The sequence below is a fragment of the Marinomonas sp. genome, assembly GCF_965225885.1.
GTDB lineage: Bacteria > Pseudomonadota > Gammaproteobacteria > Pseudomonadales > Marinomonadaceae > Marinomonas.
Genome location: NZ_OZ245329.1, coordinates 2,530,933 through 2,587,688 on the forward strand (window position 1 = coordinate 2,530,933; position 56,756 = coordinate 2,587,688).

General features: G+C 43.0%; 52 protein-coding genes and 15 tRNA genes (2 of these 67 only partly in view). 38 read left to right on the forward strand and 29 right to left on the reverse strand.

Translation table 11 applies throughout. The annotated features are described in order from the left end of the window. The 23 genes from thrS to ACO05V_RS12085 all read left to right on the forward strand — a co-directional run. Positions 1–1,285 carry the 3' portion of a threonine--tRNA ligase gene (gene thrS, locus ACO05V_RS11975; protein WP_421851521.1) on the forward strand. 653 nt of this gene lie to the left of the window's left edge, so only the last 1,285 of its 1,938 coding nucleotides appear in the window; its start codon lies beyond the left edge, outside the window; it ends in the stop codon at positions 1,283–1,285. 8 nt (positions 1,286–1,293) lie between these two features. Then, complete coding sequence (gene infC, locus ACO05V_RS11980) at positions 1,294–1,827, forward strand: translation initiation factor IF-3 (RefSeq protein WP_113916037.1); 534 nt, start codon at positions 1,294–1,296, stop codon at positions 1,825–1,827. A gap of 93 nt (positions 1,828–1,920) precedes the next feature. Beyond that, positions 1,921–2,115 (forward strand): 50S ribosomal protein L35, encoded by a 195-nt coding sequence (gene rpmI / locus ACO05V_RS11985; RefSeq protein WP_012070284.1) that lies wholly within the window; start codon positions 1,921–1,923, stop codon positions 2,113–2,115. Positions 2,116–2,162: 47 nt separating this feature from the next. Next, complete coding sequence (rplT, locus tag ACO05V_RS11990) at positions 2,163–2,519, forward strand: 50S ribosomal protein L20 (RefSeq protein WP_421851525.1); 357 nt, start codon at positions 2,163–2,165, stop codon at positions 2,517–2,519. Positions 2,520–2,648: 129 nt separating this feature from the next. Further along, the gene (pheS, locus tag ACO05V_RS11995; RefSeq protein ID WP_421851528.1) at positions 2,649–3,644 is read left to right on the forward strand and encodes a phenylalanine--tRNA ligase subunit alpha; all 996 of its coding nucleotides are present in this window, start codon (positions 2,649–2,651) and stop codon (positions 3,642–3,644) included. Positions 3,645–3,666: 22 nt separating this feature from the next. Beyond that, a complete protein-coding gene (gene pheT, locus ACO05V_RS12000; RefSeq protein ID WP_421851530.1) occupies positions 3,667–6,051 on the forward strand; it encodes a phenylalanine--tRNA ligase subunit beta in 2,385 nt (794 codons plus the stop codon). Between the two features lie 4 nt (positions 6,052–6,055). Then, a complete protein-coding gene (locus ACO05V_RS12005) occupies positions 6,056–6,352 on the forward strand; it encodes an integration host factor subunit alpha (RefSeq protein ID WP_012070280.1) in 297 nt (98 codons plus the stop codon). A 287-nt stretch (positions 6,353–6,639) separates the two neighbouring features. Further along, positions 6,640–6,716: transfer RNA gene (locus ACO05V_RS12010), tRNA-Pro, on the forward strand. Positions 6,717–6,729: 13 nt separating this feature from the next. Beyond that, positions 6,730–6,805 (forward strand) — tRNA-Thr (locus ACO05V_RS12015). Between the two features lie 69 nt (positions 6,806–6,874). Further along, positions 6,875–6,950, forward strand: a tRNA-Thr gene (locus tag ACO05V_RS12020). A 41-nt stretch (positions 6,951–6,991) separates the two neighbouring features. Next, positions 6,992–7,067, forward strand: a tRNA-Thr gene (locus tag ACO05V_RS12025). Between the two features lie 45 nt (positions 7,068–7,112). Continuing rightward, positions 7,113–7,188: transfer RNA gene (locus ACO05V_RS12030), tRNA-Val, on the forward strand. A 55-nt stretch (positions 7,189–7,243) separates the two neighbouring features. Next, positions 7,244–7,320: transfer RNA gene (locus ACO05V_RS12035), tRNA-Asp, on the forward strand. Between the two features lie 29 nt (positions 7,321–7,349). Further along, a tRNA-Val gene (locus ACO05V_RS12040) sits at positions 7,350–7,425 on the forward strand. 51 nt (positions 7,426–7,476) lie between these two features. After that, a tRNA-Asp gene (locus ACO05V_RS12045) sits at positions 7,477–7,553 on the forward strand. Positions 7,554–7,582: 29 nt separating this feature from the next. Next, positions 7,583–7,658 (forward strand) — tRNA-Val (locus tag ACO05V_RS12050). Between the two features lie 51 nt (positions 7,659–7,709). Continuing rightward, a tRNA-Asp gene (locus ACO05V_RS12055) sits at positions 7,710–7,786 on the forward strand. Between the two features lie 29 nt (positions 7,787–7,815). Beyond that, positions 7,816–7,891: transfer RNA gene (locus ACO05V_RS12060), tRNA-Val, on the forward strand. Between the two features lie 51 nt (positions 7,892–7,942). Next, positions 7,943–8,019: transfer RNA gene (locus ACO05V_RS12065), tRNA-Asp, on the forward strand. 58 nt (positions 8,020–8,077) lie between these two features. Then, a tRNA-Val gene (locus ACO05V_RS12070) sits at positions 8,078–8,153 on the forward strand. 51 nt (positions 8,154–8,204) lie between these two features. Next, a tRNA-Asp gene (locus tag ACO05V_RS12075) sits at positions 8,205–8,281 on the forward strand. A 57-nt stretch (positions 8,282–8,338) separates the two neighbouring features. After that, positions 8,339–8,414 (forward strand) — tRNA-Val (locus tag ACO05V_RS12080). A gap of 302 nt (positions 8,415–8,716) precedes the next feature. Then, entirely contained in the window at positions 8,717–10,039 is a 1,323-nt protein-coding gene (locus ACO05V_RS12085) for an OmpP1/FadL family transporter (RefSeq protein WP_421851533.1), read from the forward strand. Between the two features lie 109 nt (positions 10,040–10,148). On the opposite strand, the gene ACO05V_RS12090 is transcribed toward ACO05V_RS12085, so the two are convergent. The 6 genes from ACO05V_RS12090 to ACO05V_RS12115 form a co-directional block, all read right to left on the reverse strand. Continuing rightward, entirely contained in the window at positions 10,149–12,401 is a 2,253-nt protein-coding gene (locus ACO05V_RS12090) for an EAL domain-containing protein (protein ID WP_421851536.1), read from the reverse strand. Positions 12,402–12,512: 111 nt separating this feature from the next. Continuing rightward, a complete protein-coding gene (locus tag ACO05V_RS12095; RefSeq protein ID WP_421851539.1) occupies positions 12,513–13,604 on the reverse strand; it encodes a DUF1513 domain-containing protein in 1,092 nt (363 codons plus the stop codon). A 33-nt stretch (positions 13,605–13,637) separates the two neighbouring features. Then, positions 13,638–14,696: an imelysin family protein gene (locus ACO05V_RS12100; protein ID WP_421851542.1), complete on the reverse strand. Its 1,059-nt coding sequence runs from the start codon at positions 14,694–14,696 to the stop codon at positions 13,638–13,640. After that, positions 14,696–16,075 (reverse strand): di-heme oxidoredictase family protein, encoded by a 1,380-nt coding sequence (locus ACO05V_RS12105; RefSeq protein ID WP_421851545.1) that lies wholly within the window; start codon positions 16,073–16,075, stop codon positions 14,696–14,698. Before ACO05V_RS12105 ends, ACO05V_RS12100 begins: the two co-directional genes overlap by 1 nt. 102 nt (positions 16,076–16,177) lie before the next feature. Further along, a complete protein-coding gene (locus tag ACO05V_RS12110) occupies positions 16,178–17,473 on the reverse strand; it encodes an imelysin family protein (protein ID WP_421851548.1) in 1,296 nt (431 codons plus the stop codon). A 118-nt stretch (positions 17,474–17,591) separates the two neighbouring features. Continuing rightward, positions 17,592–18,176 (reverse strand): hypothetical protein, encoded by a 585-nt coding sequence (locus ACO05V_RS12115; protein WP_421851551.1) that lies wholly within the window; start codon positions 18,174–18,176, stop codon positions 17,592–17,594. A gap of 346 nt (positions 18,177–18,522) precedes the next feature. Between ACO05V_RS12115 and ACO05V_RS12120 the strand changes: the two genes are divergently transcribed. Then, positions 18,523–19,701: an NAD(P)/FAD-dependent oxidoreductase gene (locus ACO05V_RS12120; protein WP_421851554.1), complete on the forward strand. Its 1,179-nt coding sequence runs from the start codon at positions 18,523–18,525 to the stop codon at positions 19,699–19,701. Between the two features lie 62 nt (positions 19,702–19,763). On the opposite strand, the gene ACO05V_RS12125 is transcribed toward ACO05V_RS12120, so the two are convergent. From ACO05V_RS12125 to ltnD, 6 genes are read right to left on the reverse strand one after another with little or no spacing between them, the layout of a single operon-like run. Beyond that, positions 19,764–21,248, reverse strand: a complete 1,485-nt coding sequence (locus tag ACO05V_RS12125; RefSeq protein ID WP_421851557.1) for a GntP family permease — start codon at positions 21,246–21,248, stop codon at positions 19,764–19,766. 36 nt (positions 21,249–21,284) lie between these two features. Next, on the reverse strand, positions 21,285–22,232 hold the full coding sequence (gene denD / locus ACO05V_RS12130; RefSeq protein ID WP_421851560.1) for a D-erythronate dehydrogenase: 948 nt from the start codon (positions 22,230–22,232) through the stop codon (positions 21,285–21,287). Between the two features lie 33 nt (positions 22,233–22,265). After that, complete coding sequence (otnI, locus tag ACO05V_RS12135) at positions 22,266–23,042, reverse strand: 2-oxo-tetronate isomerase (RefSeq protein WP_072839711.1); 777 nt, start codon at positions 23,040–23,042, stop codon at positions 22,266–22,268. After that, the gene (locus tag ACO05V_RS12140; protein ID WP_012070249.1) at positions 23,042–23,674 is read right to left on the reverse strand and encodes an aldolase; all 633 of its coding nucleotides are present in this window, start codon (positions 23,672–23,674) and stop codon (positions 23,042–23,044) included. The genes otnI and ACO05V_RS12140 overlap by 1 nt, the downstream gene beginning before the upstream one ends. Then, positions 23,674–24,927, reverse strand: coding sequence for a 3-oxo-tetronate kinase (gene otnK, locus ACO05V_RS12145; RefSeq protein WP_421851564.1), 1,254 nt, complete (start codon positions 24,925–24,927; stop codon positions 23,674–23,676). Before otnK ends, ACO05V_RS12140 begins: the two co-directional genes overlap by 1 nt. A gap of 1 nt (position 24,928) precedes the next feature. Beyond that, on the reverse strand, positions 24,929–25,831 hold the full coding sequence (gene ltnD / locus ACO05V_RS12150; protein ID WP_421851567.1) for an L-threonate dehydrogenase: 903 nt from the start codon (positions 25,829–25,831) through the stop codon (positions 24,929–24,931). A 281-nt stretch (positions 25,832–26,112) separates the two neighbouring features. Between ltnD and ACO05V_RS12155 the strand changes: the two genes are divergently transcribed. Next, a complete protein-coding gene (locus tag ACO05V_RS12155) occupies positions 26,113–26,871 on the forward strand; it encodes a DeoR family transcriptional regulator (RefSeq protein ID WP_421851570.1) in 759 nt (252 codons plus the stop codon). A gap of 101 nt (positions 26,872–26,972) precedes the next feature. On the opposite strand, the gene ACO05V_RS12160 is transcribed toward ACO05V_RS12155, so the two are convergent. From ACO05V_RS12160 to ACO05V_RS12200, 9 genes are all read right to left on the reverse strand, one after another. Then, positions 26,973–27,833: an NAD(P)-dependent oxidoreductase gene (locus tag ACO05V_RS12160; protein ID WP_421851573.1), complete on the reverse strand. Its 861-nt coding sequence runs from the start codon at positions 27,831–27,833 to the stop codon at positions 26,973–26,975. Positions 27,834–27,938: 105 nt separating this feature from the next. Continuing rightward, positions 27,939–28,709 carry a DUF3307 domain-containing protein gene (locus tag ACO05V_RS12165; protein ID WP_421856952.1) on the reverse strand — a complete coding sequence of 257 codons (771 nt, stop codon included), beginning with the start codon at positions 28,707–28,709 and terminating at the stop codon, positions 27,939–27,941. Then, a complete protein-coding gene (locus tag ACO05V_RS12170) occupies positions 28,709–29,407 on the reverse strand; it encodes a hypothetical protein (RefSeq protein ID WP_421851576.1) in 699 nt (232 codons plus the stop codon). Before ACO05V_RS12170 ends, ACO05V_RS12165 begins: the two co-directional genes overlap by 1 nt. 246 nt (positions 29,408–29,653) lie before the next feature. Beyond that, on the reverse strand, positions 29,654–30,574 hold the full coding sequence (locus ACO05V_RS12175) for a DMT family transporter (protein ID WP_421851579.1): 921 nt from the start codon (positions 30,572–30,574) through the stop codon (positions 29,654–29,656). A gap of 168 nt (positions 30,575–30,742) precedes the next feature. Next, a complete protein-coding gene (locus ACO05V_RS12180) occupies positions 30,743–33,970 on the reverse strand; it encodes a type I restriction endonuclease subunit R (protein WP_421851582.1) in 3,228 nt (1,075 codons plus the stop codon). A gap of 11 nt (positions 33,971–33,981) precedes the next feature. Further along, the gene (locus ACO05V_RS12185; protein WP_421851585.1) at positions 33,982–35,121 is read right to left on the reverse strand and encodes a hypothetical protein; all 1,140 of its coding nucleotides are present in this window, start codon (positions 35,119–35,121) and stop codon (positions 33,982–33,984) included. Between the two features lie 25 nt (positions 35,122–35,146). After that, a complete protein-coding gene (locus tag ACO05V_RS12190) occupies positions 35,147–36,076 on the reverse strand; it encodes a COG2958 family protein (RefSeq protein ID WP_421851587.1) in 930 nt (309 codons plus the stop codon). Further along, positions 36,073–37,437, reverse strand: a complete 1,365-nt coding sequence (locus ACO05V_RS12195; RefSeq protein WP_421851590.1) for a restriction endonuclease subunit S — start codon at positions 37,435–37,437, stop codon at positions 36,073–36,075. The genes ACO05V_RS12190 and ACO05V_RS12195 overlap by 4 nt, the downstream gene beginning before the upstream one ends. Further along, entirely contained in the window at positions 37,427–39,130 is a 1,704-nt protein-coding gene (locus ACO05V_RS12200; RefSeq protein WP_421851593.1) for an N-6 DNA methylase, read from the reverse strand. Before ACO05V_RS12200 ends, ACO05V_RS12195 begins: the two co-directional genes overlap by 11 nt. A gap of 481 nt (positions 39,131–39,611) precedes the next feature. Between ACO05V_RS12200 and ACO05V_RS12205 the strand changes: the two genes are divergently transcribed. The 3 genes from ACO05V_RS12205 to ACO05V_RS12215 are packed head-to-tail and all read left to right on the forward strand — an operon-like array spanning position 39,612 to position 41,037. After that, entirely contained in the window at positions 39,612–40,043 is a 432-nt protein-coding gene (locus ACO05V_RS12205; protein ID WP_421851596.1) for a hypothetical protein, read from the forward strand. Between the two features lie 9 nt (positions 40,044–40,052). After that, entirely contained in the window at positions 40,053–40,589 is a 537-nt protein-coding gene (locus ACO05V_RS12210; RefSeq protein WP_421851599.1) for a type II toxin-antitoxin system MqsA family antitoxin, read from the forward strand. Then, complete coding sequence (locus ACO05V_RS12215) at positions 40,579–41,037, forward strand: hypothetical protein (protein WP_421851603.1); 459 nt, start codon at positions 40,579–40,581, stop codon at positions 41,035–41,037. The genes ACO05V_RS12210 and ACO05V_RS12215 overlap by 11 nt, the downstream gene beginning before the upstream one ends. 132 nt (positions 41,038–41,169) lie before the next feature. Here ACO05V_RS12215 and ACO05V_RS12220 read toward each other — a convergent pair whose 3' ends face one another. The 4 genes from ACO05V_RS12220 to ACO05V_RS12235 form a co-directional block, all read right to left on the reverse strand. Next, positions 41,170–41,553 carry a zinc-binding dehydrogenase gene (locus tag ACO05V_RS12220; protein WP_421851606.1) on the reverse strand — a complete coding sequence of 128 codons (384 nt, stop codon included), beginning with the start codon at positions 41,551–41,553 and terminating at the stop codon, positions 41,170–41,172. Between the two features lie 90 nt (positions 41,554–41,643). Further along, on the reverse strand, positions 41,644–42,273 hold the full coding sequence (locus ACO05V_RS12225; RefSeq protein ID WP_421851609.1) for an OmpA family protein: 630 nt from the start codon (positions 42,271–42,273) through the stop codon (positions 41,644–41,646). Positions 42,274–42,391: 118 nt separating this feature from the next. Beyond that, entirely contained in the window at positions 42,392–42,814 is a 423-nt protein-coding gene (locus tag ACO05V_RS12230) for a VOC family protein (protein ID WP_421851613.1), read from the reverse strand. Positions 42,815–42,925: 111 nt separating this feature from the next. Further along, positions 42,926–43,243, reverse strand: a complete 318-nt coding sequence (locus ACO05V_RS12235) for a hypothetical protein (protein WP_421851616.1) — start codon at positions 43,241–43,243, stop codon at positions 42,926–42,928. A gap of 85 nt (positions 43,244–43,328) precedes the next feature. Between ACO05V_RS12235 and ACO05V_RS12240 the strand changes: the two genes are divergently transcribed. Further along, positions 43,329–44,357: a nucleoid-associated protein gene (locus ACO05V_RS12240; protein WP_421851620.1), complete on the forward strand. Its 1,029-nt coding sequence runs from the start codon at positions 43,329–43,331 to the stop codon at positions 44,355–44,357. A gap of 46 nt (positions 44,358–44,403) precedes the next feature. Here ACO05V_RS12240 and ACO05V_RS12245 read toward each other — a convergent pair whose 3' ends face one another. Together ACO05V_RS12245 and ACO05V_RS12250 are read right to left on the reverse strand one after the other, a co-directional pair. After that, positions 44,404–45,048 carry an HAD family hydrolase gene (locus ACO05V_RS12245; RefSeq protein ID WP_421851623.1) on the reverse strand — a complete coding sequence of 215 codons (645 nt, stop codon included), beginning with the start codon at positions 45,046–45,048 and terminating at the stop codon, positions 44,404–44,406. Between the two features lie 151 nt (positions 45,049–45,199). After that, positions 45,200–45,391: a hypothetical protein gene (locus ACO05V_RS12250; RefSeq protein ID WP_421851626.1), complete on the reverse strand. Its 192-nt coding sequence runs from the start codon at positions 45,389–45,391 to the stop codon at positions 45,200–45,202. 164 nt (positions 45,392–45,555) lie between these two features. Here ACO05V_RS12250 and ACO05V_RS12255 point away from each other — a divergent pair, with 164 nt between their 5' ends. After that, the gene (locus tag ACO05V_RS12255; RefSeq protein WP_421851629.1) at positions 45,556–46,038 is read left to right on the forward strand and encodes a DUF2947 family protein; all 483 of its coding nucleotides are present in this window, start codon (positions 45,556–45,558) and stop codon (positions 46,036–46,038) included. Between the two features lie 58 nt (positions 46,039–46,096). Here ACO05V_RS12255 and ACO05V_RS12260 read toward each other — a convergent pair whose 3' ends face one another. After that, positions 46,097–46,744, reverse strand: a complete 648-nt coding sequence (locus tag ACO05V_RS12260) for a tRNA-uridine aminocarboxypropyltransferase (RefSeq protein WP_421851632.1) — start codon at positions 46,742–46,744, stop codon at positions 46,097–46,099. Positions 46,745–47,105: 361 nt separating this feature from the next. On the opposite strand from ACO05V_RS12260, the gene ACO05V_RS12265 reads away from it, so the two are divergent. Continuing rightward, entirely contained in the window at positions 47,106–47,870 is a 765-nt protein-coding gene (locus ACO05V_RS12265; protein WP_421851635.1) for a DUF1499 domain-containing protein, read from the forward strand. An 82-nt stretch (positions 47,871–47,952) separates the two neighbouring features. Continuing rightward, positions 47,953–48,540 carry a TetR/AcrR family transcriptional regulator gene (locus ACO05V_RS12270; protein ID WP_421851638.1) on the forward strand — a complete coding sequence of 196 codons (588 nt, stop codon included), beginning with the start codon at positions 47,953–47,955 and terminating at the stop codon, positions 48,538–48,540. Between the two features lie 5 nt (positions 48,541–48,545). Here the strand turns inward: ACO05V_RS12270 and ACO05V_RS12275 are convergent, their stop codons facing one another. Further along, positions 48,546–50,306 (reverse strand): DEAD/DEAH box helicase, encoded by a 1,761-nt coding sequence (locus tag ACO05V_RS12275; RefSeq protein WP_421851641.1) that lies wholly within the window; start codon positions 50,304–50,306, stop codon positions 48,546–48,548. Between the two features lie 116 nt (positions 50,307–50,422). Between ACO05V_RS12275 and ACO05V_RS12280 the strand changes: the two genes are divergently transcribed. The 6 genes from ACO05V_RS12280 to rnd all read left to right on the forward strand — a co-directional run. Continuing rightward, positions 50,423–51,115, forward strand: a complete 693-nt coding sequence (locus ACO05V_RS12280; protein ID WP_421851644.1) for a 2OG-Fe(II) oxygenase — start codon at positions 50,423–50,425, stop codon at positions 51,113–51,115. 66 nt (positions 51,116–51,181) lie between these two features. Further along, a complete protein-coding gene (locus ACO05V_RS12285; RefSeq protein WP_421851647.1) occupies positions 51,182–52,177 on the forward strand; it encodes a rhodanese-related sulfurtransferase in 996 nt (331 codons plus the stop codon). A gap of 205 nt (positions 52,178–52,382) precedes the next feature. Continuing rightward, complete coding sequence (dnaX, locus tag ACO05V_RS12290) at positions 52,383–54,671, forward strand: DNA polymerase III subunit gamma/tau (RefSeq protein WP_421851650.1); 2,289 nt, start codon at positions 52,383–52,385, stop codon at positions 54,669–54,671. Positions 54,672–54,688: 17 nt separating this feature from the next. Next, the gene (locus ACO05V_RS12295; RefSeq protein WP_219702736.1) at positions 54,689–55,015 is read left to right on the forward strand and encodes a YbaB/EbfC family nucleoid-associated protein; all 327 of its coding nucleotides are present in this window, start codon (positions 54,689–54,691) and stop codon (positions 55,013–55,015) included. A gap of 9 nt (positions 55,016–55,024) precedes the next feature. Beyond that, a complete protein-coding gene (gene recR, locus ACO05V_RS12300; RefSeq protein WP_421851653.1) occupies positions 55,025–55,618 on the forward strand; it encodes a recombination mediator RecR in 594 nt (197 codons plus the stop codon). Between the two features lies 1 nt (position 55,619). Next, positions 55,620–56,756 carry the 5' portion of a ribonuclease D gene (gene rnd / locus ACO05V_RS12305; protein ID WP_421851656.1) on the forward strand. Its footprint extends 6 nt past the window's final position, so only the first 1,137 of its 1,143 coding nucleotides appear in the window; the start codon lies at positions 55,620–55,622; the stop codon falls past the right edge of the window.

Genomic DNA, 56,756 nt, shown 5'->3' on the forward strand with positions numbered 1-56,756 from the left:
TTATGGTACGGCTTGGAATGACAAAAAAGAATTAAAAGCTTATCTGACACGAATCGAAGAAGCTGAAAAGCGTGATCATCGTAAGTTGGGTAAGAAATTAGACCTTTTCCATGTGCAGGAAGAGGCACCTGGTATGGTGTTCTGGCACCCTAAAGGCTGGAGATTGTATCAGGCTGTTGAGCAATATATGCGTCAGAAACAGCTTGATAACAATTATCAAGAAGTGAAAACGCCTCAGATCGTTGATCGCGTGCTTTGGGAGAAATCAGGGCATTGGGGTAAATATCATGAGAATATGTTCACTACACATTCTGAAAATCGTGATTACGCCGTTAAGCCGATGAATTGCCCATGCCACATACAGGTTTATAATCAGGGTCTTAAAAGCTACCGTGATTTGCCATTCCGTATGGCTGAGTTTGGTTCTTGTCACCGTAATGAGCCATCAGGTGCATTACATGGCATTATGCGTGTACGTAACTTCGTTCAGGATGATGGTCATATCTTTGTGACCGAAGGGCAAATTCAGTCGGAAGTGTCTGAGTTTATCGATCTACTTCATGAGGTGTATGCGGATTTTGGCTTCGATAACATTGTTTATCGTTTGTCGACACGCCCAGAGCAGCGCGTAGGATCTGATGAAGTTTGGGATAAAGCTGAGAAAGCCTTATCTGATGCGTTAGATTCTGCTGGTCTTGATTGGGAAGAATTGCCAGGTGAAGGGGCTTTTTATGGTCCTAAAATTGAGTTTTCACTGAAAGATGCCATTGGTCGAGTGTGGCAGTGTGGTACTATTCAGGTTGATTTCTCAATGCCAACTCGCTTGGGAGCGCAATATGTATCGGAAGATGGCTCTCGTCAAACACCGGTTATGTTGCATCGTGCGATTGTTGGATCACTTGAGCGTTTCATTGGTATTTTGATCGAAGATACAGAAGGTGCCTTTCCGGTCTGGCTTGCACCTGAACAAGTTGTTATCATGAACATTACTGATCGCCAAGCAGACTATTGTTCTGATTTGGAAAAAAGATTGAATTCAAATGGCTTTAGAGCAAAACTTGACTTGAGAAACGAGAAGATCGGGTTTAAAATCCGCGAGCATACTCTACAACGAGTGCCATACATGATCGTCGTCGGTGATAAAGAAGTTGAGCAACAGCAGGTTGCTGTTCGAACTCGTACCGGTGATGACCTTGGAGTGATGAGTATTTCCGATTTTGAAGACTTGCTTCAAAAAGAAGTTGCTCGCCGTAGCCGTAAACAAGAAATGGAGATAGTACTATAAAAGGTAATATGAATCGTGGGCGTGCCGCTAGTAAGCAGCGTCCTCTAATCAACGAAAACATTCGAGCTACCGAAGTGCGTTTGATCGCTGCTGATGGTGAACAAGTTGGCGTTGTCTCTCTAGAAGAGGCACTAAAAGCAGCTCAAGAGGCTACTTTAGACTTAGTGCAAATAGCTGATTCAGATCCGATTGTTTGCAAAATCATGGACTACGGTAAGCATATTTTTGAAGCAAAAAAAGCGAAAGCTGCTCAAAAGAAAAATGCTAAGCAGATCCAGGTAAAAGAAATGAAATTCCGTCCAGGGACGGAGGAAGGGGATTATCAGGTAAAACTCCGCAACCTGATACGTTTCCTTGAAGGCGGGGATAAGGCCAAAGTATCACTACGATACCGCGGTCGTGAAATGGCCCATCAGGAGCTTGGCATGCAGCTTATGAATCGAGTCGCAGCAGACTTAGAGGAATATGGTGCAGTTGAACAAGCCGCGAAAATGGAAGGTCGTCAATTGACGATGGTGCTAGGCCCCAAAAAGAAGAAGTAATTTTAAATAACTTGGCTTTAAGGGTTTTGGCTCTTAAAGACTGATTTATTAAGAAATTACACTAACATTAACGAATGCGAGAGTGGTTTTATCATGTCCAAAATTAAGTCACACAGTGGCGCAGCTAAGCGCTTCAAACGTACCGCGAATGGTTTTAAGCATAAGCAGTCTCATACTAGTCATATTTTGACTAAGAAATCGACTAAGCGTAAGCGTCATCTTCGTTCTATGAACCAGATTGCGCAAAGCGACAAAGCGTTAATTGTACGCATGTTGCCATACATCTAAGTCTAGATTTTTTTAGTTCATTAATTTATTAGTATAAGGTTTATATTATGCCTCGCGTAAAACGTGGTGTTCAGGCTCGTCGCCGTCACAAGAAGATTTTAAAGCAAGCTAAAGGTTACTACGGTGCACGTAGCCGTGTATTTCGTTTAGCAAAACAAGCTGTTATCAAAGCTGGTCAATACCAATACCGTGACCGTCGTCAGCGTAAACGTCAATTCCGCGCATTGTGGATTGCTCGTATTAACGCTGCTGCACGTATCAATGGTTTATCTTACAGCCGTTTCATTGCTGGTTTGAAAAAAGCTGCAATTGAAATTGACCGTAAGGTTTTGGCTGACCTAGCTGTGTACGAGAAAGAAGTTTTTGCTGCTATCGTTGAAAAAGCGAAAGTAAGCTTGGCTTAATTTCTGACGTAGCCTTAGGGTGATTCAATCTTGAAGGATTTCATCTCAATAGAAAGAATCACTCAATGCAGTCTTTGATAGGGGAAGAGCCAATGGTTCTTCCCCTATTTTATTTTTTGGAGTGTGTAAATGGAGAACCTAAAGCAGATTCTTGCTGATGCGCTAAGCGCAGTAGCTGCGTCTGAGAGTGAGTCCGCACTGGATGATGTACGTGTGCATTATTTGGGTAAGAAGGGCGCTCTGACTGCTTTGTTGAAACAGCTTGGTAATGTTTCTGCAGAGGATCGACCAAAATTTGGTCAAATGGTTAATGAAGCAAAAGACCAAGTTCAGGAAAAAATTACTGAGCGCAAAGCATCACTTGCTAAAGCAGCATTAGATGCCAAGCTTGCAACAGAGACGATCGATATCTCCTTGTCTGGTAAGGGTCAAGAGGTGGGTGGTCTGCATCCTGTGACTCGTACTATGGAGCGTATTGAAACCTTTTTTCGTGGAATTGGCTTTGATGTGGCTGCAGGGCCAGAAATTGAAGACGATTATCACAACTTTGAAGCTCTGAACATTCCTGCGCATCACCCAGCGCGTGCAATGCAAGATACCTTCTACTTTAATCCAACAACCGTACTAAGAACGCATACATCTCCAGTTCAAGTGCGCACAATGGAAACGACTCAGCCGCCAATTCGAATTATTTGTCCTGGTCGTGTTTATCGTTGTGATTCTGATCAAACTCATACGCCTATGTTTCATCAGGTTGAAGGTTTGTTAATTGACGAAAATATTTCCTTTGCCGACCTAAAGGGTATTTTGCAGCAGTTTTTAAACGTCTTCTTTGAGGATGATTTAAAAGTGCGCTTCCGTCCTAGTTATTTCCCATTTACTGAGCCTTCCATTGAAGTGGATATCATGCGTACTAACAGTAAGGGTGAAGAGTCTTGGTTGGAAGTGTTGGGTTGTGGCATGGTTCACCCGAAAGTACTTGAAATGTCAGGAATTGATTCCGAAAAATACACAGGTTTCGCTTTTGGTATGGGCGTAGAGCGTTTTGCTATGCTGCGCTATAAAGTAGACGACCTTCGTATGTTCTTCGAGAACGATTTGCGCTTCCTTAAACAGTTCAAGTAACCAGTCTACCTAGGATGTTTTTATGAAAATTAGTGAGAATTGGCTAAGAGAATGGGTCAATCCAGACGTCAGTAGCGATGATTTGGTTGCTCAAATAACGTTAGCTGGCCTTGAAGTGGATGAAGTTTTACCTGTTGCCTCTGAGTTTTCAGGTGTAGTAGTAGGTGAAATTATCGGTGCAGAGCCTCATCCGAACGCTGATAAATTGCAAATTTGTCAGGTGTATGATGGCGTAGAGACCTTTCAGGTGGTTTGTGGTGCGCCAAATGCGCGTCCAGGCATCAAGATCCCGTTTGCTAAAATTGGCGCAGTGTTAGGTGCCGATTTTAAAATTAAAAAAGCCAAGCTTCGCCAAGTAGAGTCTTTTGGTATGTTGTGCTCTGCCTCTGAATTGGGGTTGAGTGATGATCATGACGGTATTATGGAATTGCCTGCTGTTGCTAAAGCGGGCGAAGATTTTCGTGCTTTTTTAGGGCTTGATGATCAGATTATTGATGTTGACCTAACGCCTAACCGTAGTGACTGTTTGAGTATTGCTGGTTTAGCGCGTGAAGTGGGTGTGTTGAATAAAGTTGATGTGACGCCTGTTAACGTCATTCCGGCTGAAATTGCTATTGATGATGCTTTCCCAGTGCGAGTGGAGGCGGCGGATGCTTGTCCTCGTTATTTAGGTCGTATTGTGCGCGGTGTTGATGTTAAGGCTAAGGCTCCTTTATGGATGGTTGAAAAGCTCCGTCGCAGTGGCATTCGCTCAATTGATCCAATCGTAGATATTACTAATTATGTGATGCTTGAATTGGGGCAGCCGATGCATGCCTTTGACTTGGCGAATTTGTCAGGTTCGATTGTTGTGCGAATGGCCAAGAAAGATGAAAAAATCGTCTTACTTGATGGTCAGGAAGTGATACTTCGTGATGATACCTTGGTTATCGCTGATGAAAAGTCACCACTGGCTATTGCTGGGGTAATGGGTGGCGAAGGGTCTGGAGTTAACGAAGCAACTAAAGATATTTTCCTTGAAAGTGCTTTTTTTGCTCCATTGGCTTTAGCTGGTAAGGCGCGCTCTTATGGGTTGCACACAGACTCTTCACACCGCTTTGAACGTGGTGTTGATGCAACTCTTCAGGAGCGAGCTTTAGAGCGAGCGACTGGGTTAGTTGTTGAAATTGCTGGCGGTCAAGTTGGTCCTATTACTCATGCTGTGAGTGAGACGTCTTTGCCTGAAGCGGCGGTTGTTACTTTGCGCCGTAAAAAGCTTGATCAATATTTGGCAATGTCTATCGATAAAGACCTTGTGACAGATATTTTGACTCGTCTTGGTCTCGTTATGATTGAAGTGACAGATGAGGCTTGGACGACACAAGCGCCATCGCATCGTTTTGATATCGCAATAGAAGCGGATTTGATCGAAGAGGTTGCTCGTATCTACGGTTATGACAACCTTCCGTCTTCAATGCCTCAAGCGGCAGTGAATTTTACACCTCTGTCTGAAACAAAAACGCAGATTCAAGTGATGCGCTCTATTTTAGTATCGCAGGGTTATCAAGAGGCAGTAACTTATAGCTTTATTGATCCTGTATTAAGTAAGCAATTTTTACCTAATATTGAGCCTGTGCCTTTGGCCAACCCAATATCAGCAGATATGGGGGTCATGCGTCCAAGTTTGGTGCCGGGTTTGGTTAAAGCGTATCTTTACAACCAGAATCGTCAGCAGTCGCGTGTTCGTTTGTTTGAAACGGGTCGTCGTTTTATTGGTTCTGTTGAGGCTTTGGCTGAATTGGATCAGCAGCAGCAAGTGGCAGGCTTAATTGCTGGTACTCGTCACTCTGAAGCTTGGTATCACGGTAGCGAAAAGGTTGATTTTTATGACCTGAAAGCGCACGTTGAGGCTTTGTTCGCTTTAAATGACGGCGGCAAGCCAACTTACGAGCGTTCTAGTTGTGAATTTTTACATCCAGGCCGTTCTGCTGATATCTTTTTAGGCGGTCAGTTTGTAGGTTTGATGGGGGAGTTGCATCCACAATTGTCTAAGACATTGGGTGCGAATCAGCCTATCTATGTATTTGATATTGCTCTAAACGCAGTATTGAATGCCACTTTACCTGAGTATGAGGCGGTCTCTCGTTTCCCTGAGGTTCGTCGTGATCTAGCTCTACTGGTTGATCGTTCTGTGCCTGTCAGTGAATTGGAGAGGGTGATCTCCTCAATGGCTGGTGATGCACTTAAAAATGTCTTGGTTTTTGATGTTTATCAGGGCCAAGGTATTGATGAAACGAAAAAAAGTGTCGCTTTGGGCTTGACGTGGCAGCATCCTTCACACACTCTTAGTGATGAAGAAGTGAACAACTCAGTCGAACAAACTGTTGCAGCCTTGTCTGAGCAGTTGGGAGCCGTTGTAAGGGGGTAGATTTATGGGATCGTTGACAAAAGCGGACCTTGCTGAAAATTTAGTGGATTCAATTGGTCTAAGTAAAAAAGACGCCAAAGATCTTGTGGAAGGTTTTTTTGACGTGGTGCGTAGTTCACTAATAGAAAGACAGCAAGTGAAGTTGTCGGGCTTTGGTAATTTTGAAGTGCGCGAAAAGAGTCAGCGCCCTGGTCGAAATCCTAAGACGGGAGAAGAAATACCAATTACTGCGCGTACCGTTGTTACATTTAGACCTGGGCAGAAGCTCAAGTCTAAAGTAGAAGACTATATGCAAGAGTAGCTTTACATGTTTCTAAAAAAGCCATCCACTAGGATGGCTTTTTTGTATCGGGTGTTCTTTATGTCTATTTATATGATGTTTAGCCATATAGCATGTCTTTCTGCTGCGTAAGGCTAATATGAAAAGTAGAATCATATTTAGATCAATGTTTAAGCGAACAACTCCTAAAATTCTAGCGGTATGATTAAATTGAAAAAAAACTTATAAAAGTCTTCCCTTTTCAATTCGTTATAGTAATATACGCACCCGCTGACAGGGACAGAGTTTAACTCTTTAGCTGTTGGTTTCGGGGCGTAGCGCAGCCTGGTAGCGCACTAGCATGGGGTGCTAGTGGTCGCAGGTTCAAATCCTGCCGTCCCGACCAAAATTTGAGAAATGCCGCTATAGCTCAGTTGGTAGAGCATCTGACTTGTAATCAGAGGGTCCCGAGTTCGACTCTTGGTGGCGGCACCATAATTTGGTCGAAGTTTCTTTCTTTAGAAATAAAGAATAGAAATAAAAAAAGATTTTGCTTTTATTAAAGCCGCTATAGCTCAGTTGGTAGAGCATCTGACTTGTAATCAGAGGGTCCCGAGTTCGACTCTTGGTGGCGGCACCACTTCTTAGGAAGTCTTTTAAAAGTGAACTGCGTCATGTAATGCCGCTATAGCTCAGTTGGTAGAGCATCTGACTTGTAATCAGAGGGTCCCGAGTTCGACTCTTGGTGGCGGCACCATTTACTTAATAAAGTAAGTTGAAATAAAAACGTTAAACAATGATTGGGTGTGTAGCTCAGTTGGGAGAGCGTCGCCCTTACAAGGCGAATGTCGGGAGTTCGAACCTCTCCACACCCACCACTAACTAGACAGTGGGCTTTTTACTTAAGTAAAAGCAAAAGTACTAGACCATGTTGGAGTGGTAGTTCAGTTGGTTAGAATACCTGCCTGTCACGCAGGGGGTCGCGGGTTCGAGTCCCGTCCATTCCGCCATCTTTCGAGAAGATGTAAAACTACGAGTCGGGTGTGTAGCTCAGTTGGGAGAGCGTCGCCCTTACAAGGCGAATGTCGGGAGTTCGAACCTCTCCACACCCACCACTTACTAAGCAGTGGTACTTATGATTAATAGGTAAAGAGCTAGATTGTGTTGGAGTGGTAGTTCAGTTGGTTAGAATACCTGCCTGTCACGCAGGGGGTCGCGGGTTCGAGTCCCGTCCATTCCGCCATCTTTCGAGAAGATGTAAAACTACGAGTCGGGTGTGTAGCTCAGTTGGGAGAGCGTCGCCCTTACAAGGCGAATGTCGGGAGTTCGAACCTCTCCACACCCACCACTTACTAAGCAGTGGTACTTATGATTAATAGGTAAAGAGCTAGATTGTGTTGGAGTGGTAGTTCAGTTGGTTAGAATACCTGCCTGTCACGCAGGGGGTCGCGGGTTCGAGTCCCGTCCATTCCGCCATCTTTCGAGAAGATGTAAAACTACGAGTCGGGTGTGTAGCTCAGTTGGGAGAGCGTCGCCCTTACAAGGCGAATGTCGGGAGTTCGAACCTCTCCACACCCACCACTTACTAAGCAGTGGTACTTATGATTAATAGGTAAAGAGCTAGATTGTGTTGGAGTGGTAGTTCAGTTGGTTAGAATACCTGCCTGTCACGCAGGGGGTCGCGGGTTCGAGTCCCGTCCATTCCGCCATTACTTACACGTTAAGTTTGGCAAAGAATTATCGATAGTTTAATCGCTATCTGAAAGCGGGTGTGTAGCTCAGTTGGGAGAGCGTCGCCCTTACAAGGCGAATGTCGGGAGTTCGAACCTCTCCACACCCACCACTTACTAAGCAGTGGTACTTATGATTAATAGGTAAAGAGCTAGATTGTGTTGGAGTGGTAGTTCAGTTGGTTAGAATACCTGCCTGTCACGCAGGGGGTCGCGGGTTCGAGTCCCGTCCATTCCGCCATTTTCTAAGTTTCAATATTTAAATATATTAACTCAGGAAAAAGCAAGCCCACATAGTGGGTGTGTAGCTCAGTTGGGAGAGCGTCGCCCTTACAAGGCGAATGTCGGGAGTTCGAACCTCTCCACACCCACCATCTATCTGCGTAACATATACTCATTTTAAACATCTCTTCTTTAAGATCCTCTTTTCTTTCCTACACAAAGATTTATCTATTGGTCTGTCTTTTCACTATTAAATCTCTCTTCGTCTATTTTTCCATGTAAATTTTTCCATTTCTTATCACTATTTTCCTTTTTAGCCTTCTATTGTGTAAATATTGTATTGCGTAAGAAATACTTACTGGTAATATCAGGCCATGTGCTTCTATACTTGAAGTGTATAATTGATTTACCGATAAAATAAAATTTCCAATAAAAATAACAATGGAGCTTATTTATGACTACCTCCTCAAGATTCTTGTTTAGAGCAAGTCTTGTTGCAGCCTCTGTGGCGGCAGCAACATCAGCCTACTCAGCAGGTTTTGCTTTAAATGATCACAGCGCGACAGCCTCAGGTAAAGCCTTAGGTGGTGTGGCGGCTTCTAATGAAGATATTTCTGCCAGCTTCTGGAATCCTGCGCTGTTTGCTAATGCCAAAGAGACGACAGTTTATGTATCAGGTGCCTATGTCATGCCAAGTATGGACGTTACTGTTGAATCCGCTAACAGTGCAGATGTGAATGGTGCTGCAGCGGGAGGTACTGCACCGCTGGGTACTAAGTCAACAAATGATTCAGTTAATAAGACACTTGTGCCGTCAGTTTACTTTGCTAAACCTCTGAATGAAAAAACTGTTGCAGGGATTTCATTAAATGTTCCTTTTGGATTGTCTGGTGATTATGGTCAAGATTGGGCAGGACGGTTTCATGCAACAGAAACTGGTATTCAAGATATTGCCTTGAGCTTTGCTTTAGCTCACAAATTAAATAATTGGGTCACTCTTGGGGCTAGCGTACAAATACATAAAGCCGAAGTTATTCTTGAGTCAGCTGTTGGTACTCCTATTTCTCAAGCTGGAGGAGAAGGGATTGGTCGCATTGAAGCAGATGATACAAGCTATGGTTATAGCTTAGGTGTTGCATTAGAGCCGAAAAAAGGAACTCGTATAGGGGTTGGTTACCGAAGTAAAGTCGACTTCGATTTCAAAGGTGATGTTAAATATACCGGAGTATCTGCTGGACTGGCCAAAAATGGAAAGTTATCGAATGCAGATGTAACCGATTCAATTACTTTCCCATCTCTTTTAAGTTTTGGTTATGAACAAGATTTATCCCCTAAGTTGATGTTAGGTGTTAGTGCTATAAAAACTGGATGGGGGGTAATGGATGGTATCAATATAAAATTTGAAAACCCTAGTACTCAAAAAAACTCTGTTTTAACATTCGGCTTTGAAGATCAGTGGATGTATTCAGCAGGTTTGACCTACGCTTATTCAGATAAGTTGACCTTGCGTACTGGTGTGGCGATGGACAATTCTCCTGTGACTGATAAATACCGTTCAGCTCGTACACCGGATGGGGATCGTAAGTGGATTTCCGTTGGTGGTACTTATGACTTTAACGACATGACGTCTGCAAACTTTGCATTTACTCATATCATGATTGATGATGTATCTGTAAATCGCTCAGGGCTAACGGAAGATGCTGCTCGTGGAACGCTAAAAGCAGATTATAGTTCGTCTGCTAATGTTGTGTCAGTTGGTGTGAATATGGCGTTCTAACTCTAAGCTAGAGTGTTTGATTTTTACGCTTAAAAAAACCAGAGTTCAAATTGAGCTCTGGTTTTTTTGTATCTAGATTTGGGTGATCTTTTTATTTTAATATGAATATTTAATAGACCATACGTAACTCTTTTGCTTTGGCGTTATTTTTTTCTGTCCAGTCTGACATAGGTGAGGGCTTAGCAAAATAATAACCTTGTAATGTCTTACAGCCTAGAGCTGTTAAAAGAGTTGCTTGTTCTTTGGTTTCGATGCCTTCGGCGATCACTTTCATGCCAAGGGATTCTGCTAGCTGTATAGTGGACTTCACTATATCTACATGGCGTTGGTCAGCCGGTAGAGGAGAAACAAATCGACGATCAATTTTTAGTATGTTGGCAGGGATATCTACAAGCTGCCCTAGAGAAGCCTGGCCTGTGCCAAAGTCATCAATAGCAATTGAGTAGCCATATTGCGATAGGCTTCTTAAACGCTTGTGTATAAGTGGATGAGTCATTACAGGGCTGGTCTCTGTAATCTCAAGTTCTAGCATATTCCCTAACCACGGATTGTCGGCGATCAATGTCATTAATAAGGCAAAGAATGAGTCGTTCATTAATTCTTGCCCCGCTAAATTGAAGGCTATTGGAGTCCGGATGTGTTCTTTATGCCATTCGCTTAGGGTGGAGACTAGTTTTAGAACTAGATTCTCGGCAAGAAGAGGAAGTAATCCTAGTTTCTCTGTGATTTTAATGAAGGTTGTAGGCGGGATAAACTTTCCATCACATTGCCATCTGGCAAGTGCTTCAAATGAACAAATTTGTCCGTTGGGTGATACTTGCGGTTGCAGCCATAGAGCTACTTTTTTATTTTTTATCGCCGTGCTGAGTTTTATGCCAAGTTTGTGTTCTTCAATGAGCTTTTGCTCAAGACTATTATTGTAGTATGAAAAGCGATCTGTACTGGTCGAGTATTCCAATGCCATTTCACAGTGTTCTAATAGTTCTTCTGCTGTTTTACCATCTGTGTGGTAATAAGCGATGCCAACGTGATAATCCATATTTAATCGATTGCCATCAATCATTATTTGGCTAGGTAGCACAGAATGAATGAGGGCGGATAGATTTTTTTGGATTAAATAAGCTTGTCCTAGTGGTACAAAACAGGAAAATTTTACGCCGCGTAAACGACCAATAATAGCTTGTTCAGACAGTTTTTTTTGCAGTGTTTTTGAAAAATTGAGAATAACTTTGTTAGCGCTGTCTTTACCATACTGTTTATTGAGCAGTTTGAACTGGCTAAGACGGATAATGAACATGGCGCCAGTTAAATGACTGTCTTGCTCATTAATGCGTTGATTTACTTGGCGACAGAAGTGTCTATGGTTTGGTAGTAATGTGAGTAAATCAAAATGTGCTAAGCGACTGTTGGTTTGTTGTGTATCTTCGAGTTCTTGCTGTATTGCTTTTAGCTGAGTGGTGTTTTGCAAGTGAAGAACATAATAGCCATGTTTGGTTAGCGATGCCCTGCGTATTTCAATGTGTATGTTTGTTCTTTGCTTTAGTGTGCATTCGGCTATGTTTGATTGCCAGAAAAAGCGGCCTGTCTCACCGAGAGGAGAAAGCCAATCGGTAATAGTAGAGTCAGATATGTGTTTTTGAGGCGAATCGGTTAGTAGTTCGCGAACCAACTGATTGGCTTTGAGAATTTTACCTCGTTGATCACAAAGCAGTGTGGGTGTTCCGGTATTCTCGAAAAACTCTTCATACATCGCGTAATTATCATTCAGTTTTTGATAAAGCAGTCTCATGTGAGAGGCATTATTCTCAAGAGTTTGGATGATTCTTGAGACGGCGAGAGGTAAACCGATGTTGAGTGATGCAAATGTTAACATTTGGAAATAGAAAGATGATGCGGCGTCTAATTGGTCGTTAACCAACCCGTCGCTAGTCATCAGGTAAAAAGGATAAACATTAACAATCATTGTAACTAAAGAGGCTTTGAAACTAAAAAGTAGTCTAACGATAAGTGGTAGCGAGTATAGAGATACTAACGCGTATTTTTCAGCATGATATTCCTCGCTAAGCGTCAGCAGTAGAAAGCTTGTAGTGATAAGGGTGATAAGAAATAAAATCGCTGCAAGCTTTGTATATTTCTTACTGAAGTAAAGTAGGCTTCCGAGAAGGCATAGATACGCGCTATTGATGCCTAAAAAAGGTAGATCTTTATAGGTGATGAGATAATGTATTTCTGAAACCGCAAAAATGCAGGTTGTTAGCACAAGTAAAATTCGTAAGGCGCTTTGTTGAAATGCTTTGTCGCCTCCCTCTATTAAGGGATCTGAACCGACTAAAAAATAATTTTTAAGAAAATCAATAAACATTAATAAACTTCATAATGCGAAAAAAATAAGCCGCAGTTATTTGCGGCTTTCAATAGACAGTACCTAAAAACTTAGAATTTGACTACGCTAGTTTATAATTTTAATTAAAAATCATGTGTTAATTTGTCGTAAATGATTATCCCAATGTAAGTTTGTGTGTTTTTTAAGCGCTTTGCTGACGTTTTGTACAGGATTGCTTTTTAGTTGAGAGCCTGTGCCGCTTGTGAGTAAGAATTCATAGGTGTTGTCTGTCGCAACAAGACCACACACATCTCGGCAGTTTTCTACCCCTAAAAAGGTTTTGGAGCCTACATGCCAATAAGCCACTAAGCCGCCTCTAGGCGTGCTGATAGCAAGTATTTCACCTGAGTTATCGAAACAAACACTGCCGCAGTACTGTTTAAAGCGAATTCTTACTTCTTCCGGAATAGGTAGATATTCTAATTCTGCTTGATCAATACGAGATAGCGCAACCAGTGGAACTTGATCCCAGATTTCACCTTGATATTGAAAGCCTAAAGCAACCGTTCCTTGTTGGTTTACATCAAGGTGACGGATGCTCAATTGGTGTAATTCATCGCTATTGGAAGATTGATTTAGGATGCTGCCATCTTCTAGGTTGAGATAAGTAACGTTTGGCTGCATGGTATCGAGATTTAAAATTGTCCGATCTTCATTGGGGTGAGTCATCAGTCCGCCGTTGGCAATCACTAATACATTCTCATTTAAAAGTACCGACTCATGAGGGCCAATGCCGTTACTGCTAAAAGATTGAAGCACCTGACCGCTTGGCCATTTTCGTACAAATATTTTGCCTTGTCCGGATGGATAATGGTTTTCTTGAGTGATTAAACGGTTGCCATCAGTGGTAAATAGGGCATGCCCATAAAAATGATGGTCTTTACTAGGCTCGATTCTGTTTATTCTTTGATGAGTCGATACATCAAAGAAGTCTATAAAAAAGCCAGGTCTTCTGGCGACAATACCAACAATGCTTTGACTAGGATGCACAACCGGAGCATGGGCTCTATCTAAAAGTAGAATATTCCATACGATGTCGCCTTTCTCATCGAATAGGCCAAAAAAATGCTCTTGTTTATTCAAAGAATACGCTGAGGCGTAAAGTTTCTTACCCGCTTCCTGTTGGGTTAATGTCGCCCATGATGGCGCGGTCATTGCCGCGCCACACAAAGTGCTACTCATCGTAAGGAAAGACCGTCTTGAAAGCATCGGTAATTAGTCTCCGTCCCTGCTATTAAAACCAATTTGGAAGCCTAATTGAGTCACCATGCTGGCAAGATAAGATTGACTATTAGATATGGATTTCACTAAAGGTTTTGCCAGAGCAACACGCTCTTCTTGTGTGTGGTTTGCATGGAAAAAATCACTTGGTAATTGAAGGGCTAATTTAATGTTCTGCGTAAGTTGCTCTTCAAATTGCTCAGCAAGTGCAGGGTTTGTCTGTTTAGCAATTTCATACAAAGAGGGTGATCCCGCGTGATAAATTTCACGATACGATTGCAAGTTCTTTTGTATGGCTCTTAGGGAAAGGTCGCTTCGATAAAACTCGGCAAGTTTTAGATTTTCACGGCTATTATAACCGATAGGGGTTTCGAGCTTAGCGTCTTTAACTGCCGACATATGCTCGATCCATTGTTGTAAAAATAATTCTAGCGCGACTTTTTCCGGATCAAAACTGGTGCCTTCTTCGTCAAATACCCAATCTTGTGCTTTTCCGTTTTGCCATTGCTTGGCAACAGCATCAGCACTTTCTAGATGATGTGCTGTAACTTTTTCAAGTAAACGGCAATGCTCGGCGGATTGTGTTGGCTCAAAATCAGGGTGATAAAGCAAACTTTCTATTGCTGTTAAACCACGTACCGCAATACTCGCAGACGTCCAGAACTTCGGCGCTTCCATAACCGCTGGGTCGCCTTGTGCGAGTGCTCTTAGTTGACGTTGGGTTACGCCTTTTTTGTCTGGCCAATACTCAAAAGCGTAATAACGCATAAAGTAAGTCACAGGGCCAAAGTTTAACCACTGAACTTGTTGCCAATCTAAAGCATTTGCTTGAAAAGCGTCTTGCGCGTCATGCAGCGTTTCTTTAGAAGGTGAGGCACAGAGAGCATCTGTGCGCTGTTGCAATGTCTTTGATGATTCTGAATAAGTGTCATAGCCTTGCTTAACCACGTTGGTAACAATGCCATTTAATGGACCTTCCCATTGACCAGCGAAAACTAGCAGAGGGGTGGATGCGCTAATGGCTAAAGCAATTAGCTTTGGAAAATGTTTCATTACAGCGACTCCAAAAAGTAGATGAGTTTTTTACGTTGTTCTTTATTTAAATTCTTATAATGTCCTTGGCTACGCTCGGCTTCTCCACCATGCCAAAGAATAGCTTCTTCAATGGTTTGAGCACGGCCATCATGTAAGAAACCAACGCGGCCTGAGACTTTTTTAGATAACCCCATTCCCCATAAAGGCGCCGTTCGCCATTCACTCGGTATCGCAGAGAAACTAGGAAATCCGCCTGCGAGTTCCGGTCCCATATCATGCAGCAACATGTCGGTAAAAGGATAAAAAGTACGATTGTTTAGTACTGCGAATTTTGATTTTTCACCTGTGTTCATTTTAGGAATATGACAGCTTGCACAACCTAATTGATCAAAAAGGTTTTTACCCTCTAAAAAAAGCGGATCAGAAATATTACGCATAGCTGGCGGCGATGATAAGGAAACGAACAAGTCTACTAATCTTGATTGTTGTTGATCAACTTCTAAGTCGCCTAAATGTGGACTATTACCATTGGGGCTTGCTAGACAATCTTGTTGAAGTTCAGTGCAGTCGCCGGAGGGGGCCGTTTTTAGCGGTGTGGATAAGCCTAAATCTGTATTAAAAGCCGTTTGATTTTGTATGCTGACGCTTGGTGCCGCGGCTTTATAGCCGAATCGACCAATGATAGATTTATTACTGTCTACCCAGCTCACTTTGCCGCTAATGCCATCGTTATTTTTATCATCTGGGTCTGCATTAGCAATAATGTTTTCATCTGGAATGTTATCCAATAATCCCATGCCGACTAATGCTGGAGATACCAGCATGGTAAAGCCTGTGCTGTCTTCTAAATCACCATAGTTAAGCTGGCTCCAATGCAGATTGGGTTTTCTTAACTCCACTGTGGTTCCATCGTTTAATGTTTCGGTATGAGTATGATAAGTAAGGTAATAATCACCTTCAGGCAAAATGCCTGGTGAGCTTTGTCCTTGAAATTGATGTCCATAAGTTCGGTCGCCAATATGTGGGTAAATGGTGTCCGCAGGCAAATTGTAATTTGGGTAGCTTTTTCCTAAACGAATTAATGTAGAAGGAACAGTTGTACCACTCTCATTGGCAATAGGTGCATGGCCGCGACCGTTTTGTAGATGACAACTGTTGCAGGAGCGAGTATTGAAAAGTGGTCCTAAGCCATCACTTGCCGTAGTAGAAGACGGCGCTGGCACCCAAAATTTTTGGAAGACACTTTCTCCAATGTGAAAGTCGAGTTTATCTTTGGGGCTAATGCCTATTAATGGTCTTGAATAGTCACTTGCAAATGCATAACTCGGAAAACAAAAAAAGCCGGTGCATAATGCACCAGCCATAAGCATAGAAAACGATCTTGAATTTTCTGTCATATATCGATAAATACCATTAACTGACTAAATGACACATCCTTCCTTGTATCCCATTTATGTAATTATTAGTTGGGTAATAATAATGCTAGAAAGTAGAGTGATTTACTCAAATACTGCACTCGGGTTATCTAAGCTATCAGAGCCCTCTAAGGCAATGCCTTCAAGGTTTAGTTCATGAATTACATCTTCTGTAGTGCGAGTCTCTGTTACCAAGGAATCAACAAAATCCTGAACCAGTTGGTTGCCTTTGGTATTGTTCATCGCGATCAGAACGTCAAAGGTTTGGCCTTTTTGAGCAGCATCAACCATGGCTTGTGCTGCTGCTTCTGTTGAGTTTAGGTTCTGCTTCATTTCATTGTCTAATTGAGGGTTTTGCTTAGCGACAAGATCAGACAAGGAAGCGCCTTTCACCCAGCTGCCATCAACACGTTTGTACTCACCCAAATAAGCATTTTTGATGCCTTTGGCATCATAATAATGTGACCAATGTGTATTATCAGAGAAGCAGTCATGCTCTTCTTCTGGATCGTGTAGCATCAAACCAAGTTTGGTTCTTTCACCACCCAATTCACCGTATGCCAAACTGCCCATACCGGTAAGAATAGTTGAAAGGCCTTGCTCTGGAGATTGCTCTAGCAAAGCAACGCGAGCAGCGCCGCCTTGTTTCCAATTATTCGCCATTTCCTCTAAATCAGAAATCAGCAAATCGGTAGCCGCTACTAAATAATCACGACGACGATCACAATTACCATTGGTGCAATTATTTAGATCAAAATCTGTAGCAGGGCGTTCGCCAGCACCTGGGTTTGTTCCATGTAAATCTTGACCCCAAAGCAAAAATTCAATGGCGTGGTAACCACTAGCCACGTTTGCTTCGACGCCATCGGCTTCTTGAAGGCTTCCAGCAATTAACTCTGGAGTAATGTCTGTTGTATCAACTTTCAAGCCGCCAATCATCAAGCTTTTGGAAGCGATAACATTGGCAGTATAAAGAGCGTTTAGATCAGACTCAGAGCCATAGCTATCTGTTGCAACATAGTCGATCAAGCCTTCGTCTAATGGCCAAGCGTTTACTTTGCCTTCCCATTCATCAACGATAGGGTTACCAAAACGGTAGACTTCACTTTGTTGGTAAGGTACGCGAGCTGAAATCCAAGCAGTGCGCGCGGCCTTCAAGTTTGCTTCAGTAGGGTTAGCCAAGAAAGTATCAATAGAGGAGCGCAGTACTTTTGCAGTGGTTAAAGAATCGCCATAAACGGCTTCTGCAATATCAGCATAATGAACGACAACAGAATTTGCAGTGATTGCAGAAGATTCTTGTTTTACGTTAGCTGGTCCGCAAGCTGTAAGCATCGCACCTGTAACGCAAATTGCGATGGGGGTTAATAATCGTTTCATGTCCTAAGCTCCAGTATTATTTTGTGCAAACATTATTTTGTACAAACATAGTATTAGAAATGAAAACGATTATCAATGAGTCTTTTTACACATTTTTTACATGAATAGTACGGAGGGGTTAATTCCCGCACTGATATTGAAAGGTATTACCCGCAGTATTGTGAAGATCGTACTCACAAGCCTTGTCTCTTAATAGGTTTTGGCCTTCCCAAGACACACTCATACTAATAGGTGATTTATTCTTATAGCTAGGAATGAATCGATACGCCGCAACCACATCAATACTGCTGTTTGCTCCTAACTGGACGGATTGGCCAATTAGTCGCTGACGAGTTTCAGTATTGTATAAGGTGTAATCCGTAGTGTATTCCTGATCACCGTTTTCGTGAGAGAAGTTTAACCAAATCTTGCGATAGGTTTGTGGCTCAGACGTCGGATTAGTGAAGCGTAATTTGGTATAGATAATTTGAGAACGGGATAGGCTTGTTTGTGCATTTTGGCTGACTTTGACATACGAAGAGTTTGCTTTCTGCCAAGGCATATTTGTACCAAATGATGCGTCAACAATCTGAATGCTTTCTTTTGCAAAATATGTTTCTGCAAATTGAACTAGATCCTTTGCTGGCGCGTACAAAGCTAAGGCAATGACGCCAAAAAGTGCAACTTTATGAATAGTATGAGTAGAGCTTAATAGCTTGATCATATCCGCATCCTTAAAATATCTTTACTGTTTGTTTATACAGTACTGTATATCTGAACAGTATATTTGTACAGAGTCTTTTTGAAAAATAGTTTGCATTTTTCAAAAAAATTTATTCATTTTGATCTATGTAAGGTTTTTTAAAAATTTAAAAAATAATGTTTGATTTTATTTAGTCAATTGAATTTTAAGGAAATTTTCATGATTCCCACAACCTTCTTAACGGTTTCTGTGGACAAGATTTGGCAATTCTTTTTTTTCTTTTATTTAATACAAAACACAGCCGATTCGATGGCAATAAATGTCCCAGACACTATAATGCAGCCACAAATAAGCGAAGAGGTCGGTTGTGGATAAAGTTGATGTGATCGTAATTGGTGCCGGGGCGTCTGGTTTAATGTGTGCGGCAACAGCGGGCTACCGAGGTAAAAAAGTGGTGGTATTAGATCACGCCAATAAAGCTGGCAAAAAGATTCTTATGTCTGGTGGAGGCCGTTGTAACTTTACTAACATGGACGCCGCTCCTAAACATTTTTTATCTGACAACCCACACTTTTGTATTTCTGCGCTACGCCGCTTTTCATCGCAAGACTTTGTTGACCTAGTGGATCGTCATGGTCTGGATTATGTCGAGAAAACCCCAGGACAATTATTCTGTGAGCACTCTGCAAAAGACCTGCTTGATATATTGCTGACAGAGCTTGAATGGTCGGGCGCAGAATTAAAGTTAAACACAAAAATTCATCATATTGATTTTCAAGACGGACAGACCGTTATTAAAACGAATCAAGGGAACTTTGCGTGCGAATCTCTTGTGGTAGCCACGGGTGGTTTGTCGATTCCCACCATGGGGGCGACAGGTTTCGGTTACGACATAGCCAAACAAGTTGGGCATGATATTTTACCCACTCGTGCCAGTTTGGTACCTATTACCGTACAACCCGATAGAAAAGCACAACTTGCTGAATTGTCAGGTATTGCTTGCGAAATAGCCGCAACGGCAAGTGGTATGACTTTCCAAGAGCCGATGCTGTTTACTCATCGTGGTGTTAGCGGACCCTCTATTTTGCAAATCACCAACTTCTGGCAATCAGGCGAAACACTTAACATTAATCTCGCCCCGACTTTATCGCTAGACGACTTACTCGCTGTGCGTCAAAGCACCCCGAAAAAAAGCTATGAAAGCTTCTTATCAAACTTATTACCAAAACGCTTGGTTGAACTAATCAAAATAGAATTCCCTTGGTTAACCGAACGCAGCGCGCAAACTTCCAACGAACAGATCGACAACTTGTTTCATTATCTTGCGAACTTTGACATTGCCCCTAATGGCACCGAAGGCTATCGCACTGCAGAAGTTACTCTAGGCGGTGTGAACACCAACGAAGTGTCTTCGAAAACATTCGAATCACAAAAACAAAAAGGGCTCTACTTTATAGGTGAAGTGCTCGACGTGACAGGTTGGCTCGGTGGCTATAACTTCCAATGGGCATGGGCGAGCGGGTTTTGTGCAGGACAGTATGTTTAAAAAAAGGGCCGACATTTCACTGTTGGCCCTTTTTTGCTTTTTTGCTTATTTACTTATATCCATTAAGCTGTCTTGATTTGTGGCTTGCTTTGGCTTTTAACAAACAAGATACAACCAGCTAATACGAGTAACGGTAGTACAGGGTCATAGATGCTGCCTAGGCTGCCGAACATTAGGTTCAAGATCATGATAAGTGATCCACCAATAGCCCACGCTATCGTTGTTGGAACTGTCCAGATTACCAATTGCTTTTTCACTTCGGTAACGCCCATCAAACGGTTAACAATGTGGAATAGGCTGTCATTAAAGTAACCAGCGAACAAACTACCCATAGTTGCGGCAGAGGCTGCAAACAGCATGTTAACACCTTGCATTTCTGCTAGTACTGGCGCTGAGATAGAGGCTGCAGTGATCATTGAAACCGTACCGCTCCCTTGGATGATTCTAACTAAGGTTGCAATAATGAATGGAATCATGATTGGTGAGATAGATAGAGCAACAATTTGGTTAGCAATTTCTGCACCTGCGCCAGATTCACGCAATACGCTGCCTAATGCTCCACCTGCACCTGTTACCAATAGAATAATGCCACAAGTTGATATGCCTTCTTCTAGTTTGCGGGTTGTTGTCTCTTTATCCAAATAAGGCGTTAGCGTATACACAGCAAGTAATGTACTGATTGAAAGCGCGATAATAGGATTACCAAGGAAGTTAAAAGCAACACCAAAAATGCTAGTAGATAAGCCTTCCATACCAAATTGTTTTTCAGCAAGGCTCATAAGCGACTTAATTAAAATTAAGACAATTGGAACCACAATCGGCATGATTGATTTAATAAGCGAAGGTAATTCTTTAGACTCTTTGGAAGCCATGTAGTCATCATGGATTTTCTTAAGATCATCATCAGCTGCTAACGTTGGGGAAACCGCAAATTCAGGGAAATGCTTTTCCAACCAGCGAGCATACAAAACAATACCGTATACACAAGGAATGGCGATTAAGAGGCCAAAACCAAGCATAGAGGCCAAGTCGACATTAAAGATACTTGCTACGCCCAATGGGCCAGGTGTCGGTGGAATACAGTGATGGGCAACAACCAACCCACCAGCAAGCGCTACTGTTAAGGTTAAGATAGAGCGATTGGATTTTTTTGCTAAGGATTTAGCAATCGGGTACAAAATTATCAGTGCGCTGTCCACAAAAACAGGAATACTGACGATGTAGCCTGTAATGGCTAAAGCCATTTCCTCTTTTTTCTTCCCTAGCCATTTGATGAAGTGATAGGCAATCGATTCGCCGGCACCAGAGGTTTCCAAAATTGCTCCCATCATGACGCCCAAACCGATAACAATACCGATACCGCCTAATGTTCCACCAAATCCTTTGCTTATGGCAGACATGGTTTCATCAACACTCAACCCACCGATTAAACCGGCAATGCATGCTGCAATTAGCATGGCAATTAACACATGAACTCTCGTTCTTAATACTAAAAATATTAAAACGAATACAGCTATTATTAAGCCGATTACAGATATAGGTAGCATGGTTTTATTTCCTTTATTTTTATTAGAGGTTGTTTTTTATTTTACTGATTCTACATATTCACTGAATATCGAATTGAAGTTTTTGTCTTTTATAAAACCTAGAGATAATTCTTTTTCGTTATTAATAGATTTTGGCCAGCTTGAAACGATTTTTTCGATCTTTGAGTCTTTTTCATAAGAAATAAAATCAAGATAAGATTCGTCATGTTCGCTGGAAAGGCACTCAATCATTTCTTTTGGAGATGTTTGTAAGCCCGGTAGATTAATGGTTCTAAATCCATCTAAACGATCTGTATTGATCTGGCTGGCATGAACAATATTTTTAATGACAGTGTTTGGGCTGGATACCCACAGCGGTAGATTTAGATCGACTGGACAGTTAGTTTTCTCATGCTTTAGTGGTTCGCGAATGATGCCACTAACAAAAGAAGATGCTGCTTTATTTGGTGCTCCTGGGCGTATGCAAATGGTAGGTAAGCGCACAGATACAGCATCAACAAAGCCTTTTCGCGCATAGTCATTCACTAATAATTCACAGATGGCTTTTTGAGTGCCATAAGATGAACTAGCTTGCATCGCTGTCATGTAATCGATTTTTTCTGGTAGTTGTCCGCCGAATACAGCAAGAGAACTTGAAAAAACAAATCGAATATTTGTGTTGGCTTCGCGGCAACGATCCAATAAAAGTTGAGTCGCTTTTAAATTAACCAACATACCAAGTTCAAAATCTTCTTCCGCATGGCTTGATACGATTGCCGCAAGATGAAAAACATGAGTTGTTTCTTTATTAATGATCTTTTTAACTTCTTCTGCAACGGTAATATCAGCAATAATAGATTGGATTCTGTTACTTGTTATCAAACCTGGATTTAATGAAACTCTATCAACAATTTTAATACTGTTTATTGTAGGGAAGTTTTCCAATAAATTTTTTAATAGTTCAGTGCCTAAAAAACCAGCTCCGCCAGTAATGACAATATTCATATTTTTATCCTTATACTTTTTATTTTGACTTTTTTATAAATAAGGTTTGACCCAAGCTAAGCCACTTTCTGTGGTGTTTTTTGGATTGTATTCACAGCCAATCCAGCCCTTATATCCAGACTCGTCCAATATGTTGAATAAATGCGGATAGTTGATTTCGCCTTCAGATGGTTCATGTCTTTTAGGGACAGAAGCAATTTGAATATGACCGGTGACATCAGCAAGATCTTGAATTAGGTGGGTTAGATCACCATCCATAATTTGAGCGTGATAGATGTCGAGCTGTAGTTTGACGTTTGGTCGATCTACTTGTCTTATTAGCTCAGCAGCTTCTCTTTGATGAGCAATAAAATAGTTAGGAACATCACGGTTATTCAGTGGCTCAATCATGAGCTCGATACCGTGCGTAGCAAATTCGTCTGCGGCAAAGCGAATGTTATTTATGAATGTGTTGATATGTTCTTCACGGGTGAAGTTTTGATCAACAATGCCAGACATAGCATGTACTTTTTTGCAGTTAAGCGCTTTTGCGTAGGTTAAAGCGGTTTCTACACTTTGTTGGAATTCTTTTTCACGGCCTGGAATCGCTGCAAAGCCTCGTTCACCTGCATCCCAGTTGCCAGGAGGCATGTTAAACAAAGCCTGTTCAAATCCATATTGCTCTAATTTAGACGCTAAGACATCAGCGTCAAAAGCATAAGGAAATAGATATTCAACGGCTTTAAAGCCCGCATTATGTGCTCGTTCAAAGCGTTCTAAGAACGGCACATCGGTAAATAACATGGTTAGATTTGCTGCAAATTTAGCCATTATTTGCCTCTCCCTTTTAGATCAGTTACTTCGTCATCGGTTAAATAACGAGTAGGTTTGTTTGCTAATAAAAAGAACAATTTAGCGGTTTCTTCTAGCTCTTCTGCATTATCAACAGCATCTAAAAAATCGCTACCAGTGATGATTGGCCCATGATTAGCTAACAAAAACGCTCGATATTTGCCCGCCAGTTTTGCAAGGTCTTCAGCAATATGTGGGGAGCCTGGGCGATAGTAAGGGACAACCGGAAGCTCACCGACTCGCATCACGTAGTAAGGCGTAAATGCTTTGATGGCGTTGCTAGGATCCAGATTTTCTAGACAAGAAAGCGCCGTCAAATAAGTAGAGTGCAAATGCACGATAGCGTTGCAGTTTGGATCTTTCTCATAAATGGCTAGATGAAAAGCCACTTCTTTTGAAGGTCGTTTACCAGATAGGTGGTTACCGTTTTTATCAACGACAGACAGGTCTTCTGCAACTAAGCGACCAAAAGACGAACCTGTCGGTGTTGCTAAGAAATGACCATTAGGTAGTTTCAACGATAAATTACCGGCACCACCTGTTGCGTAGCCACGGTCAAACATAGAGCGAGCTAAGTCGACCATCTGTTGTCTCAATTCAGCTTCATTCATTAAAAGTACCCCTGAGCCGTGGTGAAAAAGTTCTCGTCGCCAAAATTGCCAGATTTTAGCGCCAGCGATAAATCTTGATTGATCGCTTTTACCCAAGGCACGCCAGGGGCAATTTGAGGACCGATGTGAAAGCTATCGACTTTTAGGCTTTGAGTTACAACGCCTGACGTCTCGCCACCTGCAACGATAAAATTACGTATGCCGGAATCTTGCAGCTTGATAGCCAACATACTAAAGAGAGTTTCAACGGCTTGGCTGGACGCCTCAGCGCCATATTGCTGCTGAATCGTTTTGAGCTTTTCAGCATCCGCCGTGGCGTAAACGATAGGGGCCAATGATTGGTTAGCATGGCTGACAACCCAATCAAACACATCGTTGACGTAGTTTTCATTGCTCATGCACTGCTCAATATCAAGGACAAAGAAAGGCGCTTTGGCTTTATAAAGCTCAACTTGCTTGTTGGTCATGACAGAGCATGAGCCTGAAAATATAACAGTTGGTGCGTTAGCTGGGTGACCTGCTTGTTTTGCTTGGGTTTGGTCTTGTAAGTGTTCTCCCCAGTTTTTTGCAATACCTGCTGCTAACCCTGAACCGCCAGTTACTAATTTCAATGAGCTAACTGCTTTGCCAATCTCATTAAGGTGTTCCGCTGTAAAAGCATCGACAACGGCGTAACGTTTTCCTTGTGCTTTTAGCTCAGCAAATTCACCAATAATGGCGTCTGCGCCTTGCTCAATACTTTGATAATTAATCAGTCCCGTTTTGCCTTTAGATTGCGCGTCCATCAAATCCATAAGATTAGAATTAGTCATTGGAGTGACTGGGTGGTTACGCATACCTGATTCACTGAGCAACTGACCAAGCACAAAAAGATGGCCGTTAAAAACAGTGCGTCCGTTAACTGGCAGGGCAGGGCAGACAATAGTAAAGTCTTCGCCTAAGACATCCAGAAGCGCATCCGTTACTGGACCGATGTTGCCTTTAGCCGTGCTATCAAAGGTTGAACAGTACTTAAAATAAAATTGTTTGCAGCCCTGTGCTTGAAGCCATTTCAGAGCCGCAACAGATTGTTCAATCGCTTGTTCGGTCGGGCATGAGCGCGACTTTAAACTAACGACGACAGCGTCTGCATTTATCTCCGTATTTGCTGAAGGGATGCCGTTCACTTGAATAGTACGCATGCCATTTTCAACAAGAAAACCTGCAATATCGGTAGCACCAGTAAAGTCGTCGGCAATAACACCTAATAACATATTACTTCTCCACGCCTGGTAAATTGATTCCATCAAAGATCTTGATAACCGCACTGTCATCTTCTTGGCCGAAACCTGCGTTACTAGCAGAAAGGAACATATTTAAAGCAGTGCTAGATAAAGGAAGAGGGAACTTAAGTTCTTTGGCGGTATCTGCAACAAGGTTTAAGTCTTTAACAAAAATATCCACCATAGATTTAGGTGAATAGTCGCCATCGACAACATGTTTCATGCGGTTTTCAAACATCCAAGAGTTGCCAGCAGCATTTGTGACAACGTCATACATAAGATCAAGCGGGATGTTTGCACGAGCAGCAAGCGCCATCGCTTCTGCACCAGCAGCAATATGTACACCAGCGAGCAGTTGATGGATGATTTTAACCGTCGCACCAAGGCCAATCTCTTCGCCAATGTTGTAGACTTTAGCTGCTGTCGCATCTAGGACAGGTTGTAGTTTCTCGAAGGCTTCTACTGATCCGGATGCCATGACAGTCATGTCACCTGTTGCCGCTTTCGCTGCACCGCCAGACACGGGCGCATCGAGCATCAATAATTGGTATTGAGATAGTTTTTGGTGGATGGCTTTAGCATCTTCTGCGGAAATAGTTGCGGATACCATGACGGCAGTTTTTGGTTTTAGTGCGGCGGCTAAGCCGCTGTCAAAAAGTACAGCGTTTACTTGTTTTGCGTTTACAACAAGCACTAAGACAGCGTCTAGTTGCTCGGTAAAATCTAAAGCACTGCTAGAAACTGCTTTAGCTCCTGCTAGGCTTAGTTCTTCCAAGGCTTTAGGGTTTAAGTCAAAACCATAGACGTCCAATCCTGCGTTAATACAAGACTTGGCTGCGCCCATGCCCATTGAGCCTAGTCCGATCACACCGACGGATTTCGCTTTATTTGTCATACAATACCTACTGAATTATTGTTAGTTTATGTTCAGATTTGTGATTTTATAATTGATGAGAATGATTAAAACGCTTTATTTCACATATTTCAACAATATTTAACACTCAATCTGAAAGGTTTTTGTGTTTTTTGCCTATGCGCTGTGTTGTTACTGTGATTGAGGGCGAGAAAACTAGTGCTTTCATGCAATGTATAGATACTTTTTCACATAAATTCACATGGCGGTTTTTTTTTGTTAAGCTGCAGTGGAAGTAATTTTGCGAATTGAACGGCGGAAAGATGATTCCAGTAGAGCGGCAAAGAAAGATCCTGACATTATTAAAGAATCAAGAAGTAGTGAGTATTTCAGAGCTGGTTGATTTATTTAATGTGTCTCATATGACTATTCGCCGAGACATTGAAAAACTTGAGGCTATTGGCAAAGTTAGTTCAGTTTCTGGAGGCGTGCAGCTAGCAAGAAATATTCATATTGAGCTCTCGCATGATATTAAAATCACACAGTTTGCCACTGAGAAAGAGCAAATTGGCAAGTTGGCTTCGAGTATCATTTCTCCAAATATGACGATATATCTTGATGCAGGAACCACAACGTTAGAAATTGCTCACCAAATAACGCAAAGAAATGATCTGCTCATTATCACTAACGACTTTGCTATATCGGCTTTCCTAATGGCGAATTCTGCTAACGATATTTACCATACAGGCGGAAAAGTCGACCGACAGAATCAGTCTACCGTTGGATCAAAAGTGGCCGATTTTTTATTAAGCATGAACATTGATATCGCCTTTATCTCGACTTCGTCTTGGAATTTGAAAGGGCTATCTACACCAAATGAAGATAAAGTCATTGTTAAGCATGCTATTGCCAAATCATCGAAAGCTGTCTGTCTGGTTTCCGACACCTCTAAATATGGGAAAATTGCCGCCTTTCATGCATTGGATATGGAGCGAATTGATACCATTATCACCGACTCAGGATTACCAGAAAGCGCGTTTAATGAATTGAGAGATAAAGGTATGGATATTTTAACAGCGTGATTTGTTGGTTATCGATCTTTAATCACAAAGAGATAAGAAGAGGGAAGAAATACTTACATTTGCATGCGCACATTACCTTTCCTCTCATCTTTAAACAGCCACTATTTTATAACTTTATAGACCGCAGCAATGTCTTCCTCTGCAAAGCCTGCTTTGATAGCTTGTTTAAACGCTTCGTTGGCAATCGCTGCGGTTGGCAAAGGTTGTTCAAGTTGATCACCCAGTGCGACGGCCAAACGCATATCTTTTTGCATGTGTTTAAGCGGAAAGCTGGTGGTGTAGTTTTCATTTAATAGCATCGCGCCTTTGCCTTTAAACATCGGGTTCGACATGGCGCCAGCATCGACGATATCTAAAATCTGCTGACCGTCTAAACCGGCTTTTTGTCCCAAAGATATACCTTCACTGAAAATACTCAGCATACCGCCCATCATCATGTTAACGACTAGCTTCATGTTGGCACCTTGGCCGACTTCGCCAAGGTAGGGTGACATCTTACCCATTACATCAAATGCTGGTTTTGCATCTTCGTAAAGGGATGGATCGCCCGCAGCGAGAATGATTAAAGTGCCGTCTTCCGCAGGCTTTTTCGTACCAGAAACTGGTGCTTCTAAAAAGCGTCCGCCAGCTTGAGTAATTAAATCGGCAATGGCTTTTGAGGTTGTGTCGTCAACCGTCGACATATCAACATAACCGCGACCTGAACCAATTCCTGCTACAACACCATCCGGACCTTGGCAAAGCGCTAACGCCGCTTCAGGGTCCGACACCATGGCAAAGGTGATATCACAGTTAGCAGTCACGTCTTTTGGTGTTGAACCTTGGCGAGCGCCCAATGCCACCAACTCCGCACATTTTGCTGAATTGCGATTCCATACCGTCACATCAAATCCAGCCTTAACCAAATTTGCTGCCATCGCCTTACCCATGATGCCTAAACCTAAAAAACCAATACTAGCCATACAGCTCTCTCTTATTTGGTGTTATTTCCGACAGTGTAACAAATTGAAAAAGCCATAATGTATTAAAATTAGGGATTAAAGCCCATAGGCGTAAAGGTACTTACTTTAAGGCAATAATCTTGTGATAACAAAGCCAGTAAACAAGGCGATGCTCACTGAAAATAACGAGCCAAGCATGACGTATTCGGTGAACTTCCTATCGTGAGCTTCACGTAAATCCCCCATGCGAAAGATGGATTTCGCCGCTAGCACAAAACCAACTGCGGTGTATTGGCCGTTTAGTATAAAGGTCAGCACTAAAACACGTTCAAGGTAGCCCAAATACTGGCCTGCATTCGGTAAGGATTGCGCTTTCTTGTTTTGTGAGTCGGACACATCGGCTTCCAAATCCGCCGACCATTTAGATAAAATCTCACCGATGATAATAGACGCCGGTTTGAGCATCATCACATACGCCAGAGTGACGAGGAGAGCCGCGCTGTAATCTAGTTCATTACCGAGTGTAATGAGCTGTTGGAAGGCGTTGTTGAAAAGATAAAACCATAAGAGCACAAGGCTAGATACATGGAGCAACTGGTCGATGAGAAACCATTTAAACCCTCGGCCTACTTTGATTTTGGCGTAATCGATTACACCGTGAATGAAGCCGAACAGCAAGCCGATAAAGAGTGAAGCAGATACACTCATTGTGCTCGCCCAAGCAAGAATCGCCATCACAATCGCCCCATGAACAAGGGCGTGATAATACAAAAAGTGAGAGCGACCTTGACGTGTGTTTTTGTCTTTCACCCATGAGTTTGGCTGTAAAAAGAAATCGCCAATCACATGTCCGAGTAGCAACATAAGCAACACAGGCAAACCATCGAGCTGAAACATCACGACATACTCCTTATTAACGTGGTTTCTAATGCATCCAAGGTGTCTAGTATCAAACTGGCATTTGCCCGTTGCAAGCGTGAGGCTAACGAACGGCGATGAATCCCTGTTTGGGCCGACAGCGCATCTTGAGTTAATTCAGGGTAGAGCAGGCGAGGGAACAACACCTCAGCCTGTTTTTCACTGAGTCCTGTAATAATAGAATCTAAGTGGCGAACCAATAAATCATGAATCAATAAATCTTTGTTGAGATTCACATCGACTGTTTCAGGTAAAGACATCTTAAGGCGTTCTTCGTCCATGCCTTTTAAGGCTCTACCAGACAGTTGAAACGCTTCGCCTTTGGCGGTTTTTCGAAGCTGAGTTTCGATTTGCTGGTACTTGCCAATACCAACAGACACCCGAGCATCCGCGCCTTTTACACACTTCATCAGCGTGAGTCTTAGCAGCACTGCACAGCGTAGAGCGTCTTTCGGGTTGGGCACGAACACCTGAAACTCATCGCCACGGAACACATCGCCCTGAGCATGGAATTCATCTTGAAAAATGACAATGGTTTGTTCTATCTGCTGCAAGCAGGCTTGATGCTCTGCATCGGACAACGCACTGGAATTGACAATGTCTCCGGTGACAACACCGCCTGTATTCATATCATTAGCAACATTTTTGCCTGTTTCAGTACTATTGAGAGACGCCATCGAATTATCCTCCTTCACCACAAGCTCAACCTAACGGCTTTCATATAAGGTATCAAAGCATAATTTATTGACCAAAGCTAGTTTGGTCAATAAATACTGACCAATTATTGTTTGGTCAGTATTTATTTCAACCGACTAAGAGCGGTTCGTGTCGGTTTGCAAGTGTCTTAATCTGCTTTTGCTGCTTAAAGCCGTGCTAGCGGGTAACTGGGTGATGCTGACAATATCGATTTAGACAAGGTACGTTTATTTGGCCTCTCTTTTTTTGCGTTCCGACAGCCAGATCCCCGCCAATACCATGGCAAGGGCGATAGCATGGTAAACATGGAATGTTTCGTGCAGCAGTAGCACGGCTAAAATGGGCGCGAAAATCGGCACAAAATTAATAAACACCCCCGCTCTGGCGGGGCCTATTAACTCTACACCGCGCATAAAAAACACCTGAGAGATTAGCGAGGGAAAGAAGGAAATATACAGCACAATCAGCCAGCCTTTCGGGGTTGGCCAGTAAGCCGCTCCCGTGGCTATTTCATAGGCCAGAGCGGGCAGCGCTGTGATGGCACCAATACAGGACAAAACAGTAAAGAACACCATGGCGGAGACGTTTGGTTTACTTCGTAGGGCCAAGGTGTAGATGGCATAGCAAACACAGGCTATCAATATATAGCCGTCTCCCGGATTAATGGACAGTTCTAGCAACTTAGTCAAATGGCCTTGGGTGGCCACTAGAGTCACCCCCAGTAGAGTGAGAATAATGCCAATGGCCTGCAAAAGACGGACTTTTTCCCGATACAGCGACATGGCTCCAAGCAGGACCAGTACTGGCACACTGCCTTGGATGATGCCGATATTAATGGCGGTGGTCTGATAAGCGGCAATATAAAACAGGGAGTTAAAACAGGTGAAGCCCAGAGTCGCCATCAGCACCATTTTTAGCAAGTGGGGACGCAGCAGGTGCCATTCCTGACGTACCTGGCGGCCATAAAAGAACAGCATCACACTACTCACAATCAACCAGCGTAGAGACACCACGGATAAGGGTGAGACCTGAGCTATCGCTAAACGGCCGGCAATGGTATTCCCACCCCAAAACAGAGTACATAAAATCAGTAACGCATAAGCATTGGAGTGAATACGGGTAGTAAAGAAGCTTAACAAAGCGGCCATTATCTCATCCTTAGGAGCGGTGCGGATTGCAAATTATTTTTGCTGACCAGCATACCCATGCTGGCTTAGTGAAGAAAGCGGAAACTGATAAATTAAAGTGCTCAACGCGCCAATAGCACCCAGACAAAGTACAGTTGTTATCAACGTTGAGTCTTCCATGCTGCTTTATTAGGCCCAGCTATCAGACAGTGCTTCTGCTTGCTCTAGTACCAAGCGGATAGCTTCATCTGATTTATCTGGCGGATACTTAAAGCGACGTAATAATCGACGAACAAGGTTACGCATACGAGCACGTACACTCTCACGTTTTGACCAATCAACGGTTGCAGATTTACGTAGCTGGTGGGTTAGTTCAATCGCTAACTTGCGTAAGTTGTCGTCGCCTAATTCTCTTACAGAAGCTTCATTGGCAACCAAGGCACGATAGAAGGCAATTTCATCAGCGGTGAGATTCATTTCCTTCATCATCTCAGCATCAGCTTGCATTTCTTTCGCCCATTGAATCAGCTCTTCAATGACCTGCGCAGTTTCAATGCTGCGGTTATGGTATTTCTGTAGCGTTGCCATGATACGGTCGGAGTATTTTTTCTCTTGTACCTTATCTGTTTTCATTCGAGCTTTGACTTCATCGCGAAGAAGTTTCTCTAGTAATTCAACGGCGAGGTTCTTCTCTTTCATGTGCTTCATATCTTCTAAGAACTCGTCGGATAGCAAACCAATATTGGGTTTATCTAAACCAACCGTTGTGAAAATATCATCCACTCCATCTGCAATGATGGCGTTATTTAAAATTTGACGAAGGGCAGAATTACGCAGTTCATCACTACGTTTCTGATCAACATTTGAATGCTTTAAAAATGCTGTCTTGATGGCGCCATAAAAGGCTATTTCATTTTTATAAGGTTCGATTTCATCAAGGGTATTACATAAAGAGTAGGCTTTATTTAGTTGGACCATCGCGTCAAGGAATCGGCGTTTGCCGTCACGTACTTCTTTGCCTTCGCGATTGGTGTGGCTCAAGCCTGATATATGGTTTACCGCACCTGGCAGAAGCTGTAATGGCTTCGTTTCATAAGTATCAAGGTATGAAAATACAGAGCCGTTATCAGATGGCGTTGCAAACATGCCACGGATAATATCAATACGCTCTTCTAGGTAGGCAAAAGCCTCCGCCGTATCAAGGGTTGGCTGACCTTTGCCTTGGCTATTGGTATAGGTTTTAAGTGCATCTTTAAGATCGTTGGCGATGCCGAGGTAGTCCACCACCAAACCACCCGGTTTGTCTTTGAATACACGGTTTACCCGCGCAATGGCCTGCATCAGATTATGGCTTTTCATCGGTTTATCGATGTACATGGTATGACAGCAGGGTGCATCGAAACCGGTGAGCCACATATCGCGAACAATGACGAGCTTTAGCTCATCGTCTGTGTCTTTAAAACGTTTCTCAAATAGCTTCTTGGTTTTCTTATCGTAGATGTGCAATTGCATCTTTTGACGATCCGATGCCGAGCCTGTCATGACGATTTTAATGGCGCCCTTGTTTGGATCATCATCGTGCCACTCAGGCTTAATAGCAATAATTGCATCGTATAAATCGACACAGATCTCACGGCTCATGCCAACAATCATCGCTTTACCGGGGAAGGTTTCGCAGCGAGTGGTGAAGTGCTCAACGAGATCTTTTGCTACTGCGTCAATGCGTGGCTGAGCACCGACCAGTTTTTCTAAAGCAGACCATTGAGATTTAATTTTCTCACGGCTGGCGGTTTCTTCCTCCTCGCCGATTTCATCTTCTACTTCATCGTTGAGTGCTTCGATTTTGTCTTGATTGATATCTAACTTGGCAAGGCGGGATTCATAATAAATCGGAACCGTCGCGCCGTCGTCTACCGCATCTTGAATATCGTAGATGGAAACATAGTCGCCAAAGACACTACGAGTATCCTTGTCATCTTTATCAATAGGTGTGCCTGTGAAGCCGATAAATGAAGCGAAGGGCAGAGCATCGCGCATGTACTTGGAATAACCGTAAACATAGCGTTTACCAATTACTTCACCATGCTCATCTTTTACATCGACTAAGCGCGCTTTGTTGCCGTATTGGCTGCGGTGGGCTTCGTCTGAAATAACAATAATGTTTGAGCGTTGAGAGAGTTTTGGGTGCTCTGTTTCTTTTTCTAATAATGAAAACTTCTGCACGGTAGTAAAGATGATGCCACCGGATTGACGATTAAGTAGTAACTCTCGTAATTCGTCGCGACCATCGGCTTGCTGCGGAATTTGCTTTAATGTTTCGCTCGCCATGGAAAACGTGTTGAACAGCTGGCTATCTAAATCATTACGATCCGTCACGACCACAATCGTTGGGTTATTAAGCTCTGGCTGCTGAAGCAATTTGCTGGCGTAGCACACCATAGAGATGCTTTTACCACTTCCTTGGGTATGCCAAACAACACCCGCTTTACGGCTACCAGGCTTTACTTTTTCAAGGTAAGTAGCGCGACGCTCACTAAGACCTGTTTGGCTGTCTGCTGCAATGATGGTTGCTTGCACTGCGGCACGTACCGCGTGGAATTGATGGTAGCCGGCAATCTTTTTAATGACTTTGTCGCCATCGTTTTCAAACAAGATAAAGTAACGTAAATAATCCAACAAAAGCTCAGGTTTGAAGAAACCTCGTACCAAGGTTTCTAATTGAAACTCTAATAACGGCTTGTCGTCTTCGTTATTGATGGCTTTCCAAGGCAAGTAGCGCTCTTGATTAGCGGTAAGAGAACCGACACGGGCCACCCAACCATCGCTCACTACCAAGGCTTCGTTAAATACAAACAAGTCAGAGATTTCATCTTTATAGGTTTGTAGCTGGTTATAAGCATTCCAAATATCAGTTTGTTCATTGGCGGGGTTTTTAAGTTCGATTACCGCCATTGGCAGGCCGTTAATAAATACAACAATATCGGGGCGTCGGTTGCCCTTTTTACCTGTGATAGTGAACTGATTAATCACTAAGAATTCGTTTTTATCCGGATCATTGAAGTCGATCAAGCGCACATGGGTATGCTTTGTGATCTGCTTGCCGTCTTGCTCAATGGAATATTCAAGAGGTACACCTTCGATCAAATACTTATGGAAGATGCGGTTGTTTTTGATCAGAATGGGCGTTTCAGGTGTCGCGACTCTTTTAGCTACTTCAAGTAAGCTGTCATAAGGCACAAATGGATTCAGTTTTACCAGTCGATCAATTAAACGCTGGCGCAAAGTGACTTGCTGATAGTCTTCTCGTTCAGGAGGAGCACCATCGGGCGCGATATCATAGCCATTTACATATTGGTAGTTAAGCTCTTTAAACCAATCAAGGCACAGCTGTTCTAATTGATCTTCGGTAATTGCCACTAAACTGATTCCTATGTTTTTGGTTTCAATAACTCGCAAAGCTGAGTAAATGCTGTACAGCTAATGAGCACCTGCTGTAACTTTTTCATTTCTTCATTGTATCGCTGAATTTGAGTATCGATTGAATTGCATGACTCAAATAGTTCAACTAAATTGGCAGAAATAACTAAAGGATGCCAATGATTAAACTCTACTCGTTGACTCCTGTCGTGTACTGTCCAAAGGCTTCTTAACTCAGTGCTCGATTGAAGCTCATTGATAAGTTGTTTATAAATGGGAGAGGTTTTAGAGATCGAGTGATGAGCTTTACCAAATGAGAGAATCAGTGACGCTATTGGGCCATTATCTAGCAAGTCGTCAACCATGTGGTCCCAGCCATCAAGTAAGAAACCGGAAAAAACGCCGGGGCGCCAAGTAAATTTATCATTTTCTACAGGTTGGGAAATATAAAAGCCAACGCGACCTTCTTTTTTACGAACACTATTCTGCTTTTTAAAGTCTAAATAGCCTTCTAAAGGCCATGTTTCGTTTATTGATTGCAAACAAATATTGTGTAATTGCTCATCTATTTTTTTGGCTGCTTTGTAATAATTTAATGAAAGTGGATCAATAGGTGTGATGTTAAGTAAACCATTTCCATCGAGTAATGAAATAAACTCATTACGAAGCCATTGTAGTTTATCCGACTCTACGGGCAGTTTGCGAAGGCAGTCAGCGACATCATACCAGCATAATGCGACGTCGGGGTTTTGTCTGTGTTGCATTAAGCGCGCGGTTATTAGAACGAGTGCGTAATTTGGGTAATGCTGTTCGGCGTGCTGACGGTAATTGTGAAGCTGCTGATCATGTAATTCAGACCAAACTTTATGCTCAAAAACCAGAGCCCAATCATTAGTATGATCTTGCCACACCATATCAGGGAAGTTGCCGTTGAAATTCATCTGAGTCGAAATATCAAATTCGTCTGATGCTTTGTAGAATGCGAGATCTTGTTTTTTGCTCTTTGTTTTAACTAGCTCTAAAATAGCCGCTTGAGCATTCATGTCATTTCGTAAAAGCCAAGCAAACGCTTCTGTTATGAAGTTTTCAATAGGGGAAGTTTTGTCGCTAGCGGCGTATTTGCTAACGTTCAACAGTAAGCTTTCGTACATTTATAAGTCCCTTTAATAATTAGCTCTATCGGTTCCAAGCTCGGTCGGTGATTTTCCCAGTAAGGTTATAAATCCCGACTTGCTCAATGTAGTAATGAAAGTCGCGGTTTTCAGTCACGATTCGGTTGGCGGATTGCCAGTCTACATTGCTTCTTTCTCTCGCGGGGATCAATATCTGGCTATCATATAGCGATTCAGTATTCAGTATTAGTAAGCCGATACCATGCAGACTAGAAAGCATTTGTAGCTCGGCTTCCACATCACTATTCAGCCCCGTAGCCACAAGATAGCCGTAGTTAGCCCAACTAGAATTAGACACTGCTTGGAAGAAATACTTGCGCACATTGCTTTTGGTTAGGTGCTTTTTTACCTCAAAAGACCACAGGCGCACCGAGCTATGATGACCGCTTCGAACACAGCTACGCACGGCCTCATCCCAGCCTTGATCAAGGGGCTCTAGAGCAACGATATCTTGGTGTAACCAGTGGTTGCCGCCGCTGCCATGAGTGTTTTTTGATTTGCGTTCATCGATACGTTGGCAATACAGTCCAAGGTCCGTACTGAGGTACTCAATCAGCATGGGGTATAAATCGTGCTCACTTAAACTTTTTGAGGTGAGAGGCGTATCCACACTCTGTTCTTCAGGCTCTTCGGTTATTTCATCGGCCTCTGCAACAGAAGGGTCTGCATCCCAATAGTAGATCCGTGGACGAGGCTTATCTCGCGTTGCTACATTGGCGCAGGCTTTTTGGGCTGCAACCGTGCGTTCACCACCGATTTCTGCCGCTAACTGAGCAATCAGCTTTTCTTCCGTGTTGTATCTTGGGTTTGTCTGCTTTTCTGCAATTTCGACGGGGTAACGTTCAATAAAAGCTTTGGCTAACTCCCGAGCGGTAAACTTTTGCTCAGGGTTGGCTTGCAACGTTTCTATGATCATTTCTATTCGAGTGGTCATGGTAATAGCTCCGCCAAATCTTGGGCTTGATCTAATGAAAGTTCGCCAGAAAGTAGTTTGGGTAGTAGAGTGTCGCGAAGATTGGACAATGTCTGATTTTGCTTATGATAATCAAATATTTTTTCCATTAATGGAGCCACTACCTCATTAAACCTCCCCAGAAGCTCATCTGATGGAAGAATTACTGGAATTGTCCTTAAGCTCTTAAGAGTCAGATATTGTTGAGTTGTACCAGCCATTCTAACTTCTAAGTAATTCTTCATTTTAAAACTTTGCAAATGCCAGTAGAACAACCATACCAATTCTGATCTTTGAGATGTTTTAAATAAACCAACATTTTTAATAGCAAATTCAACAGGATTATCGTAGACAATTACCACTTCGCCAACGGTCCCTATCATCGTTAATAGAATGTCGAATGTTTCTACTTTACTCCTCTGATTTACTTTCTCGAAGTCGGTTTGACTAATTAGGTAAGCTGAAGATATATCAATTTTTCCTTTAGTAATGTGCTTTGATGTAACTAAGTAGTAGCCTTTATCTGATTTTTGGGGAGAATCGTGTGTCCCGTCTTTTACTTCAAATAGGCTTTCCGTGCTCTGTATGTTCCATCCCTCCGGTATCATCCCTAATTCACTCTCAACTAGCTTATCTGGAAAAAGTGCAGCTATGGTTTCGTCCATTCCAGCTGGCTGCTCGCCGCGCATTTTCGCTTTCACGGGATCAAAATCGACAAACCACGATTTGAATATAGCTTGCGCCATGGATTCTAGGGTTTGGTTGGTTTTGCTATTAACGATGAGTTTCTTAGACAAACAAGTCCAGATTTTAGTAATTTGTTCGACTTCTCTCTCAGAAGGAACAAGAACAGGTAGGCTGGATAGTATAGAAGTATTTAAGTTTGGCATCGTTGCGCCAACAGCATGCCTTACGATCCATTCTCTAACTTTGGGATGGCATAAATAGGCATGTAAAAACTCTGATGTAACTCTTTGATCATTTACTCTAACTCGAAGGCTGCCAGTACCACAAAGCCATCCATTTTCTTTTTCTGTAATCAAAGAGCATTTTTCAACATCTCCTCTTCGACTATATACGATATCCCCAACAGCTACAGTGTATTTCGATAAGCGTTGAATATCCGAAGGCTTAACTCTTGCTATATCTGAATCATCAACACCATCTATTGTTATATTTTTAGGCATAATAGATGGAATTCCATCGTCAACATAGTCAGCAGCATGTAGCTGACTACCAAATGGACCCGTTTGTATGCTGCCACCATCTTTCTGGGTAAGAATACCGAGAGTTGTTGATTCCCAACCTTTGGGAATTGAGCCGAATAGTTCATTAAAGCTCATAACCCAACCCCGCTAGGTTCTTTTTGATCTCTGCTTCTAACTTAGCAGACTCGGCAAATTGATCACTGAGTTTTGTGGTGAGTATTGCCATTTTGTCTTCGAAGGAAATGCCGTCATCTATTTCATCCACTGCGCCTACGTAGCGCCCTGGGGTGAGGACGTAGTCGTGTTTTTGAATATCGGCTAATGAAGCGGACTTACAAAAGCCTGCTTGGTCATTGTATTTGTTGTCATTAACGGCTGCGGTCGTTTTCCAAGCATGGAAAGTATCAGCGACTTTACGAATGTCGTCCCATGTGAAGTCGCGTAGTACGCGGTCTTTCATATAGCCAAGGTTACGAGCATCGATAAACAGCACTTCTTCGGAACGGTCGCGAAGTTGACGGCCTGCTTTGTCGGTGCGTATGCCTTTATTTTTCGTCAAGAACCAAATGCAGGCGGGGATTTGCGTGTTAGTAAACAACAGGCCTGGGAGCGCCACCATGCATTCTACAAGGTCGTTGTCGATCAGGGCTTTACGGATATCGCCTTCGTTATTGGTGCTGGAACTCATTGAACCATTGGCAAGTAATAACGCTTGGGAGCCATCTGGCGCAAGGTGATGCAGCATGTGTTGTAGCCAAGCGAAGTTGGCGTTACCTGCTGGTGGTGTGCCGTATTTCCAACGAGGGTCGTTGTCGTCTACCCCTGTGTTCCACTCTTTCATATTAAAAGGCGGATTGGCCATGATGAAATCGGCACGCAGATCTGGGTGTTGATCATTGGTGTAGGTGCTGGCGGGCTCTTTGCCGAAGTCGTAATCCAAGCCGCGAATTGCCATGTTCATCGCCGCCAGTTGCCATGTGGTGTAGTTGTATTCTTGCCCGTAGATGGAGATTTTTTGCTTTTGCGTCAGTGGGTCAATGTTTTGCGTGCCAGCATAACGCTCGATAAACTTCTCGGATTGAACAAAAAATCCGCCTGACCCCATGGCTGGATCGTAGACGCGGCCTTCGAAGGGTTCGATCATTTCTACTATCAAAGTAACAATGGACGCAGGCGTGTAGAACTGACCGCCTTTTTTCCCTTCCGCCAAAGCGAATTGCCCAAGGAAGTATTCGTAAATATGCCCTAGAATGTCTTTGCTATTGAGCGAGTTATGATTAAACGGAATGGTGGCGATTAAGTTGATCAGCTCGTTTAACTTGGCTTGGTCTATTTGCAACTGGGAATAGTGTTTGTTCAATACGCCTTTCAGCTTTTGGTTGTCTCGTTCAATGCCTTCTAAGGCGTTGTCGATTAAATGCCCAACGGAAGTGATTTTTTTCGTTTTCCCTTCGATGGTTAACGTGGTGCCACCAATGGCAAGTGGTGCGTTGCTTTGCAGGAATGTCCAACGAGATTCAGTTGGCAGCCAAAAGACATTTTTCTCTAGGTAGTAATCCCGTTGTTCGAGTTCGACGGCTATTTCTTCGGCGAGTTCTTCTTCACTCAAGCCTTCAGGGTCTAAGTAGTATTCGTGCTCTGGGTTGGCGAGGTCTTTTTTGATGTCGTCTTGGCGAAGAGTGAACGCATCAGATACATATTTAATAAAAATAAGCCCGAGAACAGCGTGTTTATATTGTGAGGCATCAAGGGACGCTCGCAGTTTATCGGCCGCGCTCCAAAGTTTGGTTTCTAGGTCTTTTAAGAATTGTTGTTCGGTTTGGTTCATCTTGGTCTCATTACTTCGTTAGGCCAATGCGTTTTTTGTATTTACGCGATGGGAGAGTGTGTTGAAAGCGTAATCTATGTAGGCTTTGAACTGGCTCATTTTTATGGTTCGTATTGTAACGTAACATGGAGAAAAGGGGTCACCCTTAAAAAATTTTGCTTAAAAATAATTGTACTCGTTACTTACTGCATCGAGTGTGTTTAAGGTTTTTGCTCTCTTTTGTAAATGGTGCTTTTTGAGATTCTTAGTAATTCCCCCACACGAAGAACTGTACTGCATAGTCGCCAAAGTCGATGAGTTAATGTCTATCTGCGACCAGCGGGAAGTCCGGCTCAGCAAACCACGCAACTGAACCTTGCTGATGCTCTAGTCGAGCAAGCTTTGCAGTGTTTTGATGGCAGTATGAGGACAAAAAAGAGTTCAGATCTCTTTTTTGTATTAACTAAGGAAAGAATGAATATTACTGGATATAGTTACCATTATGGTAAATAATGCGTTAAATATTAGCGCTTATGAGGGACTTCCGCCTGCAGAAGTTGGCAATGGAAGATCTCGAATAAGAAGTGGTCCTCTTTATGGGGTTGCCGATGTTATTGCGCTTCTAGCTCAGGGTGACAATAAAACTAATTTGTGGACTCGCAAGTGTATACAAGATGTTGAGCGATTGGCCTTTGATGTTGCCGATGTGCGTGAGCTGTTGAAGCAAGCATTAACCAAAGGCGAATACATCAATTCTGAATGGTGCGTACAAAAGCCAACAGGTCCTTGGGCAGCGTGTGATAGTTACCGCTTGTTACGTGACGAGTGGAACGACAACGCCTATAAGCATCTGCGCTACGAATATTATGTGAAATTTGCGATTGCTAAGACAGGGAAGTTATTGCTACTTGTCTCTTGTCATTTATCGCAGTAGGGGAGTGTTATGAAACAAAGAATGTGTCCGATTTGTGAAGCTGGGCAATTACATACTCATACTGAATGGATTGATGTTGAGCATTTAGGTCAACAAGGCCGTATTGAAAGTCATTATTCAGAATGTGACGCTTGTGGTAGCGAGCAAGCTGGTGCAACCGAAGCGCGTTTTAATAAGCGTGCCATGGTGGCTTTTAAAAAACAGGTGCAAGGTTTATTAACGGGTAAGCAGGTACGAAACCTTCGCAAGGCTTGGTGCTTGAGCCAAGACGAAGCGGCAAAAGTCTTTGGTGGTGGTCCCGTTGCTTTTTCTAAATATGAAGCCGACGATGTCATGCAATCCGACGCAATGGATAATTTGTTACGAATGGCCGATGAAGTGCCTACCGTATTGGATAAGTTAATGGCTAATGCAGGTGTTCATAGTAAGCAGGCTGTCCAGTGGGACAATGTCACCGTTGTTAACCTTGAGAATTATAGGGCTAAAGCAAAAGCCGTGGTGATTACCTCCCATTCCACTGGATATGAGGCGCGTTATGGCAACTAAAATCAGTAAGAAATTACAGCAAGCCATCGAGAGCCTCAAGATTCAGGACGTTTACTTAAAATCGACACAAGCACAATGCGAAGACGACTTTGATCCTAAATCAACCGATTTAGATGAGCTGCTTGTTCAGCAAATGCATACGGTACGAAAAAGTGAAGTGCTTAAAGTAAATGATGCTGAGTTGCTAGTGAGGATTTATATTCGTCTAGGAACTCGCTGGTTGTCTCCAAGCGAGAGTGAAGAGCCTAATATTAAAGCTTTTATTGAGGCGGACTATATCGCTGAATATCAAATGGCAGAGTTATTAGAGCAAGACGTTATCGATGAGTTTGCACTGCAAAATGCCAGTTTTCATATTTGGCCATATTGGCGTGAATATTTAAGTTCGCAGTGTGAGCGTTTGCGTTTACCTCGTGTCGTGTTACCAACCGTACAGTTTAGTAAATAAGCATATTGAGTAGCGAATAAACGTATTAAAGCCAGTCATTATTTGATTGGCTTTTGTTTATAAGAGAAGCCAATAAAAAAGAGAAGCCTTTCGACTTCTCTTTTTTTATTTCTGACACTGGTTAGCACAGTATTAGAATTTAATCAGTACTTTGACGATATGTTTGGCTTGTGCGAAGTATTGGTAGGCTTGGGGCGCTTGGTCAAAGTCAAAGGTTTTGGCGATCAGGGCTTTGCGGTCATTGGTGGCTAGGGCGTTGATGTAATCAACAAACATGGCGCGGCTGCCGTTGGCGATGCCTTTGATGGCAACGTTTTTCAGGATAAACATGGTGTAGTTGGGGATCGGGGAGTTGCTTCCAGGAGCCACGCCGATGACCACGATTTGTCCATTGACCGCTGCGGCATTAATGGAGTGACCAAGTGTGTCCTGTCCGCCTGTTTCTAGAATGATGTCTGCCCCGTGGTTGTTGGTTTGCTTCATCAGTTCCGCGACGTTGAGTCCGGCAGACGCCATGACGGCGGCGTCTTCATCGCTAATGTTTAAACCAAAAAAAACCAGCCATTTATCATGACTGGTTTTTAGTATGTTCTATTTACTAAGTGCTTAGTTTCTGTTGTTTAGTGCGGTGTTGGCATTTTTGTCCACGCTGTAGATTGTCCAGCGTTCGTTGGCAAACTGCTCTTTTGCAAAGACTTCAGCAACCACTCGGCGGTTTAGTTTTCTACCCGCTTCTGTTTCGTTATCGGCGATAGGGCGGGTTTCGCCATAGCCAATGCCTTTAACGCGATCGGCTTGGATTCTAAAGCTGTCTACCAGTACATCTGCAATCGCGGTTGCTCTGCGTTGGGACAGGTCGCGGTTTAATTCAGCTGATCCAACACTATCGGTATGGCCTTCGATAACGACGTTGCTTGTTGGATGCTCTTGTAAAAACTTAGCGAGATCCTTTAGTTCTGTATAAAAGCGCGGCTTAATTTCGGCTTTGCCACTATCAAACAGAACGTTCAGTTCTACGGTTAGCAGTTTGGTTGTTTTGTTTGGGCAGCCGTAGTTGTCTACCGCTGCTCCTTCCGACGTATCTGGACAAAGGTCACGTGCATCAATAACGCCATCTCTATCTGTATCAGCCAGACGAGACTGTACATTGGAAGCGTATAGGCTTTCGGCAGCAGCGAGCTGTCCGTAAACCAATAATGTTCCTGTGAGTGCGATGGTTTTAATGAGTGCTTTCATGACTCTATTACTACCTTTAGGTTTTACGATTCTGTTAGCTTAAGAAATACTTGCCTAGATGACTATCGGATTTTTGTAGCGTTGTTTAGTTTATTACGAGTTTTGTAAACTTATGTAACTACCAGCTTCCTGTATTTTCCATTGAGGCCCAAGGTTCAGCACTTTCAAGGGAGCCATCTTTCTGTAAAAGTTCGATTGAAATGCCATTTGGGTCTTTAACGAAAGCCATGTGGCCGTCGCGTGGTGGTCGTAAAATGGTAACGCCCATAGATTGCAGTTTTTCACACACTTGGTAAATGTTTTCGACTTCAAAGGCTAGATGGCCGAATTGGTCGCCGCCAGTGTAGGCGCGATCGCTCCAGTTATGTGTCAGTTCAACTTCTGGTGCGCCTTGTTCTGTGGCGTAGTAGATAAGTGAAAATTGACCTTTTTCACTGTCCATGCGTCTGGTTTGGATAAGACCTAGGCCTTCGGTGTAAAACTGATGACTTTCTTCTGGCTTATCTGTTCTGATCATAGCGTGCAGATATCGAATAGACATAATTGCTTCCTCCATTCAGTTTGATTTTGTTGGAGGCATTATTGCAGCATCAGCTTGGCATTTCAAAGCGATAGATAGAAGACTCTTTTTTAATTGGAGTGGAAAGCCTTGCTATTCTTCCCAGACCCAACGAAGAGGGTCGCCGAAGTCATCATAAATGATTTTCTTCTTAGGGCGTTTTTTGGCTGGTGCTATCGGTGCGGATTTACTGTGTTTTCGTTGTTGAATAGCGGCCACAACGTGATTTAATGGCGTGCGATCTTGTTTTGGCTCGTTAAAGCCTAGGTGGCTCGTGTTATACTTGCCATCAACTAAACCGGATTCACCCATGTCGACTTGCTGGATCGTTCCGTTTTTCTTGATAAATTGATCTACCAGAGACTCAAGCTCTTTTCGTGTGTCTCTTTTGGTGGTTTTGGGTTTTATCATAACGTTTTGGTTTGGGAAGATCCTTCATAAAGCGATGGGTTAAAAATTGATCGTAATCATCCATATTAAACGTAAGAGGTAGCTGGTGTCTATTAGCAACTTAATTGTGCACGAGATTCAAAAGCATGAAGGCGAGCGTAAAGCGATACTGATTGCACGTCCAAATGAGAACCCAGTTGATGGGCAAGCCGAGGCGTTGTCTGCTCAGGTGACGAATCTATTTAATCGTTCTGGTATGAATACTGGACGTTTTGTTAACCCTCAGGGAAGTGAGGAGGGTGCGCAATTACCCGCTTTGCTGTTTAAGCATTTTAAGAACGATACCTTTGTAGACTTTGCTGGATTTACCAAAGATTGTGCGGCGGAGTATCTGAAGTATTTGGAGCCTGTTGAAGAAGCCGAAGGCGGTTTGTTGTGGTTTAACCATTACGAACTTCACGATACGCATTTTTTGTACATTGTGATGTTGAAACGCAAAAAAGGCATTGGCCTTGGTGCGGATCTTAGTTTGTCGCAAATTGAGCAGATTGAGATGGAAAAGCTTCATATGTCGTTGCGTATCAATTTGACAGCATGGCAAGCGGGCGATGAAGGTCGTTATATTTCCTTCCGTTTTGGTCGAGCACCTAAATTTGAGAGTGAATATTTCACTCAGTTTATTGGTTGTGATGAACCTAAAGTGGCGGCAAAAGAAACACGCAAGCTGGTGGATTTGACATCGGCGTTTTGTCAGTCAGAAGGTTTTCCATCTAAGCAGGCGAATGAATTCAAAAAAGTGGTGTCTGAGCATTGTCAAGCGAAAGCGCAAGACCGCGAGCCTTTGGCAATTAAAGAGATTGCTTCTCAGGTTGAATCTCGATTCTCTGTTGAGCAGGCGAATAAGTTTTTAGAAATTGCTGACTCAGATAGCTTCAAGATGGAAAAAGAAATTTTTGTCGAAAAAGCCGCGCTGAAAAAACTGACGCGTTTGTCTGGCAGCTCTCGTGCTTTGACAATTAGTTTTGATAGCGAGTTGTTGGCCGAGTCGATTGTGTTTGATGCAGACTCTGGCACCCTTACTATCAAAGATTTGCCAAAGAGTCTGCTGAAACAATTGCAAGCTATGTCTAACTAATTTGTTATACAAACTTAGTTCGATTGAATGGATGTTAGAGGGTTTGTTAAAGACCTAGCAAGCCTTCTAGCTCTTTCATGGTTTTAAAGCATTCTGTCGCGCCTGCGGCAGTTTGCATTTTCTCATCAAGTGTTTCGCTAAAGGCAAGCACTCGCATGCCAGCTGCTCGTCCTGCGGTAATTCCTGCAATAGAATCTTCAATCACTAAACAATCTTTTGGATCGACATTCAGTGCTTTGGCAGCTTTTAAGTAAAGGTCTGGGGCTGGTTTGCCATTTTCTACATCTTCAACGCAAAAACGGGTAGAAAATCGTTCAGACAATTTAATCTTGTCTAGTTTGAAGTTCATTTCTTTGCGACGAGCATTGGTTGCCATGGCGATTGGAGTGGTGATCTTATTAAGTAATTCGCGTACGCCTTTAATAGGTTCTAGATCCGCTTCGATGATGGTGTGAAAGCGCTGTCTATAATCTTCATCAAAGTTTGTTGGCAATGCTTTGCCAAGTAACTTTTCGGCATTTATGAGGTTTTCTTTGTTGGTGAATCCGGTGAATTTTGCGTGCAATGTCTCTTCGTCGAGTTCAAGACCGCATTCACTTAGCATGGATTTTAAAATGGTATTGGATATGTTTTCTGTGTCGACAATAACACCATCGCAATCAAAGATTATTGCTTTGTAAGAGTAAGTCATAAAAGAAGATGTTTCGTTGTGAATGAATACTGATGATAACGAATTTTGAGGAGGTTAAGGAAGGGAGGGGGTTTTATTATTTTTCTTCCCTTAAAAAGATCTGTTTACGATACACTAACACCCAATTATTATGGGCTTGTTCTTGTGAAGCTTAGTTGCTTGCTTGACCAAGTTGCTGAGGACGAGCGCTTACTTTTTTGATTGCTTTAATAGCGTTCTTGAAAAAAGTAACAACCGCTTTAACACGACGAGCACGTCTTTGACGGCGAGCGTGGTCTTCAACTGTAGTGTCTGCGTAGCCCCATTTTGCTAAAAGTGCTTCGTATTGTTGTTGAGAGTCCATGGTATTCTCCTGATTTGTTAATTGAGAAAATGTTGTTTTATTACAACAATGATAATATTAGTTAAGCTTGACTGATTGGACAAACGATCCTTTTTCACTTGTTAGGTTAGTTTTTTTCATCTTTTTTTGATTTATTGAAGTGCACGTGCACCAAAGGAATTTTTTTGTACCAATCGTTAGAGTTGTTTTCAAAGAGTTGGATTTTTAAACGTGACGATCCAAAAGTTGAGCCTGAAGACTTGCAAGAAATTCGCTTGTTAAGCGAGCTGCGCGCCGGTCAGATTTGGCGAGATTACATTAGTGATGAGCAAATACATCCAGATCACTTTTCGGATCGAGATTGGTTGAAGAAAATCAGCTCGCAAGCTCCAGATGGTAAGCTTCAATGGGAAAAAGCATGGGATAGCGATCAGGCATCATTACCTGAGGGGATTTTGATGCATTTTTCAGCTTGGGGTGACGATACGACGGTGTTTTTTTGCTGTCACAATGAATTGGTGTTTGAACTTCCTTGGGGTGTTTTTAAACGCACTTGGAAAGCATTCTTGTTCTTGGATAATGGGCCTGTTTTGGTGGGTAAAAAGAAAAAACAAGCCGCACAGTTTCACTCTAATGGCTGGGGCAATTTGTTGTTTAGAGAGTCTTGATCAGCGAAGTGATTGTATTCCGTTGTTTTGATTGATTTTTGTTTTTGGTAACTCTCTTTCAAAAATGCTCATTATTGCCACGTTTTCGACTGATCAGGCAGTGCTCATTGAAGGCTTGGTAATAGTTAAGTAGTCGTTGGCTATGTTCACTATGTCCTAGAGTATCGAGCAGCATAGCGGTCACTTCAGCGGTGGCGAACTGCATTTGATGGCTTGAGTGTCTAACAAGAAAAGAGCGTTGGGCTTCGCTGTTAATTTCAAAGTGAGGGATATCTTTAAGCCACTCACTTTGATGGAACATTTTACTTGCCTGTTTCCATGTCCCATCCAAGATAATAAAGGTGTGTTTTTCATTGCCTTTATTGCTTGGTGGGGCTGTCATTCTTAGTTGTCTATTCTGTGCCTGCGCGGTTTCTGTGTTTGGGAACAATATCGTGCAGTTCTCCTGCCTGCTTTTTATATGATCCAACAAGGACTGGTGTGGCTCGGTTCTGCTCCACATATAGGCTTGAGTGTCATCTGGAAATAAATCTGCAATGAGCCTGCCGCTGTTGGTAGGTTTGTGAATCTCATCTCGATGAAAAAGCAGAATAAACTCTATAGGAGAGGTTTGGTTCTTTCTTAAATGACAAAAACAGGCAAATTCTGCCATCAGACAGTGAGGACAGCGAATGGCATTGGAGCCTCTTGCGATGAAAGGTCTCATTGATTCTGTTTTACATTGTTCGCGTAATATATCGACACAATGTTTGTTTGGCGAAACTTTCATGAGGTGAATGCTCTGTTTTTGACGGCGCCATTATCGACTTTTTGTTTGAAATGTCTAGGGAGGCTGAATGCTATGTTGATGTTGCGTAATGCTTTAGCCCTATTAAAGCGAGAGCGAAAATGCAGGTTAAATGTTTTAAATTGTTAACAATTAGCCCTCTTTTTTATAGGTTTTGTGGGAAACTTTACACAAAATATGCAAATACAAAGGAATGCGTTGAAACGGGCTTATTGCTTCTGTTCGTTGTCATCAAGTCACGATATGGTGTGAGATATTATTTTTTCGCTATGAGTTGTCTATGAGTCGTTATATCTCTCCGGTTTTATACATTCTTCTCATGTTAGTAGGCTGTGTTGCATTTATATCTATTGCCGGTGTTCGAGTTGGGATTCTTGAGCCAATAACTGGTTTTTCCATGCTTCGTAAAAGCGTATTTGCTTCTTTGTTTTTATCCTTGCTTGCTGCTGTGTCTATTGGTCTTTGCCGTAAAGAAAAAAATATAGCCTGTCAGAGATTTTTCTTTTTAGTGTTAATTGTGTCGCTGATGTATAGCATTATGTGGATTGGGTTTTATTTACAGCGCTCAGACTTGCCTGACATAAATGATATTACCACTGACACTGATGTCCCGCCTGCGTTTCTAAATGTTAACTTCATCCGAAAATCTAAAGAAAATGATCTGCGTTATAACAGTGAATGGGCGCCTATTCAGCGTGAATACTATCCAGATGTTCAGCCTTTATTTTCTTCAAAAAGCAAAGCTCGCGTTTTCTCTACGATATCTGAACTTGTTGAGGAGCGTGGTTGGGATGTAGTGGCTATGTATTCTGGAGCAGGTATTGTTGAAGCGACGGCTCGAACGCCTGTTTTTGGTTTCCGAGACGACGTTATTATTCGTATTACACAGGTTGATCCTAATAACATTCGTGTTGATATGCGTTCATGCTCAAGGGTTGGTTCTGGTGACTATGGCGTGAATGCAGAGCGAATTGTATCCTTTATGGTCGATCTTTCTGAGTCTTTAACTCGATCCTCAATGCCTAGTCTAAATTCTATGCGTTAATGTTTTATGTATTAAATTACACTCGTTTTCGAAAATTAGACACGCTAGACTCTCCAGATATCTTACTTAGGAGAATGTTCAGGTGAGTCTTCGTCAGCAACAAAAAGCCAATACTCGATCCAAAATCAAAACCATTGCTAAGCAAGCGTTTTTAGCGCAAGGCATTGAAGCAACCAGTACCCGTTATTTAAGCGATAAAGCCGGTATTGCTGTTGGGACTTTATTCGTTCATTTCCCTGATAAATTATCCCTTGTTAAAGATATTTTCTTTGATGAAATGGATGTGGCGCTTCGTGCTGCAGTTGCCTCTCAAAAAGCCAGCGCTTCTCCAATCGATTACCTTCTGCAGATGGCGCAAGTCCTATTTGATTTTTACGATGAATATGCCGAATTTACTCGACAAGTATTATTAGACAGCTTGGCCAAAGGTGGCTTTCATACCAATCAAATGGCAGTGATTTTAGAAGGTATTATTAAGCGTTTTAAACAAGTGGGTGTGGACGATAAAACGGCCAGTGTTTTTGCCGAAAATATGATTGCCAACTATTGGTTTGTTTTGCTGACAGGCGTGCCAAAAGGTGTTTTAGGGCAGGTTGCGATAGATAATTTGAAGCGTATGAATCTACCGTTTGAGATGTCTTATCGTAATGCACTCAAAAACAAGGGTTAATTGGTTTAGCCAAGTTCGTTGGCTTTACGATACGGCCCTTGATAGTCGAATAAGCGTTCCGTGACTTGCCAATGTTGTTTTTGCTTCTTGGCGATGACGAAATCGGGCGAGGGAAGATAAGGTAAAAAACGTTCCACTTCTTCAACCTTATCAAATTGTATAGATTGGCTGCCGTTGGCAATTCTGCGCGCAAATAAATCGTTAAACGCTTGTCGCGATTTCTTGAAGTTAAAGCGAAATGTCTCTGATAACGTCAGGCCGTCTTCATCGTGATAGGTGATCTTGATGCTTTTTTCTTTGATGTTTAATTCCGGTGTAATAGCCGAGCAGCGCAATACCTTGTTGTTTTTTAGGTTGAGCGCACTTCTGAGTAAATCATCTGGATCAATGAGTTTTTCGGCGCAATGCTGGCATTGTCGTGCTGCGATATCATTTTCTTCATTGCAATAAGGGCAGCGTTTAAAGCGGAAGCGATACGTGCATTGCTGTTCTTCACCCTGTTCATTTTCTACTAGGCCATGACAGCGGCGTCCAAAATGCTCAAGGATGTTGCCTTCAACGTCTTTTCTTCCCCAAAATGTATTGGCGAACTCACACACAGGGCAGTGGATTTGAACCGCGACAGAATCTTGGGTTGGGCGTTTCTCGCCAATTTCTGGCTGAAAAATATTGTAGCCATTGTTGGTGTAATCCAAGACTAGACAGTCTCTTTTGCCAGGGCTTAAGCGCAAACCACGACCAACGATTTGTTGGAATAAACTGATCGATTGCGTTGGGCGCAATATAGCGATCACGTCCACATGTGGCGCGTCAAACCCTGTGGTTAATACCGAGACGTTAACAAGGTATTTAATCTCTTTGGCTTTAAAGGCCGCGATCAATGAATCCCTTTGTTTGAGTCTGGTTTTGCCCGTTATTAATGCTGTTTTGTCTGCTGGCAAGTAACTGGTGATTTCTTTTGCATGGTCGATGGTGGCTGCAAAAATCATCACCCCTTGGCGGTCTTGGCTAAGTTGTAATATTTGCTCAGTGACGGCTTTGGTGACTCGTGGGTGTTTATGAATAAGCTCGTTTAATGCTATGTCGTCGGTGTTTTGCTCGCCGTCCAAGCTTTCGGTCAGTAGACTGAAATCGTAATGGGCAATGGCCGCATCGTAATGAATTGGCGGTGTCAAATAACCTTTTTTCACCATGTGCTGCAGAGGTAATTCAAAAATACATTTCTTGAATAACGAGTTTGTGCAGGCTCTTGTATAGCCATGATAATGGTTTTGGAAAATCCATCCGCTGCCTAAACGATAGGGCGTGGCGGTTAAGCCGAGAATTTTTACTTTTGGGTTAAGTGCTCGGAAGTGCTCGATGGTTTTGTTGTATTGGCCGCTTTCTTCCATGCCGACGCGATGACATTCGTCAATGATGATTAAGCTTGCGGGGTCGTTAAAATCATCAAGATTTGCCGCGATAGATTGAATGCTGGCAAAGGTGGTTTTCTCTGTGCTGGTTTTTTGGCTTAATCCTGCAGAGTAAATGCCTGACGATGAGCCAGTTGCTAGGAACTTGGCGTGGTTTTGTTCTACTAATTCTTTAACATGCGCCAGACAGATGACACGACCTTTGGCGAGCCGGCTTAATTCTGCAATCACTAAGCTTTTGCCAGCGCCAGTGGGCAGCACAATAACGGCTGGGTCATCGCTGTTACGAAAGTGTTCCAAAGACGCCTCAACGGCTTGAATTTGATAATCTCGTAATTGAAAGGTTTGGGTCATCTTATTAAATCTATGTGGCGAAATCTTGATGTGTTGTCTGTTGGGCTACAGTATCATAGCTGCTGTAGTTATTTTGCCTTTTTACAAGTGATCTTTTATAAGTGACGAACCTATCTATGTCTACTGAAGTCCTGCCTGCTAAACGTTTGTATGTCGAAAATTCCATCCCTGCTTTCAGCCGGAAAGAGCCATTTGCTAATTTATTAATGGATTTACAGACAAAAGGTTGGAGTGTTCAGGACGACTTTTTTTCAGCGGATTTCACTCAAGCCTTGATGGATGAAGCAGAAAGTATACAAAACGCCTTTATGTTGCAAGCTGGCGTTGGTCGTAAACAAGATCATCAAATCGTATTAGACGCTCGTCGTGATTACATTCAGTGGATTGATCCAGACAAGCCAATTCGCATCGATTTCTTGAAGATGATGACTGACTTGCGTGTTGCGTTGAACCGACGCTTGTTCCTCGGTTTATTTGATTATGAGGCGCATTTTGCTCGTTACGAAAAAGGTGCGTTTTACGAAAAACACATTGATGCTTTCAAGGGTGAAAGTAATCGCATTTTGTCTACTGTCTTGTATTTAAATGAAGATTGGCAAGATGGTGACGGTGGCGAGTTGGTTATTTATGATGAAAATAACCCTTCTATGGAGATAGGGCGTTTTTTTCCGAAAAAAGGGCGTTTGGCGGTATTTCTGAGTGAGTGCTTTTACCATGAAGTGGTTGTCGCGAAACGAACTCGACACAGTATCGCAGGCTGGTTCCGTGTTAATAACACCACGGGTTCTAAACTTGATCCGGACCAATAATTCTCTATAATACGCGCCTTGTTTAATTGCTCTGGTTTTACGTTCCAGATCGCATAGGAGAATGTTATGTCTAAAGTCGTAGTATGTGCCCTTTATAAATTTGTCGAACTGCCTCATTTTGAGTCCCTTCGTGAGCCCCTTCAAAAAACCTTAGAAGACAACGCTATTCGTGGCACCTTGTTGCTTGCAAGCGAAGGTATTAACGGTACGGTTGCCGGCACTCGTGAAGGTATCGATACCATGTTGGCTTGGTTAGACCTGCAACCCGGTTTGGATAAGATTGTCTCTAAAGAGTCTTATGACGAAGACATGCCTTTCTACCGCACGAAAGTGAAGCTTAAAAAAGAAATCGTCACCATGGGTGTGGAAGGTATTGATCCTAAACGCGTGGTGGGCACTTATGTTAAACCAAGCGAATGGAATGCGTTGATCTCTGATCCTGATGTGGTTTTGGTTGATACGCGTAACGATTACGAAGTACAAATCGGTACGTTCAAAAACGCCGTAAACCCAAAAACCGATACTTTTCGTGAGTTCCCAGCTTACGTAAAAGAAAACATGGACCCTGCGAAACACAAAAAAGTTGCCATGTTCTGCACTGGCGGCATTCGTTGTGAAAAATCTACTGCTTACATGCTAGAGCAAGGCTTCGAAGAGGTGTATCACCTTGAAGGCGGAATCTTGAAGTACTTGGAAGAAGTGCCAAAAGAAGAAACCCTTTGGGAAGGTGAGTGTTTTGTGTTTGATAATCGTGTTTCTGTAAATCACGATCTACAAAAAGGCGAATACGACCAATGCCATGCTTGTCGTATGCCGATTACTGAAGAAGAAAAGCAAAGCGAACATTACATTCAAGGCGTGAGCTGTGTGCATTGCGTTGATAAATTCACCGATGAACAGCGCCAGCGTTTTATCGAACGTGAGCGACAAGTTCAGCTTGCTCGTTCTCGTGGTGAAGAACACATCGGCGCAGAAGTACTGGATGCGGTTGAAAAACATCGTGTCGAAAAAGCACTAGAAAAAGAACGTCAGCGTAAGGTGCGTGAAGCCAAGGCGAACTAGCAAGAAGGATTTTGTTCGATCTATTACTTAGATTTTCAGGTGATAGATTGGACAAAATCTGTTCTAAATTTAAGCTGTTGATCTTTATAGCGAAGTTTTTTGTTATTTCTCCTAATTACCTGTCGTCCTGTACACTAAGAGTGGTTTCGAAATTGCTCATACTGCCGTACAATAAAAAATCGCTTTTTATCAGCCAGTATCCATCATGAGTTATCAAGTTTTAGCACGTAAATGGCGCCCGCAGACTTTCCTTGAAATGGCTGGGCAAGACCATGTACTTCAAGCGTTGGTGAATGCCTTACGCCAACAGCGTTTACATCACGCCTATCTGTTTACCGGAACACGCGGTGTTGGTAAAACCACGATCGCGCGTATTTTTGCTAAATGCTTGAACTGTGAAACCAATGGCATTTCGCCTGAGCCTTGCGGAACTTGTGATAGTTGCCGAGAAATCGCTGAAGGTCGTTTTGTTGACTTGATCGAAGTGGATGCGGCATCTCGTACCAAAGTAGAAGATACCCGCGAATTATTAGAAAACGTGCAATATGCGCCAACTCGCGGCCGTTTTAAAGTCTACCTGATAGACGAAGTGCACATGTTGTCGACTCATTCTTTCAATGCGTTATTAAAAACCCTTGAAGAGCCACCAGCCCACGTCAAATTTTTGCTCGCAACGACCGATCCCCAGAAACTTCCTGTGACCATTTTGTCTCGTTGTTTGCAGTTCAATCTCAAAAATATGTCGCCGCAGCGGGTGGTGGATTATTTGCAAACCGTGCTCACCACTGAAGAAGTCAATTTTGATCAGCCTGCGCTGTGGCAAATTGGCCAAGCAGCAAACGGCAGTATGCGTGATGCGCTAAGTCTCACGGATCAGGCGATTGCTTTTGGCAATGGTACGATTTCGGAATCTGGCGTAACGGCGATGTTGGGCTTGGTGAATCAAGCGCAAGTATTGGATTTGTTGGAAAGCGTGGCGTCTAAAAACGCTGCGCAAGTGTTGAATCGGATAGAGCAACTTGCTGATTATCAGCCCGATTTTACGGCGATTTGTGGCAGCTTGTTGGATGTGTTGCATCGTGTGGCGATAGAGCAACAAGTCTCGGGCGCATTAATGGATCAGCTTGGTGATTTGGCGCGTATTCAAGCAATTGCTGCCAGTGTGAGTTCTGAAGAAATACAAATCATGTATCAGAGCTTGTTAATTGGCCGTCGTGATTTGCATTTAGCGCATTCTGCTCGTGCGGGTTTTGAAATGCTGATGTTAAGGCTGATTGCTTTTCGTCCAGCACCGCCAATGGTGGTTAGTCATAATGCGCCGCCTGTGATGAATGCTCAAACAGACACTGCGCCAGTAGCATCGCCTGAAACAATGTACCAAACGGCAGAGCCTGATTATCCGTCTCAGCCGATGACAGAAAAAAAAACAGTAGCAGCTGAATCAGAAGAGCCCGTAGTCACTAACCCTGCAGAGAAAATGCTTGAGCAAGAGCCTGTAAGTGCGCCTGTTCAGTCAACAGCTCCTGCTGAACATCCGCCTTGGGAAGAGGCGCCGGAACCGGAACCTGTCGTAGCGGAAGATGCTTTGGTTCAAAATGATGTTGTGCAAAATGATGTAGGTGAAGGTGTCACTGTTGAAAGCGAAAGCGTTCAGGATGAGGCGCTTCGAGATCATGTTGAAGACGATGTTCAATCCATCACGTCAGAGAGTGTTGATGATTTTGAGGCTACTGAAGCGGAAAATCATGAGTTGGTAGAATCGGTTGATGCCGTGCAGCAAGAGCCAAAAATGCCAACTGAGACAGTTAAGCCGGAACATGAACCAAAACCTTTTGTGGTTACCGAAGATGCATTCGCAGAAGACTCGATAGATGAAAGTGACGATGATGAGGATGACGAAGAAGCGGAAGAGCGAGCAATCGCTGATGTCGCCGATCCATTTAATCCCGCTGCAGACTTAGTTGACGCGTTAGCGGCGGAACCTATTGAATCGTCAATCGTCGAAGAAGAGAATAAAGAACCAGACACGCGACTTTCAAAAGTACCGGATACGATAGCTCAACCTGCATTAGGTATGCCATTGCCGGAGATGAGTCATTTTAATGAGCTCACCATGAAGCTTTGGTGGCTGGTGGCGCCGCGTTTACCTTTGACAGGTTTAGTGCAAAATATTTTAATGAATTCTAGCTTGGTGGATGCAAGTGACCAAGGTGTTCGCCTTGAAGTACCATTAGAATACGGGCATATGTTGAACCAAGTACGTTACGAACAAATACAAGGTGCACTGAGTGATTTCTTCGGGATGACGGTGCCTTTGATTATAGATACAGTGGAAGACACCACAGGTGTGACCGCAGAAGAATTTGCCGCTAGTAAGCGAGCAGAAGCCTTACAAGTGGCAATTACACATTTGAATTCACATCCAGTTGTGCAAGCTTTGTCGGCAACGATGGGCGCACAATTGGTTTACGATACGGTTAAAGTTAAAGCTTAAATTGGAGAGCAAAAGTTATGTTTAAAGGTGGTATGGGTAACATGATGCGCCAGGCGCAGCAGATGCAAGAAAACATGCAGAAAGCGCAGGAAGAAATTGCCAATATGGAAGTAGAAGGCCAAGCTGGTGCGGGTCTGGTCAAAATCCTAATGACAGGCCGTCATGATGTGAAGCGCGTTTCTATCGATGATTCTTTGTTTGGTGACGACAAAGAAATGCTGGAAGACTTGATCGCAGCGGCGGTGAATGATGCGGTGCGTAATATCGAAGTGACTCAAAAAGAAAAAATGGCCTCAGCAACGGCGGGTATGTCTTTGCCACCTGGCTTCAAGATGCCTTTCTAGGAGCGAGCTTTGTTTAGTCCCTTAATTAAAGAACTGATTGAATCATTACGTTGTTTGCCGGGTGTTGGGCCAAGATCGGCGCAAAAGATGGCATTGTATTTATTAGAACGTGATCATCAAGGGGCAGATAGACTGGCAAATGCATTGCGCGAAGCGCTCGACAAAGTCGGGCGTTGTTCGAGTTGCCGTACTTTGACCGAAGAGGATGAGTGTGGAATTTGCACAGACCCAGAGCGCGATGCAAAGCATTTGTGTATTGTAGAAACGCCAGCAGACGTGATCGCCATTGAATCGGCGGGCAGTTTTTCTGGGCGTTATTTTGTTTTGCTAGGGCACTTGTCTCCTATTGATGGTATTGGTCCGGAAGAATTGGGCTTAGATCGTTTAGAAGCTTTGGTCCAGCATAATGAAGTGGAAGAAGCGATTATTGCTACTAACTCAACAGTAGAAGGCGAGGCGACTTGTCATTATATTGCTGAAAAATTAAAAACATTGAACATCAATGTCAGTCGTATTGCTCATGGCGTTCCTATGGGTGGTGAGCTGGAATACGTTGATGGAAACACTCTGGCTTTAGCGCTAGAGGGACGGAAGAAGCTCTAGTATGAATGATCAAGATGATGCTCTGAATATTGTGTGGGTTGCGGACAACGAATCGCTGGCAAGCTGGTGTGATTATTGGGCAGATTTGCCGGTCATTGCGGTCGACACAGAATTCATTCGCCGCACAACCTATTTTCCAATTACGGGGCTTATTCAAATTAGTGAAGGCGAGAAAGCCGTACTGATTGATCCGTTGAGCATCGATGAATGGGAACCGCTTCGTAACCTGATGGTAAACCCTTCTGTGATGAAAGTGTTCCATGCCTGCTCAGAGGACTTGGATGTCTTTGATCGTTTATTAGGTGTTTTGCCTGCGCCGTTTTACGATACTCAAATTGGTGAAGCCTATGCCAGCGCCCAATGGTCGCTAAGCTATGTGAAGCTGATTCATGAGTATTTGCAAATTGAAGTCGCGAAAGACGAAACCCGCTCAGACTGGGTTCAACGCCCTTTAACGGATGCTCAAAAGCGTTATGCAGCGCTTGATGTGGTGTATTTGGCCAAAGTTTATCCAATGCAGATTGCTCGTTTAAAGGCGAAAAACATGCTTGAATGGGTGATGGAAGATTGTGATTCTTTGAAATGGCAATACCAGATGAACTCTGATCCAGAGCAAAACTGGGATGGTATTAAAACCGCATGGCGTTTGACGCCAGCGGGTTTAACTTTATTGCGTTTGCTGTTTATTTGGCGCGATGAGCAAGCTCGTAAAGAAGACGTTCCGAAAGGGCAGATCTTAAAAGATCGTACCCTCTGGTCATTGGCGAAAACCTTGCCAACACATCATAAAGCAATTTCTGAGGCAGAAGAGTTAACGGGCCGTCAGCATCGTTTGTACGGTGAGGTGATTTTACAGAATGTTGCCTTGGTAAATGAGTTGTCGCCTGATGAATATCAGTTGCCGTTGGAAATTCCATTGCCATCTCAGGCGGGTGATTTAACGAAAGCAATCAAAGCGTTTGTGCGTGAAAAAGCAGATGCGTTAAAAATCGCACCAGAAGCCATGATGAAGCGTAAATTGCTCGATCCTTTGGTTCGTCATTTGTACGATGGTACTGAAGTAGATTGGAAGAATCCGGCATTAAACGGCTGGCGACGCGATGCCATCGTCAATCCTGTCTTAGAGAAATTTAAAAAG

Excerpts from the sequence above, each read along its gene's own strand:
- infC (WP_113916037.1), top strand. The coding sequence starts at position 1,294 with ATGAATCGTGGGCGTGCCGCTAGTAAGCAGCGTCCTCTAATCAACGAA.
- rpmI (WP_012070284.1), top strand. The coding sequence starts at position 1,921 with ATGTCCAAAATTAAGTCACACAGTGGCGCAGCTAAGCGCTTCAAACGT.
- rplT (WP_421851525.1), top strand. The coding sequence starts at position 2,163 with ATGCCTCGCGTAAAACGTGGTGTTCAGGCTCGTCGCCGTCACAAGAAG.
- pheS (WP_421851528.1), top strand. The coding sequence starts at position 2,649 with ATGGAGAACCTAAAGCAGATTCTTGCTGATGCGCTAAGCGCAGTAGCT.
- pheT (WP_421851530.1), top strand. The coding sequence starts at position 3,667 with ATGAAAATTAGTGAGAATTGGCTAAGAGAATGGGTCAATCCAGACGTC.
- ACO05V_RS12005 (WP_012070280.1), top strand. The coding sequence starts at position 6,056 with ATGGGATCGTTGACAAAAGCGGACCTTGCTGAAAATTTAGTGGATTCA.
- ACO05V_RS12085 (WP_421851533.1), top strand. The coding sequence starts at position 8,717 with ATGACTACCTCCTCAAGATTCTTGTTTAGAGCAAGTCTTGTTGCAGCC.
- ACO05V_RS12090 (WP_421851536.1), bottom strand. The coding sequence starts at position 12,401 with ATGTTTATTGATTTTCTTAAAAATTATTTTTTAGTCGGTTCAGATCCC.
- ACO05V_RS12095 (WP_421851539.1), bottom strand. The coding sequence starts at position 13,604 with ATGAGTAGCACTTTGTGTGGCGCGGCAATGACCGCGCCATCATGGGCG.
- ACO05V_RS12100 (WP_421851542.1), bottom strand. The coding sequence starts at position 14,696 with ATGAAACATTTTCCAAAGCTAATTGCTTTAGCCATTAGCGCATCCACC.
- ACO05V_RS12105 (WP_421851545.1), bottom strand. The coding sequence starts at position 16,075 with ATGACAGAAAATTCAAGATCGTTTTCTATGCTTATGGCTGGTGCATTA.
- ACO05V_RS12110 (WP_421851548.1), bottom strand. The coding sequence starts at position 17,473 with ATGAAACGATTATTAACCCCCATCGCAATTTGCGTTACAGGTGCGATG.
- ACO05V_RS12115 (WP_421851551.1), bottom strand. The coding sequence starts at position 18,176 with ATGATCAAGCTATTAAGCTCTACTCATACTATTCATAAAGTTGCACTT.
- ACO05V_RS12125 (WP_421851557.1), bottom strand. The coding sequence starts at position 21,248 with ATGCTACCTATATCTGTAATCGGCTTAATAATAGCTGTATTCGTTTTA.
- denD (WP_421851560.1), bottom strand. The coding sequence starts at position 22,232 with ATGAATATTGTCATTACTGGCGGAGCTGGTTTTTTAGGCACTGAACTA.
- otnI (WP_072839711.1), bottom strand. The coding sequence starts at position 23,042 with ATGGCTAAATTTGCAGCAAATCTAACCATGTTATTTACCGATGTGCCG.
- ACO05V_RS12140 (WP_012070249.1), bottom strand. The coding sequence starts at position 23,674 with ATGAATGAAGCTGAATTGAGACAACAGATGGTCGACTTAGCTCGCTCT.
- otnK (WP_421851564.1), bottom strand. The coding sequence starts at position 24,927 with ATGTTATTAGGTGTTATTGCCGACGACTTTACTGGTGCTACCGATATT.
- ltnD (WP_421851567.1), bottom strand. The coding sequence starts at position 25,831 with ATGACAAATAAAGCGAAATCCGTCGGTGTGATCGGACTAGGCTCAATG.
- ACO05V_RS12155 (WP_421851570.1), top strand. The coding sequence starts at position 26,113 with ATGATTCCAGTAGAGCGGCAAAGAAAGATCCTGACATTATTAAAGAAT.
- ACO05V_RS12160 (WP_421851573.1), bottom strand. The coding sequence starts at position 27,833 with ATGGCTAGTATTGGTTTTTTAGGTTTAGGCATCATGGGTAAGGCGATG.
- ACO05V_RS12165 (WP_421856952.1), bottom strand. The coding sequence starts at position 28,709 with ATGTTTCAGCTCGATGGTTTGCCTGTGTTGCTTATGTTGCTACTCGGA.
- ACO05V_RS12170 (WP_421851576.1), bottom strand. The coding sequence starts at position 29,407 with ATGGCGTCTCTCAATAGTACTGAAACAGGCAAAAATGTTGCTAATGAT.
- ACO05V_RS12175 (WP_421851579.1), bottom strand. The coding sequence starts at position 30,574 with ATGGCCGCTTTGTTAAGCTTCTTTACTACCCGTATTCACTCCAATGCT.
- ACO05V_RS12185 (WP_421851585.1), bottom strand. The coding sequence starts at position 35,121 with ATGTACGAAAGCTTACTGTTGAACGTTAGCAAATACGCCGCTAGCGAC.
- ACO05V_RS12190 (WP_421851587.1), bottom strand. The coding sequence starts at position 36,076 with ATGACCACTCGAATAGAAATGATCATAGAAACGTTGCAAGCCAACCCT.
- ACO05V_RS12195 (WP_421851590.1), bottom strand. The coding sequence starts at position 37,437 with ATGAGCTTTAATGAACTATTCGGCTCAATTCCCAAAGGTTGGGAATCA.
- ACO05V_RS12200 (WP_421851593.1), bottom strand. The coding sequence starts at position 39,130 with ATGAACCAAACCGAACAACAATTCTTAAAAGACCTAGAAACCAAACTT.
- ACO05V_RS12205 (WP_421851596.1), top strand. The coding sequence starts at position 39,612 with ATGGTAAATAATGCGTTAAATATTAGCGCTTATGAGGGACTTCCGCCT.
- ACO05V_RS12210 (WP_421851599.1), top strand. The coding sequence starts at position 40,053 with ATGAAACAAAGAATGTGTCCGATTTGTGAAGCTGGGCAATTACATACT.
- ACO05V_RS12215 (WP_421851603.1), top strand. The coding sequence starts at position 40,579 with ATGGCAACTAAAATCAGTAAGAAATTACAGCAAGCCATCGAGAGCCTC.
- ACO05V_RS12220 (WP_421851606.1), bottom strand. The coding sequence starts at position 41,553 with ATGGCGTCTGCCGGACTCAACGTCGCGGAACTGATGAAGCAAACCAAC.
- ACO05V_RS12225 (WP_421851609.1), bottom strand. The coding sequence starts at position 42,273 with ATGAAAGCACTCATTAAAACCATCGCACTCACAGGAACATTATTGGTT.
- ACO05V_RS12230 (WP_421851613.1), bottom strand. The coding sequence starts at position 42,814 with ATGTCTATTCGATATCTGCACGCTATGATCAGAACAGATAAGCCAGAA.
- ACO05V_RS12235 (WP_421851616.1), bottom strand. The coding sequence starts at position 43,243 with ATGATAAAACCCAAAACCACCAAAAGAGACACACGAAAAGAGCTTGAG.
- ACO05V_RS12245 (WP_421851623.1), bottom strand. The coding sequence starts at position 45,048 with ATGACTTACTCTTACAAAGCAATAATCTTTGATTGCGATGGTGTTATT.
- ACO05V_RS12250 (WP_421851626.1), bottom strand. The coding sequence starts at position 45,391 with ATGGACTCTCAACAACAATACGAAGCACTTTTAGCAAAATGGGGCTAC.
- ACO05V_RS12260 (WP_421851632.1), bottom strand. The coding sequence starts at position 46,744 with ATGAGACCTTTCATCGCAAGAGGCTCCAATGCCATTCGCTGTCCTCAC.
- ACO05V_RS12265 (WP_421851635.1), top strand. The coding sequence starts at position 47,106 with ATGAGTCGTTATATCTCTCCGGTTTTATACATTCTTCTCATGTTAGTA.
- ACO05V_RS12275 (WP_421851641.1), bottom strand. The coding sequence starts at position 50,306 with ATGACCCAAACCTTTCAATTACGAGATTATCAAATTCAAGCCGTTGAG.
- ACO05V_RS12280 (WP_421851644.1), top strand. The coding sequence starts at position 50,423 with ATGTCTACTGAAGTCCTGCCTGCTAAACGTTTGTATGTCGAAAATTCC.
- ACO05V_RS12285 (WP_421851647.1), top strand. The coding sequence starts at position 51,182 with ATGTCTAAAGTCGTAGTATGTGCCCTTTATAAATTTGTCGAACTGCCT.
- dnaX (WP_421851650.1), top strand. The coding sequence starts at position 52,383 with ATGAGTTATCAAGTTTTAGCACGTAAATGGCGCCCGCAGACTTTCCTT.
- ACO05V_RS12295 (WP_219702736.1), top strand. The coding sequence starts at position 54,689 with ATGTTTAAAGGTGGTATGGGTAACATGATGCGCCAGGCGCAGCAGATG.